45 protein-coding genes and 2 tRNA genes (2 of these 47 cut by a window edge) are annotated in these 57,671 nt (G+C 73.0%); 27 read left to right on the forward strand and 20 right to left on the reverse strand.

From position 1 onward, the window contains the following. The 3 genes from ACGFI1_RS41310 to ACGFI1_RS41320 form a co-directional block, all read left to right on the forward strand. Nucleotides 1-3,767: the 3' portion of an SseB family protein gene (locus ACGFI1_RS41310; RefSeq protein ID WP_392793112.1), read on the forward strand. The gene continues 10 nt to the left of window position 1, outside the view; 3,767 of the gene's 3,777 nt are visible here — the last part of the coding sequence; its start codon lies off the left edge, out of view; it ends in the stop codon at nt 3,765-3,767. Next, on the forward strand, nt 3,764-4,132 hold the full coding sequence (locus ACGFI1_RS41315) for a hypothetical protein (protein ID WP_301174451.1): 369 nt from the start codon (nt 3,764-3,766) through the stop codon (nt 4,130-4,132). The genes ACGFI1_RS41310 and ACGFI1_RS41315 overlap by 4 nt, the downstream gene beginning before the upstream one ends. A 119-nt stretch (nt 4,133-4,251) precedes the next feature. Continuing rightward, nucleotides 4,252-5,259, forward strand: a complete 1,008-nt coding sequence (locus ACGFI1_RS41320; RefSeq protein WP_392793114.1) for a hypothetical protein — start codon at nt 4,252-4,254, stop codon at nt 5,257-5,259. Nucleotides 5,260-5,625: 366 nt separating this feature from the next. Here the strand turns inward: ACGFI1_RS41320 and ACGFI1_RS41325 are convergent, their stop codons facing one another. The 3 genes from ACGFI1_RS41325 to ACGFI1_RS41335 form a co-directional block, all read right to left on the reverse strand. Then, on the reverse strand, nt 5,626-5,928 hold the full coding sequence (locus ACGFI1_RS41325) for a hypothetical protein (protein ID WP_392793115.1): 303 nt from the start codon (nt 5,926-5,928) through the stop codon (nt 5,626-5,628). Between the two features lie 11 nt (nt 5,929-5,939). Further along, nucleotides 5,940-6,143, reverse strand: coding sequence for a hypothetical protein (locus tag ACGFI1_RS41330; protein ID WP_392793116.1), 204 nt, complete (start codon nt 6,141-6,143; stop codon nt 5,940-5,942). A gap of 161 nt (nt 6,144-6,304) precedes the next feature. Beyond that, nucleotides 6,305-7,120 (reverse strand): TrmH family RNA methyltransferase, encoded by an 816-nt coding sequence (locus ACGFI1_RS41335; protein WP_392793117.1) that lies wholly within the window; start codon nt 7,118-7,120, stop codon nt 6,305-6,307. Nucleotides 7,121-7,352: 232 nt separating this feature from the next. Between ACGFI1_RS41335 and ACGFI1_RS41340 the strand changes: the two genes are divergently transcribed. From ACGFI1_RS41340 to ACGFI1_RS41350, 3 genes are all read left to right on the forward strand, one after another. Continuing rightward, nucleotides 7,353-9,704 (forward strand): substrate-binding domain-containing protein, encoded by a 2,352-nt coding sequence (locus tag ACGFI1_RS41340; protein WP_386874140.1) that lies wholly within the window; start codon nt 7,353-7,355, stop codon nt 9,702-9,704. A 275-nt stretch (nt 9,705-9,979) separates the two neighbouring features. Then, nucleotides 9,980-11,503, forward strand: coding sequence for an RNA polymerase sigma factor (locus tag ACGFI1_RS41345; RefSeq protein ID WP_392793118.1), 1,524 nt, complete (start codon nt 9,980-9,982; stop codon nt 11,501-11,503). 230 nt (nt 11,504-11,733) lie between these two features. Then, the gene (locus ACGFI1_RS41350; RefSeq protein ID WP_138637886.1) at nt 11,734-13,212 is read left to right on the forward strand and encodes an RNA polymerase sigma factor; all 1,479 of its coding nucleotides are present in this window, start codon (nt 11,734-11,736) and stop codon (nt 13,210-13,212) included. A 78-nt stretch (nt 13,213-13,290) separates the two neighbouring features. Here ACGFI1_RS41350 and ACGFI1_RS41355 read toward each other — a convergent pair whose 3' ends face one another. Further along, entirely contained in the window at nt 13,291-14,379 is a 1,089-nt protein-coding gene (locus ACGFI1_RS41355) for a phosphotransferase family protein (RefSeq protein ID WP_392793120.1), read from the reverse strand. Between the two features lie 447 nt (nt 14,380-14,826). On the opposite strand from ACGFI1_RS41355, the gene ACGFI1_RS41360 reads away from it, so the two are divergent. Continuing rightward, a complete protein-coding gene (locus ACGFI1_RS41360) occupies nt 14,827-15,510 on the forward strand; it encodes a hypothetical protein (RefSeq protein WP_364544991.1) in 684 nt (227 codons plus the stop codon). A 15-nt stretch (nt 15,511-15,525) separates the two neighbouring features. Here the strand turns inward: ACGFI1_RS41360 and pdxR are convergent, their stop codons facing one another. After that, a complete protein-coding gene (gene pdxR / locus ACGFI1_RS41365) occupies nt 15,526-16,845 on the reverse strand; it encodes a MocR-like pyridoxine biosynthesis transcription factor PdxR (RefSeq protein ID WP_392793121.1) in 1,320 nt (439 codons plus the stop codon). A 117-nt stretch (nt 16,846-16,962) separates the two neighbouring features. On the opposite strand from pdxR, the gene ACGFI1_RS41370 reads away from it, so the two are divergent. From ACGFI1_RS41370 to ACGFI1_RS41380, 3 genes are all read left to right on the forward strand, one after another. Next, a complete protein-coding gene (locus ACGFI1_RS41370) occupies nt 16,963-17,613 on the forward strand; it encodes a pyridoxamine 5'-phosphate oxidase family protein (RefSeq protein ID WP_392733268.1) in 651 nt (216 codons plus the stop codon). Between the two features lie 52 nt (nt 17,614-17,665). Then, nucleotides 17,666-18,262 (forward strand): oligoribonuclease, encoded by a 597-nt coding sequence (orn, locus tag ACGFI1_RS41375; RefSeq protein WP_392793123.1) that lies wholly within the window; start codon nt 17,666-17,668, stop codon nt 18,260-18,262. Nucleotides 18,263-18,316: 54 nt separating this feature from the next. Then, nucleotides 18,317-18,392, forward strand: a tRNA-His gene (locus ACGFI1_RS41380). 64 nt (nt 18,393-18,456) lie between these two features. On the opposite strand, the gene ACGFI1_RS41385 is transcribed toward ACGFI1_RS41380, so the two are convergent. Next, nucleotides 18,457-19,323 (reverse strand): hypothetical protein, encoded by an 867-nt coding sequence (locus tag ACGFI1_RS41385; protein WP_392793124.1) that lies wholly within the window; start codon nt 19,321-19,323, stop codon nt 18,457-18,459. Beyond that, the gene (locus ACGFI1_RS41390; protein ID WP_392793126.1) at nt 19,320-19,664 is read right to left on the reverse strand and encodes a PadR family transcriptional regulator; all 345 of its coding nucleotides are present in this window, start codon (nt 19,662-19,664) and stop codon (nt 19,320-19,322) included. Before ACGFI1_RS41390 ends, ACGFI1_RS41385 begins: the two co-directional genes overlap by 4 nt. A gap of 129 nt (nt 19,665-19,793) precedes the next feature. Here ACGFI1_RS41390 and ACGFI1_RS41395 point away from each other — a divergent pair, with 129 nt between their 5' ends. Then, entirely contained in the window at nt 19,794-20,360 is a 567-nt protein-coding gene (locus tag ACGFI1_RS41395; protein WP_138637878.1) for a response regulator transcription factor, read from the forward strand. A gap of 82 nt (nt 20,361-20,442) precedes the next feature. After that, a tRNA-Lys gene (locus ACGFI1_RS41400) sits at nt 20,443-20,515 on the forward strand. A 74-nt stretch (nt 20,516-20,589) separates the two neighbouring features. Here ACGFI1_RS41400 and ACGFI1_RS41405 read toward each other — a convergent pair. Together ACGFI1_RS41405 and ACGFI1_RS41410 are read right to left on the reverse strand one after the other, a co-directional pair. Continuing rightward, nucleotides 20,590-21,306 (reverse strand): sigma-70 family RNA polymerase sigma factor, encoded by a 717-nt coding sequence (locus ACGFI1_RS41405; RefSeq protein WP_392793127.1) that lies wholly within the window; start codon nt 21,304-21,306, stop codon nt 20,590-20,592. 148 nt (nt 21,307-21,454) lie between these two features. Then, the gene (locus tag ACGFI1_RS41410) at nt 21,455-24,256 is read right to left on the reverse strand and encodes a helix-turn-helix transcriptional regulator (RefSeq protein WP_392793128.1); all 2,802 of its coding nucleotides are present in this window, start codon (nt 24,254-24,256) and stop codon (nt 21,455-21,457) included. A 616-nt stretch (nt 24,257-24,872) separates the two neighbouring features. Here ACGFI1_RS41410 and ACGFI1_RS41415 point away from each other — a divergent pair. Both ACGFI1_RS41415 and ACGFI1_RS41420 read left to right on the forward strand, forming a co-directional pair. After that, on the forward strand, nt 24,873-26,603 hold the full coding sequence (locus ACGFI1_RS41415) for an FAD-binding protein (RefSeq protein WP_392793129.1): 1,731 nt from the start codon (nt 24,873-24,875) through the stop codon (nt 26,601-26,603). Nucleotides 26,604-26,935: 332 nt separating this feature from the next. Further along, on the forward strand, nt 26,936-27,391 hold the full coding sequence (locus ACGFI1_RS41420; protein WP_386874151.1) for a MarR family winged helix-turn-helix transcriptional regulator: 456 nt from the start codon (nt 26,936-26,938) through the stop codon (nt 27,389-27,391). Nucleotides 27,392-27,401: 10 nt separating this feature from the next. On the opposite strand, the gene ACGFI1_RS41425 is transcribed toward ACGFI1_RS41420, so the two are convergent. Next, on the reverse strand, nt 27,402-28,265 hold the full coding sequence (locus ACGFI1_RS41425; protein WP_392793130.1) for an LLM class flavin-dependent oxidoreductase: 864 nt from the start codon (nt 28,263-28,265) through the stop codon (nt 27,402-27,404). Nucleotides 28,266-28,526: 261 nt separating this feature from the next. Here ACGFI1_RS41425 and ACGFI1_RS41430 point away from each other — a divergent pair, with 261 nt between their 5' ends. The 3 genes from ACGFI1_RS41430 to ACGFI1_RS41440 all read left to right on the forward strand — a co-directional run bounded on the left by ACGFI1_RS41430 (nt 28,527) and on the right by ACGFI1_RS41440 (nt 31,865). Next, nucleotides 28,527-30,023, forward strand: coding sequence for an SAM-dependent methyltransferase (locus ACGFI1_RS41430; RefSeq protein ID WP_392793132.1), 1,497 nt, complete (start codon nt 28,527-28,529; stop codon nt 30,021-30,023). A 172-nt stretch (nt 30,024-30,195) separates the two neighbouring features. Then, nucleotides 30,196-31,257 carry an LLM class flavin-dependent oxidoreductase gene (locus ACGFI1_RS41435; protein WP_392793133.1) on the forward strand — a complete coding sequence of 354 codons (1,062 nt, stop codon included), beginning with the start codon at nt 30,196-30,198 and terminating at the stop codon, nt 31,255-31,257. Next, complete coding sequence (locus tag ACGFI1_RS41440; RefSeq protein ID WP_392793135.1) at nt 31,254-31,865, forward strand: NAD(P)H-dependent oxidoreductase; 612 nt, start codon at nt 31,254-31,256, stop codon at nt 31,863-31,865. Before ACGFI1_RS41435 ends, ACGFI1_RS41440 begins: the two co-directional genes overlap by 4 nt. Nucleotides 31,866-31,878: 13 nt before the next feature. Here the strand turns inward: ACGFI1_RS41440 and ACGFI1_RS41445 are convergent, their stop codons facing one another. The 8 genes from ACGFI1_RS41445 to ACGFI1_RS41480 all read right to left on the reverse strand — a co-directional run bounded on the left by ACGFI1_RS41445 (nt 31,879) and on the right by ACGFI1_RS41480 (nt 40,136). Continuing rightward, nucleotides 31,879-33,090, reverse strand: a complete 1,212-nt coding sequence (locus tag ACGFI1_RS41445) for a hypothetical protein (protein WP_392793136.1) — start codon at nt 33,088-33,090, stop codon at nt 31,879-31,881. After that, the gene (locus tag ACGFI1_RS41450) at nt 33,087-33,929 is read right to left on the reverse strand and encodes a phosphate/phosphite/phosphonate ABC transporter substrate-binding protein (protein WP_392793138.1); all 843 of its coding nucleotides are present in this window, start codon (nt 33,927-33,929) and stop codon (nt 33,087-33,089) included. The genes ACGFI1_RS41445 and ACGFI1_RS41450 overlap by 4 nt, the downstream gene beginning before the upstream one ends. 27 nt (nt 33,930-33,956) lie before the next feature. Next, nucleotides 33,957-35,081, reverse strand: coding sequence for an acyl-CoA dehydrogenase family protein (locus ACGFI1_RS41455; RefSeq protein ID WP_386874158.1), 1,125 nt, complete (start codon nt 35,079-35,081; stop codon nt 33,957-33,959). Between the two features lie 161 nt (nt 35,082-35,242). Then, nucleotides 35,243-36,220 (reverse strand): selenoneine biosynthesis selenosugar synthase SenB, encoded by a 978-nt coding sequence (senB, locus tag ACGFI1_RS41460; protein WP_392793140.1) that lies wholly within the window; start codon nt 36,218-36,220, stop codon nt 35,243-35,245. Beyond that, entirely contained in the window at nt 36,217-37,509 is a 1,293-nt protein-coding gene (senA, locus tag ACGFI1_RS41465) for a selenoneine synthase SenA (protein WP_392793142.1), read from the reverse strand. The genes senB and senA overlap by 4 nt, the downstream gene beginning before the upstream one ends. Before the next feature lie 228 nt (nt 37,510-37,737). After that, nucleotides 37,738-38,586: a M23 family metallopeptidase gene (locus ACGFI1_RS41470; RefSeq protein ID WP_392793144.1), complete on the reverse strand. Its 849-nt coding sequence runs from the start codon at nt 38,584-38,586 to the stop codon at nt 37,738-37,740. A gap of 20 nt (nt 38,587-38,606) precedes the next feature. Then, on the reverse strand, nt 38,607-39,113 hold the full coding sequence (locus ACGFI1_RS41475) for an ArsR/SmtB family transcription factor (RefSeq protein ID WP_392793145.1): 507 nt from the start codon (nt 39,111-39,113) through the stop codon (nt 38,607-38,609). Nucleotides 39,114-39,131: 18 nt separating this feature from the next. Then, nucleotides 39,132-40,136 (reverse strand): patatin-like phospholipase family protein, encoded by a 1,005-nt coding sequence (locus ACGFI1_RS41480; protein WP_392793146.1) that lies wholly within the window; start codon nt 40,134-40,136, stop codon nt 39,132-39,134. Nucleotides 40,137-40,463: 327 nt separating this feature from the next. On the opposite strand from ACGFI1_RS41480, the gene ACGFI1_RS41485 reads away from it, so the two are divergent. The 5 genes from ACGFI1_RS41485 (at nt 40,464) to ACGFI1_RS41505 (ending at nt 49,129) form a co-directional block, all read left to right on the forward strand. Beyond that, entirely contained in the window at nt 40,464-43,661 is a 3,198-nt protein-coding gene (locus ACGFI1_RS41485; RefSeq protein ID WP_392793147.1) for a glycosyl hydrolase 115 family protein, read from the forward strand. Next, a complete protein-coding gene (locus tag ACGFI1_RS41490; protein ID WP_392793148.1) occupies nt 43,658-45,028 on the forward strand; it encodes an endo-1,4-beta-xylanase in 1,371 nt (456 codons plus the stop codon). Before ACGFI1_RS41485 ends, ACGFI1_RS41490 begins: the two co-directional genes overlap by 4 nt. 166 nt (nt 45,029-45,194) lie before the next feature. Then, nucleotides 45,195-46,973: a glycoside hydrolase family 15 protein gene (locus ACGFI1_RS41495; protein WP_392793197.1), complete on the forward strand. Its 1,779-nt coding sequence runs from the start codon at nt 45,195-45,197 to the stop codon at nt 46,971-46,973. Nucleotides 46,974-47,001: 28 nt separating this feature from the next. Then, the gene (locus ACGFI1_RS41500) at nt 47,002-48,054 is read left to right on the forward strand and encodes a glucose 1-dehydrogenase (protein WP_392793150.1); all 1,053 of its coding nucleotides are present in this window, start codon (nt 47,002-47,004) and stop codon (nt 48,052-48,054) included. A gap of 118 nt (nt 48,055-48,172) precedes the next feature. Next, complete coding sequence (locus tag ACGFI1_RS41505) at nt 48,173-49,129, forward strand: DUF5954 family protein (protein ID WP_387076527.1); 957 nt, start codon at nt 48,173-48,175, stop codon at nt 49,127-49,129. 107 nt (nt 49,130-49,236) lie between these two features. Here the strand turns inward: ACGFI1_RS41505 and ACGFI1_RS41510 are convergent, their stop codons facing one another. Both ACGFI1_RS41510 and ACGFI1_RS41515 read right to left on the reverse strand, forming a co-directional pair. Continuing rightward, nucleotides 49,237-50,304 (reverse strand): epoxide hydrolase family protein, encoded by a 1,068-nt coding sequence (locus tag ACGFI1_RS41510; RefSeq protein ID WP_392793151.1) that lies wholly within the window; start codon nt 50,302-50,304, stop codon nt 49,237-49,239. Continuing rightward, on the reverse strand, nt 50,301-50,999 hold the full coding sequence (locus tag ACGFI1_RS41515) for an alpha/beta fold hydrolase (protein WP_392793152.1): 699 nt from the start codon (nt 50,997-50,999) through the stop codon (nt 50,301-50,303). The genes ACGFI1_RS41510 and ACGFI1_RS41515 overlap by 4 nt, the downstream gene beginning before the upstream one ends. An 86-nt stretch (nt 51,000-51,085) precedes the next feature. On the opposite strand from ACGFI1_RS41515, the gene ACGFI1_RS41520 reads away from it, so the two are divergent. From ACGFI1_RS41520 to ACGFI1_RS41540, 5 genes are all read left to right on the forward strand, one after another. After that, the gene (locus ACGFI1_RS41520; protein ID WP_392793154.1) at nt 51,086-52,033 is read left to right on the forward strand and encodes a helix-turn-helix transcriptional regulator; all 948 of its coding nucleotides are present in this window, start codon (nt 51,086-51,088) and stop codon (nt 52,031-52,033) included. Nucleotides 52,034-52,351: 318 nt separating this feature from the next. Next, the gene (locus ACGFI1_RS41525; protein ID WP_392793155.1) at nt 52,352-53,626 is read left to right on the forward strand and encodes a phosphodiester glycosidase family protein; all 1,275 of its coding nucleotides are present in this window, start codon (nt 52,352-52,354) and stop codon (nt 53,624-53,626) included. A 66-nt stretch (nt 53,627-53,692) separates the two neighbouring features. Further along, nucleotides 53,693-55,240: a TIGR02677 family protein gene (locus ACGFI1_RS41530; RefSeq protein ID WP_392793157.1), complete on the forward strand. Its 1,548-nt coding sequence runs from the start codon at nt 53,693-53,695 to the stop codon at nt 55,238-55,240. Next, complete coding sequence (locus ACGFI1_RS41535; RefSeq protein WP_392793159.1) at nt 55,237-56,451, forward strand: TIGR02678 family protein; 1,215 nt, start codon at nt 55,237-55,239, stop codon at nt 56,449-56,451. The genes ACGFI1_RS41530 and ACGFI1_RS41535 overlap by 4 nt, the downstream gene beginning before the upstream one ends. A 5-nt stretch (nt 56,452-56,456) precedes the next feature. Continuing rightward, a protein-coding gene (locus ACGFI1_RS41540; RefSeq protein WP_392793160.1) for a TIGR02680 family protein crosses the window boundary here: on the forward strand, nt 56,457-57,671 show its start. 2,841 nt of this gene lie beyond the right edge of the window; only the first 1,215 of its 4,056 coding nucleotides appear in the window; its start codon is at nt 56,457-56,459; its stop codon lies off the right edge, out of view.

The following is a 57,671-nucleotide window of genomic DNA, read 5'->3' on the forward strand; positions in this document are numbered from 1 at the left end:
TGGCCGACGCGTGGCGACCCACGTCGGAGCTTGAACACCGGCTTCAGGAGACCGTCCGGGCCGGGGACCAGGAGGGCTACTTCCGCCTCCTCGCGGACAGCGAACTCGTCGTCCCCGTCCCGCCGGAACTGGTGGACGGCGTCCTCGCCAACGAGACGCAGCCGTCGTGGCCGACCCAGGAGGAGGACGGCCGCGTCCACGTGCTGGTCTATACGTCGGCGTCGGCGATGCGCGCCTGCCTCGGGCCGTCCTACCGGCACTTCATGACCGTCCGGTTCGGCGACATCGCCGAGACCTGGCCGGACGCCCGCTGGTGGCTCGCCATCGACGCGCCCGCGCACGGCGTCGGCGCCGTGCTGCCGATCGAGGCGCGGATGCCGGCCTGGTTCGTGCGCCAGGTCGCCGAGGGCGACGGGCGGCCGCCGCGGGTCGGCCGCGCGCCCGCCGCCTGGGAGGAGCTCCGCGACCAGCACCGCGAGCTGCCCCGGCAGTCGCCCCGCCCCGAGTTCCAGCCCGCGAACGACGTCGAGCGCGAGCTGCTGCGGGCCGCCGCGAACAACGACCACGACCTGTTCCTGCAGACGCTCGCGGCCACCGACGTGCTGCTGCCCGTCCCGCCCGACCTCGACTTCGCGCTGCGCCCCGGCCGGCCCGGCTTCCCCTGGCAGACCCGCGAGGTGGACGGCTCCACGGTCGTGCCCGTCTTCACCTCGCCCGAGCGCCTCACGGAGGCGTCGCCGCCGGGCACCGAGTACATCACGCTGCCGTTCACCGTCGTCCTGCGCTACTGGCCGAACCACGACTGGCTCCTCGCCATCAACTCCGGCTCCCCCGCGGGCGGCACCGTCCTCGCCCAGCAGCTCCCCGGCCTCGCCACCTGGGCCGACCAGCGCGCCGCGCAGCGCATGACCGACCGCTTCGAGCCGCAGAACGACATCGAGCAGCGCCTGTTCGACACCGCCCGGCGCCGCGACACCGAGGGCTTCTACAAGATCCTGCTGGGCGCGCAGGTGCTGCTGCCCGCCGACGCCGACACCCCGTGGGGCATCGTCCCCGGCGACCCCGAGTTCCCGTGGCGGCCGATCCCCGTCCACGGCCGGACGTCCATCCAGGTGTTCACGTCGCTGAAGTGGATGAACGACGCCATCGGCTCGTCCCGCTTCATCATGCCGAGCCTGCACGAGATGGTCGCCGCCTGGCCCGACACCGAGTGGACGCTCGTCCTCAACCCGGGCACGCCCATCGACGCGTCGATGCCGGGCGAGCAGCTCCGCACGCTGCGCCTCCCGGCGGCCCCGCCGTCGGCGTCCACGCCCCCGCCGCCGGAGACCCCGGCCGTCCCGGTGGCGCCCGCCGTCCCGCCGGACGCGTCCGCCGACCGCGGCCGCCACGCCGGCCCGCCGCACGAAGACGCACCCGCACCCGCCCCCGAACCGGCTCGCGGCACCGACGCCGGCCACCACGCGGGCTCCCGACACGAAGCCGTTCCCACCGCTCAGGCGGCCCCGCCCGCCGCCCCCGAGCAGGCAGGCGCACACGGCACGGACCTCCTGAGCCAACCCGGCCCCACCGCCCCGCCACCACCGGAAACTCCCCTGGGCGGCCCGACCGGCTCACCGCCGCCCCCTGCCACGACGCCCGGCGAAGGAACCGGCGGCCACTCGCTCCCGCAGCCAGAGGCCCCCTTGGGCGACCCGGCCGACGCACCCGCCCTCCCCAGCGCGGACAGCGCCGGACCCGCGCGCCCGCAGCCGGAGGCCCCCCTGCCCGGCCCGGCGGCCGCACCGGACCCCTCCGTCACGACGCCCGAAGAGCTCGCGCCCCCGCCGCCGCACGACCTCCCGAGCCGTCCAGCGGACACCCCCGGCACGCCCTTCACCAACACCGGCGGCCACACCATGCCGCCACCGGCAGCCCCCTTGACCGGCCCGACCGACGCACCCGCCCCACCCGTGACCAGCACCGGCGGCCACACCACCCCGCCACCGGCAGCCCCCTTGACCGGCCCGACCGACGCACCCCCCGCACCCGTCACCAACACCGGCGGCCACACCACCCCGCCACCGGCAGCCCCCGTGGCCGGTCCGACCGAAGCGCCTGCCACGGCCTTCGGCGGCGACACCGGCGGGCTCCCAGTCCCGCCGTCTGGCGCACCCGCGGGGACGACTCCGTCCGGTGAGGTGCCAGGGCGTCCGGCCGACGCACCCGGTCACGACGTTCCCGCCCCGCACGAGCAGCCGCCGACGGCACTCCCCAACAGCGGACTTCCGGGGCTTCCGGCGGACGCCCCCGGAACGGCCGTCCCGCCCGCGGGCGCTCCGGGCGGCTTCGGAGAGCCCGGCGAGCCCGGGGCTCACCGCGCGGACTTCGGCAGCGCTCCGGCGCAGGGCATCCCGCCGGGCGGACGGGACGCGGGCGCCGAATCCCCGTACGGCGACTTCGGCTCGTCCGACCTCCCGGCCCCCCGTCCCGTCGAGCCCGTACCACCGCCGGTCGAGCCCGTACCACCGCCGGTCGAGCCCGTACCACCGCCGGTCGAGCCCGTACCACCGCCGGTCGAGTCCGTGCCCGCGCCGGTCGAGTCCGTGTCCCCGGTCGAGCCCGTGCCGCCGGTCGAGCCCGTGCGCTCGGCCGAGCCACTGCCGCCGACCGAACCCGCACCGCCGGCCGTGGCCGGTGAAGGCGAGGCGGGTGCGCCGGGGCCGCGCGGTCTGCGGGCCGTCGCGGAGCCCGAGCCGGCGTTCGAGCCCGGGAACCGCATCGACCAGGAGCTCTACGAGGCCGCGTCGAGCGGCGACTCCGACGCGTTCCTGCGGGTGCTGCTGAACGCCAACGTGCTCGTCCCCATCCCGGACGAGGCGCCGCTCGAGGTGACGCCCATACAGCACGAGTTCCGGTGGGACGCGGCGCTGCGCGACGAGTCGTCCGTGCGGGTGTTCACGTCGCTGGTGCGGCTGCGCGAGGTGCTGCCCGAGTCGCGTTTCGTGTACGCCGACTTCCGCGAGCTGATCGGCGCGTGGCCCCGCGAGGACTGGGCGATGCTCCTCAACCCGGGCACGCGCATCGGGGCGTCGCTGCAGGGCGACCAGGTGCGGGCGCTCAGCGAGTGGGCGGTGCGGGTCGGGCTCGTCCCGGCGCGGCCCGAGGTTCCGCTTCTGCCGCCGCCGCGTCCGGAGCCCGAACCGGAACCGGAGCCGCAGCCGGAGCCGGTGCGGCTGCCGTCCGACCTGGACGACCGCGTCTCGTCCCCCACCATCATGCAGAAGGTCGTCCCGCACGGGCTCGTCTCCTGGTACCTGGAGCAGGGCTACGACCGGGTCGGCGGGTTCGTGCACTCCACCGGCGACGTCGCCGAACTGCAGACGCCCGGCCAGTTGTACGAGACGCTCGGGCTGCTGTACGACGGCTCCCCGTTCTCAGTCACCGACGACGGCGTGTACGTCATCCGGTGGCCCGCCTACTGCCCCGACCTCTACCGCGTCCCCTTCGGCGGACGCGACGAGGCGGAACTGGCCGCGTGGGGCGAGTCCGGCTGGGTCATCGAGCGGCCGCCGTTCCTCGGCGGCGGTTTCGCCCCGGGAAGCGCCGGCTCCATCCGCGAGTACAAGGTGGACAGCGCCCGGCTCCCGTACGGGGCGGAGATGTACTACCTCGGCCGCGACCGGACCGAGCGGTTCGTGGCGATGTACGACCCCGACCGGCTCGCCTGGCTGCGGCCGGAGGCGAGCCACGAGGGCGGCGACGGACGGACGGAGGCCGCGCAGTGATCCGGGACGGGTACGTCGCGCGCTGGCTCGGCCGCGACTTCGAGGCCGCGCCGGGCGCCGACGGGGAGGTCCGGCTGTACGCGCCGGGCCCGACCGACGGCTTCGAGGAACTGCGGCCCGGCCGGTACCGCCGAATCGTCCCCGCGTCCGAGATCGAGGACCTCCGGTACGTCCGGACGACCTGCCGCTGGCGCGGCGAACGGTTCGTCATCGTCGGCGAGCATGAAAGCTGGCTGCGCGTCGAGTACACGGGAGGACGCGCCCCCGTCGCCGAGAACATGGGTCTCGACCGCATCGACCAGGGCGTCTGGCAGGCGTGGGCTCCCGCCACCGACGTCGAGGACGTCCGGGAAGAGATGATCTAACCCCCGTCGGGGTTGATTTGGCCCGCGGATGCGTGTTCGCTTGACTGTCGAGGCGACCCCTCGGGCTGTGCATATCGGACACGGGCGCCCAACGGCGACGCGACGGAGGTGCTGCGGCAGTGATCTGCCGATCGGCGATCAAACCGGTGTTCATCGGTCTCGGTACGGCGGCCGTCCTCGCCGCCGGCGGCGCATCCGCCATCGCCGCCGAAGCCGCGTCTCCCAAGCTGACCATCACCGTTGATGCCCAGAAGCAGTTGGAGCCGGGGAAGCCGATCTCCGTCACCGCAACGGTCGCCACCACCGCGGAAGTCGCTTCGGCGGTCCGCATCAGCGAGGTCAAGCTCGCCTCCAGCCCCTCAGGGGTGGAGGCGAAGGTCATCAAGGGATGCGACCTCGATAAGACACTGTGCGACTTCGGCGAAGTGAATACCACGAAGGAGACGGCCACCTCCGTCGTTGAGGTCGGTGACGAGATCGACGCCCCGGTCACCGTGACCGTCACGATGACGGTCGTGGGCAACTTCGGAGAGGAGCAGTCGACGGCGACCAGCGAGCCGGTTGCTCTGACTTTCAACCCGATCAAGCCGGATCCGCCGACCGAGACGCCCACCGATCCTCCGTCCACGTCAAAACCGCCGACGACCTCCAAGCCGACGAAGAAGCCGTCGCGGACGCCGTCCAAGCCGTCGCCCACCCCCACGAAGACGGCGGGAGCGAGCGGGAGCAGCGGGTCCGGCAGTGGCGGGTCGGGGTCCGGGAGCGGGTCGTCGAGCGGGACGGGCGGGTACGTGCCGCCGTCGCCGAACTCGTCGTTCAGCCCGAGGAATCCGCAGGTGGCGCTGCCGCCGATCCAGGCGCCCAGCCCTTCGGTGGCACCGAGCCCGGTGCCCGGGGCGGGGACGCCGCAGAGCCGGTTGCAGGGCAACAAGGCGCCCGTCGCGCAGGACATCACGTTCGAGCGGATGGCGAGCACGCAGATCGCCTGGCTGGCCGCCCTGATGGTCGCGTTCTCGCTGCTGCTGACGCAGTTGCGGCTCGGACGGCGCCGAGTGCCCGCCGGGGCCGCCGCCAAGCGCGCGAAGGGAACGCACCGGCGCCCGCGCCGCGGCATGTTCGGCAAGTGACCAGCGAGGATTCCCCCGTCACCGCCACCACAAGGCCCGCGCGGGGCGGCTAGCCGCCGGTCTCCTCGACCATCCTTGGCCTCCGATGCCGCACGCCTTAATACGTCTGGCCGTCCATTCGGCGCTGCCGTCAACAACGGCGACAGAATGACCGGACTACGAGAACGGGTGGCTACGTCTCGATGGGGGCGGACATCGCCGACCTCGGCACGTCCATCCCCGTGCCGAGGTGACCGGTGACGCCCCATCCCCGCGCTCTTGGAATGGCTGATCCCCCCGCCGGCCGCGTCCCGACCGCCGAAGAGATCGGCCAGAGGTTGAACATCCGGACCGGCCCCTGAGACGCGAGACCGGCGCCTCCCCGGCTCAGTCCGACTGGGACTGGATCGCCTTCGCGATCAGGCGGAGGAGCCGCAACAGGGATGCGTACACGGCGACGAAGACCGCATAGGCGAGCGGGAGCACCGGCAACTGCGTGAGGAGCGAGTGCCGAGGCGTCCCCCGCTCCACGGCGATGTAGCTGGCCTCGCTCTTGCTGCGCTGGGCGGCCTTGCGGATCTCGAAGACGGTCCTGCCGTGCGGAGGTGTGAACGCCTTGAGCGTCTCGAGCTTGTAGATGCCCGTGTCGATCGGCCTGCCGTCCGCGCCCTCCAGTTCGCACCGGTACATGACCCATCCGGTCAGCGGATCCCTGGTGCAGGTGCGGATGTCGGCGGTCCCGTGGCCAGGGCCTCCCCACCATTGTCCAGCAGCGCCAGCGCACCGAAAGCGACCTCCAGCGCCAGCAGGATGCCCGGCACCGCGCAGATCACCTTCACAATTCTCGGCGACCGCTCCAAGTAACGCGCAAATCGGCGGCGACCTTTCTCGTCCCAGAGCACCATGACGCCGCCGGCCTCCTCGCTTCGGAAGGTGGCGACGGCCGGCGCCCGGCTACTGGCACGGCCGTCGGCGAGAGGGAAGGAGCGAGTGTACTCGGGCCGCTGGAAGACAAAAAGCGCCGATGATTCACCGGTTCACAGAATGGCCTGATGCGCCATTCGAGTCATGATCTGGTCAGGGCGTAGCAGGCTATTGCGGCGGCGGCCACGACGTTGAGGGAGTCGACGCCGCGTTGCCGGGCGGTCTCGTTCATGGGGATGCGGACGCGGTGGTCGGCCTGGTGGAGCCAGCGGGACGACAGGCCGTCGCCTTCGGAGCCGAGGAGGAGTGCCCGGCGGTCGGCCGGTTTCAGGTCGTCGATGGGTTCGGCGTCGGGGGCGGGCGTGAGGGCCAGGAGTTGGAAGCCCGCGTCGCGGATCAGCGACAGGTCGTTGTGCCAGTCGGTCATGCGGGCGTACGGAAGGGCGAACACGGCGCCCATCGAGACCTTCACGGAGCGCCGGTAGAGGGGGTCGGCGCAGCGCGGGGCGAGGACGGCGGCGTCCACGCCCAGGGCCGCCGCGCAGCGGAAGATCGCCCCGATGTTGGTGTGGTCGACGATGTCCTCGCAGATGATGACGCGGCGGGCGGCGGCGAGGACGTCCGCGACCGGGGGCAGCGGGAGGCGTTCGAGGGAGGCCAGGGCGCCGCGGTGCACCGGGAAACCGGTGACCGACTCCATGGCGGCGTCGTCCACGACGTAGACGGGGGCGTCCATGCCGGACAGGACGTCCGCGAGCGGGTCGGCCCAGCGGCGCGCCATCAGCAGGGAGCGGACGGGGTGGCCGGCGGCGATCGCGCGGCGGATCACCTTCTCGCCCTCGGCGATGAACAGGCCGTGCTCGGCCTCCAGGCTCTTGCGCAGGTTCACGTCGCGGAGCCGGACGTAGTCGGCGAGGCGCGGATCGGCGGGATCCGGGACGGGGATGAGGTCGGCCATGCCCCCAAGTCTGCCGTCCCGGACGGCCGGATCCGGTCGCCGCGGACGGCCGTCCGCGCCTGTTCGTACCGCCGTCGTCGCGGTCCGTGATGCTCGGGTGCGATGCCAGGTTCGTCGGGACATACGGTGATGACCTGCGTCATTATCAGTTTTGAGTTCTTTGTAACCTCTCGTTCGTACTACTACAGTGCCGGGGAACATCGGCGGGTTTCTGGTGAATCGAGGGCAGGCCATGAGCGGACGTCATCGCAATGACTTCCCTGACGGGGCGGACGGCGGCTACGACCCGTCCAGGCCAGTCTTCGGCCCGGCCAACGACGGGTCGTCCGATTGGTTCGGCGCGCGGGACGGCCAGGGCGCACCGCTCTCCCAGCCCCAGGCCGGGCCGCAGGGCGCGCCGCCCGGCGCGTCGGGCGAGACGCCCGAGTGGTTCACGCCCCGGCAGTCGTCGGAGGAGCCGGTCTACGGGGCCGGCGGGTTCGGCGGCGCGTCCGACGCGGGCGGCTATGGCCTTGGACGCTCCAGCGGCTACCCGCAGGGCGAGGCGTCCGGCGGCTACCCGCGCCGCGAGCCTTCCGGTGGGTACCCGCAGGGTGAGCCGCGGTCGGCGTCCCCGCAGGGGCCGCCGCGCGAGTCCTCACCGCTGGCGGGGACCGGGTACAGCGAGTACGACTCGATCCGCAGTTCGGACGGCGGCCAGTCGGGGTTCTTCGGCGGCGGGTCCGGCTCGTCGAGCGGGTCGGGCGGTTACGGCGGCGGATCCGGGGGCTCTGGAGGCTCCGGCGGGTCCGGTGGTTACGGCGGCGGGTCGGGCGGCTACGACAGCGGGTCCGGCGGCTACGAGTACGGGCGCCGCAAGCGCAAGCGCAGCGCGACCGCGCTGATCGGGCCGATGGCCGGGGCCGTGGGCCTCGCGCTGCTGCTCGGCGTCGGCGTCTACGCGTTCGCCGAGAGCGGCGGCGGCTGCTCCGGCGACGACGCGATGAACCTGTCGGTCGCGGCGGCGCCGGACATCGCGCCCGTCGTGGAGAAGGCCGCCGGACGCTTCAACGACAGCAAGCACAAGGTCGACGGCACGTGCGTCAAGGCGACGGTGAAGAAGGTCGAGCCGTCGGCGGTGACGCCGCTGCTGTCGGGCCAGGCCGTGTCGAACGACCGGCCGGACGTGTGGATCCCCGACTCGTCCCTGTGGGTCTCGCTGGCCCAGTCGAACGCCGAGGGCGGCGACGAGGGCGGCGTGGTATCCACCAAGACCTCGCTGGCCAAGAGCCCGATCGTGGTCGGGCTGCCGCAGTCGCTCGCCCTGCAGCTGAAGAAGGAGGGCATCACCGCCAGCCCGTCCTGGGACAACCTGCTGAAGGCCGCGGGCGGCGTCGCCGGCGGCGCGGTGACCAAGAACCAGATGATCCCGGCCGGCGCGGTGCGGCTGGTCGTCCCGGACCCGATGAAGAACGCGGCGGGCATGGGCTCGCTCATGGTCACCAGCATGCTGCTGGCCAACGACCCGAACCGCGACTCGATCTTCACCGGCATCGTCCGGACGGTCCGGGAGAGCACCGTCCCCTCGGTGGAGTCGGAGTTCGCGGCGTTCCGCAAGGACAAGGGCGGCAAGAAGCCGATCTCGCTGTCGTCCGAGCAGGCCCTGTACCAGTACAACCGGACGAAGCCGGCGGAGCCCGCGGTGGCGCTGTACCCGATCGAGGGCACGCTGTCGATGGACTACCCGTTCACCGTCACCAGCAAGGACGCCGCCAAGCAGAAGGGCGCCCGGCTGCTGGAGCAGGCGATGAGCACCGAGGCGACCCGCAAGGACGTCCACGACCTCGGCTTCCGCACCACCGACAGCAAGGCGCCGGCGGGCTTCACCGAGGCGGCCGGGGTCAGCCCGGCCAAGCCGCGGCAGCTGCCCACGCCGAAGAGCGCGGACGTCGCGAAGGTCATGCAGGCGTGGTCGAAGCTGTCTCTCGGGCTGCGCATGCTGACGCTGATCGACGTGTCCGGCTCGATGGCGGAGAAGGTCGGCCCCAACACCAACCGGCTGCAGGCCATCGCGCAGGTGTCGCAGGGCGGCCTCGCGATGATGTCGAACGACACCGAGCTCGGCCAGTGGCTGTTCTCCACCAACATGGGCGCCGGCGGCGTCCCGTACCGGATCACGGTGCCGATCGGCCCGCTCGGCGAGCGGATCGGGTCGAGCACCCGGCGCGGGCGCGTCCTCGCGGTGCTGAACCAGATGAAGCCGAAGCCGACCGGCGACACCGGCCTGTACCGGACGATGCTGGCCGCGTACAAGCAGATGAACGACACCTACAAGCCGGAGTTCGGCAACTCGATCCTGCTGCTGACGGACGGCAAGAACGACGACGACGGCGGCCCCACGCTGGCGGACACGCTCAAGCAGCTGAAGGCCATGCAGGACCCGAACAAGCCGATCCAGGTCAACATGATCGGGTTCGGCAAGGGCGTGGACCGCAACGAGCTGGAGCAGATCGCCGCGGTGACGCACGGCAACGTCCAGGTCGCGCAGACCCCGCAGGAGATCTCCAGGATCTTCCTGAAGATGCTGTCCCGGCGGATCCAGTGATCACGCTCCGTCGACCCTACCGACGCGTCAGGTAGTTCTTGATTTTTTCCGGTCCCCGGTGTCAACCGGGGGCCGGGCCCGATCGTCAAACAGTCGGAGGCCCGACGGGGAGCGGGGCCGTCGGGCCTCCAACTCGCCTTCCCCCCGGTCCGTGACGGGGAAGCGCCCGCCGGACCGAACCGGCGGCGGGAGAGCCCACCGCTCCCTCTTGGATCTTCCAGCCCGTCCCTCACGATGCGGACGAGGAATCCGAAAGCAGCCCGCAGGAGGACCTTGTGTCCGGTTGGCCCAGTTTTGATCGCGCGGACGACGAACGTCTGGCGCAGGCGCTGGCCGCAGGCGATCCCAGCGCGCTCATCCAGGTCATGGACCGCTACGCGGCCCGCCTGTACGACTACTGCCACGCGCTGCTGCGCGACCAGGAGCAGGCGGCCGGAGCCCTGCACGACGCGCTCATCGCCGCCTACGCGCACGTCTCCGTGCTGCGCGAGCCCGACCGGTTCCGCGCCTGGCTGTACGCGCTCGTCCGCAACGAGTGCATGCGGCGCCTGCGCGACCCGAACCGGCCCGCCGAGCGGCGCGGCGCGCCCGAGGTCGAGGAGGGCTTCCTGGACGAGGCGGAACTCGCCCGCCGGCAGGAGGCCCGGCGGCTCGTCCACAGCGCCCTGGCGACGCTGCGCGGGCGCGAGCGCGAGTCGATCGACCTCATGCTGCGGCACGGCCTCGACACCTTCGAGGTCGGCTGCGTCCTCGGCCTGGACGGGCAGGAGTCCACGGACCTGACCGGCGCGGCCCAGGCCCGGCTGGACGAGGCCCTCGCCGCCGTCCACCTCGCCCGCACCGGACGCAGCGGCTGCCCCGAACTCGCCGGGATCGCCGAGGACGGCGGCGTCGGCGGCATGCGGCCCCTGCCGCCGCCGGCGGTCCGCGCGCTGGTGCAGCACGTCGCGTCCTGCCCGGTGTGCGGATCCAGCCACGAGCGGACCGCCCCCGCGGCGCGGCTGCTCCAGGTGCTGCCCGTCGCGATGATGCCCACCGACCTGCGCGGGCACGTCATGGCCACGGCCACCGACGCCGCGCTGGCCGGCGACCTCAGCTACATCGCGCACCGCGCCGAGCCGCTCGACGAGTGGGGCTGGCCCCTCGTCGTCGACCGTCCGGCCCAGCGGGACGACGGCTCCGAACGGCGCGGCCCGCGCGCGCTCTGGCCCGCGCTGGCGGCCGCGGCGGCGGTCATCGTCATCGTGGCCGGGGCGTTCTACGTGATGTCCGGCCGCGGGGAGACGAGCGCGCAGGGGCCCGCAGGCGGGGCGTCGGAATCGGTGCTCGACCCGTCCTCACCGCCCGACTCCGAGGAACCGTCCGACTCGCCGACGCCCACGCAGAGCGAGACCCCGACGCCCACCCCCACGACGACGACGCCGACCCCGACGCCGTCCAAGACCCGCAAACCGGCCACCCAGTCCTCCACCCCGCGCCCCACCTTCTCCGCGCCCCAGACAGGCCGGCTCAATGTGGGTTCGTGCACGATCCGGACCGATGGCCCGGGCTCGGGCTCATGCGAGATCACGGTTCGCGCGGTCGGCGGGACGGTCACCTGGTCGGTCCTGCGCGCGACGGGCGGGATCAGCGCCAGCGGTGGAGGCACGCTTCGCGCCGGTCAGTCGGGCTCGATCCACGTCTCCGGGAACTGCACCCCTCCCGGCGGCCGGGGAACCGTCCTCCTCAGCACGGGCGACACCGGCTCGGTGACGCTGACCTGCCCACCGGGCCAAGAGCCTCCTCCGCCGGGAGACTGACCAGGCCGCCCGATCGCCTGGTGTGACTCAGTTCACATTTTGTGACGCGTGTGCCGTCCGACTAGGACAGATGGCCACGGCGTGTACCGGATTCGTCACTGAAATCCGCACATACGGGAGAAATCTCAGCAACTTGGTGGCAAGATCAGGCAACCAGAGTCGGCCGACGGACGTCGGGGCTCGCCGGGGGCACGTTCTACAACACCATCGAATTCGCTGGGAGGGTTCCCGTGGCCGGTGAGCCAGGGCCCGGGCGAAGCGACGAATCCAGGCTGGCGGACTCGCTGCGAGCCGGGGACGTCATCGCCCTGACCGAGGTTTACGACACCTATGCACCGTTCCTCTTCGACTACTGCCACGGTCTGCTGCGCGACCGGGTCGAGGCTGCCGGTGCGCTCCGCAACGTCGTCATCGCGGCCCGCGAGCACGTGGGACGGCTCACCGAGCCGGACCGGCTGCGCGGCTGGCTGTACGCGATCGCCCGCAAGGAGTGCATGCGGCGCCGCGACAGCCCGAACCGGCACATCGGGCAGGAGGCGCCGGAGGCCGAGGACGAGCTGACCCCCGAGCAGCTCGCCCGCCGCGAGGAGCGGCGGCTGCTCGCGCACAGCGCGCTCGCCGCGCTCAACGGGCGGCAGCGCGAGGCGATCGACCTGTCGGTCCGGCACGAGCTGGACGAGGTCGACCTGTGCGGCGTCTTCGGCATCCCGCTGGAGGAGACGCTCGCACTGGTCGAGAAGGCCCGCGAGGACCTCGCCGCGGCGCTGCACGCGGCCCTCGTCGCGCAGAACCACTGGAAGAGCTGCCCCAGCCTCGCGGCGCTGACCGAGTCGTGGCCGCTGACGCCGCAGACGGCCGGGTCGCTCGTCCGGCATGTCGGGAGCTGCCCGGTGTGCGGGGACCAGGAGACGCCGCCGCTGCCGCCGGACCGGCTGCTGTCCGTGCTGCCGATCGCGGCGATCCCCGCGGACCTGCGGCTGGACGTGCTGACCGCCGCGACCGCCGCGGACCGCGCCGACAACCGCCGCGCCATCGCCGCCTGGACCGAGCCGTTCGACGAGTACGGCTGGCCGCTCCCCTACCAGCCGGCGCCGCCGCGCGCCCGCGACCGGTCGCCGCGGCGGCGCGGTCCGGCGCTCGCCGCCGTCGCGGTCAGCGTCGGGCTGGTGGTGATGTGCGTCGGCGCCTGGTCGTGGCTGCACGACGGGGAGGGCTCGTCGAACGCGTCCGCGAACGGTCCGGCGGTGCCCGGCGACAGCTCCTCGCCGGGGGACTCCCAGGTGCCGGAGCCGACGCCGACCGAGCCGTCGCCGACGTCCGCCTCGCCGTCCCCGAGCGAGTCCAAGTCGCCGTCGAAGTCCCCGTCGCCGTCGAAGTCCCCGTCGGAGACGACGTCGACGAAGCCCCCGGCGCCGCCGACGACGCTGGCGCCGAAGCCGCCCAAGCCGGGCAGCCTGTCGGTGGAGGGATGCAGGATCCGCTCCGGCGCCGAGACCTGCACGGTGCGGGTCACCGCCGTCGGCGGGGCCGTGAACTGGAGCGTGACGGGGACGTCCGGCGACCTCAGCGCGGGCGGCGGCGGGCACCTGTCGGCGGGCGAGTCCGCGAGCGTGACCGTGCAGCGGACGGCCGTCATCTGCTGGGGCCGCAAGACCGGGTCGGTGTCGTTCTCGCCCGGTGGCGTGTCGGCGTCCGTCCAGTACTGCTGAGCCTTCTGCGACCGCCCTACCGGCGGTCTCCCTCCACGACAGTGCGCGCGGGGGGGAGACCGCCGGTAGGGGGGCCGTCTAGGAGGAGATGGAGCCGGTGTCCAGGGTGCGGTGGGCGCGCTCCAGCAGGATGGGGACGCCGCCGCCGATCTGGTCGAATCCCTCGCCGACCGTCGCGTTCTGCAGGAAGCGGGCGTGGATCCCCTCCAGGATGACCGCGAGCTTGAAGCAGGCGAACGCGACGTAGAAGTCGAGGTCGGCGAGGTCGAAGCCGGTCAGCGCGGCGTACCGGTCGGTGAACTCGCGGCGGGTGAAGAAGCCCGGCGCGGAGGTGATCGTCGCGCCGACGGGCAGTTCCTGGGCGTCGGCGGCCTCGGCCCAGTAGACGAGCGTCAGGCCGAGGTCGGACAGCGGGTCGCCGAGCGTCGACATCTCCCAGTCGACGACGGCCGCGATCTCGGGGCGCGGCTCCAACCGGGCGAGCGCGTTGTCGAGCCGGAAGTCGCCGTGCACGAGCCGGGCGGGGGCGTCCGCCGGCAGCCGCTCGGCGAGCCGCGCGACGAGCCGGTCGTACTCGGGCAGGTCGCGGACGGTGCCGGTGGCCCGGATCGCCTCCTGCGAGCTGTCCCACTGCTTGCCCCAGCGCTTGAGCTGGCGCTCCATGTAGCCGTTCGGGCGCCCGAAGTCGCCCAGCCCGACCTTCTCGACGTCGACGGTGTGGATCGCCGCGAGGGCCTCGGCGAGCGCCTCGGAGAGGCCGCGCGCCTGCTCGGGAGTGATCCCGGCGGCGTCCTCGCGGGTGCGCAGGACGCGGCCGTCGACGAAGTCCATCAGGTAGAAGCGCGCGCCGATGACGTCCTCGTCGTCGCAGAACGCCAGGGTCTTCGGCACCGGCACGGCCGTCCCGCTGCTGAGCGCGGACAGCACCCGGTACTCGCGGCCCATGTCGTGGGCCGTCGGGAGGACGTGGCCGAGCGGCGGCCTGCGCAGCACGACGCGGCGGCCGCCGTCCAGGGTGATCCCGTAGGTGAGGTTCGAACGCCCGCCCGCGATCAGGTCGATCGCGGTGATCCGCCCCGAGCCGGGCAGCGCGCGCGCCAGCCAGGCCGCGAGGCGGGGGACGTCGATGCCGGGGACCCCGGCCGGCAGTTCTGCGTCAACGGTCATGACGCCCTATTAGAACGCGGCTCGGTCCGGACTGGGAACCCCACCCCCGTACCCGGCACCGAGGACGCCTATACGCGCCGTAAGTTGTCGGCCACTTCCGGCCGACTTGCAGGGAGGCTTCACCTGACCTTCAGCATTGGTGCTGACCTGCGCGAACGATGAGCGCTTCGGGCACGGGCGTCCGCTTCCCCGAAACTCCCAGGAGAAAAACCAGCCTCAAGGTGGAATCTTTGGACACCTGGGGTACTCCTCAGCGACGACACCCGAGCACGCTGGGTCGCCACCCGGCACGGAGGTCGACAGCCGTCACACCGGCCCATGAGACGGCAGGCTGGACTTATGAGTCTCGCTTGGGCTAAAGAGAAGAGGACTAGACCATTCGGGACTAGACCGCCCGATTGGGGGGGACGCACCGTGGCAGACGCATGGCTGCCAGGAGCCGGCCGCATGCCGGCACGACACGACGGCGGAGCGTTGCGAGGGGGTGCTCCCCGGGTCGTATGGTGCGCCGGAGAGCACGATCCGCGCAGCGTCTCGGCGCGCTCGGTGGCCGCCGACCTCGTCAAGGAGGACCGGCCCCCGCACCTGGTGTGGCACCCCGGCACCGGCGAGATCGTCCAGCTCCTCCCGATCACCCGGGCGGCCCGGCTGCTCGGCGGCGGCGTCGGCCGCGAGGGCCGCGTCTGCGCGCAGATCATGGTGGTCGGCCAGGCCCGCACGCCGTTCACCGGCTCGCTGCTGACCGGGCTCGACGCGATCGTCCAGTGGCTGGACGCGTGGGGCGTCGCGCGCCGCTGGCCCGCCGGCCCGCCGCTGCCGTCCCCGCAGTCCTACCACTCGCTGCGCGCCCGCAAGGACTGGGCGCGCGGCGGGCACTACGGGGCGTCCCAGGTGCCGACGCTCGACCGGCCCGACCCCGGCGGCATCGACATCCGGCGCATCACCGGGCCGGACACGCCCGTCGCGCCCATCCCGAAGCCCCGCGCCCCGAGCGCGCCCGCCGGGACCCGGCTGCTGCCGCCGCGCCCGCGCACGCCCGACCCCGTCCGCACGGCCGCCCCGCAGAACGACTCGCCGCTGCGTCCCGCCTCGGAACCGGTCCCGGTCGGGCAGACCGCCATGTCCAACTGACCCCGGCCGCGCCCTCTACCCGGCGAGGGCGCGGACGATCTCGCAGCCCTTGCGCAGTTCGGTCGTGGTGGCGGCCGAGCCGTACCCGATCACCAGGCCGGACGCGCGGCTCGGACCCATGTGGTGGCGCTCCAGAGTCTCCACCAGGACGCCCCGCTCGTCGGCCGCCGCCGAGATGCGCCGCGCCTCGGGCTCCGGGACGTCCACCACCAGGTGCAGTCCGGCGGTGTCGCCGCGCAGCGGGAGGCCGTCCAGCGCCCGCACCACCACCTCCCGGCGCCGCGCGTACTCGGCGCGCATCCGCCGGACGTACCGGTCCAGATCGCCGCGTTCCAGCAGGATGCGCAGCGCGTCCTGCGGGACGACGGCCGTGCGGTCGTTCAGCCGCTCCCGGCGCAGCGCGATCTCCGCCACCAGGTCCGGGCGCCCCGCCAGCCAGCCGACGCCCATGTCCGTCGTGAGGATCTTCGCCGTGGTGCCGAGGTAGACCACCACGTCCGGGTCGAGGCCGTACAGGGCGGGCAGCGGCGCGACGTCGAACCGGAACTCGCCGTCGTAGTCGTCCTCGGCGATGAGCGTCCCGTTGCGCCGCGCCCACGCCAGCAGGCCCTGCCTGCGCGGGATGGGCAGGACGCCGCCCATCGGGTACTGGTGCGACGGCGTCGTGTAGACGATGCGGAGGTCGTCCGGCAGGCCCTCGACGATGAGGCCGTGCTCGTCGACCGGGCACGGCACCAGTTCCGCGCCACGCCCCTCCAGGACGACGCGCGCCTTCTTGTAGCCGGGCTCCTCCACCCCTACGCGGTCGCCTGGACGAAGCACGGTCGCGGCAAGCAGATCGAGCCCGTTCGTCGCTCCACGCGTCACCAGGAGCCCGTCCAGGGGGCACGCTACGCCGCGACTGCGCCTGATGTAGCCGGCGAGTGCCTCTCGCAGTCCCGGCAGGCCGTACGAGTCCTGGCGCTGCTGCGGCGGCATCCCCGCAGCCAGCCGCCATGCGCGGCGCCATGCGGGTGTGTCCAGCGCCCCGATCCACGCGGTGCCCGGCCGCAGGTCGATCTCGTGCGAGGCCGCCGACCTCCGCACCTGGCTCGTCACCGGCTTCTCCTGCTTCGGCACAGGTTCGGCGGCGACGCCCTCGGTCACATACGTCCCGGACCCGTGCCGCCCTTCAAGCCACCCCTCCGCATACAACTGCTCATACGCCTCGGTGACGACCGTCCGGCTGACGCCCAACAGGCTTCCCAGCGCTCTGCTGGACGGAAGCCGCTCCCCCGCGGCGAGCCGCCCCTCCGCCATCGCCTCCCGCAACTGGCCGACGAGCTGTGCGCTCATCGGCTCCTTGGCGTCCCGGTCAACGACGAGGGGCAGATCGATCGACAAAGTGGTCTCCGGCTATACGCATCAAGTGGCCATACCGACCAGGCCACTTTTCTTCTAGCGTAAACGGCCATGGATCCACTCTCCTCAACCGCCCGCACGCGCGTGGGCAGGCTTCCCGAACGCTCCAGGACCGACCGCTCCGCCCTCTACGACATCCTTGACGCCGGTCTGGTCTGCCACCTGGGCATCGTCGTGGACGGCACCCCGCGCGTCCTTCCCACCGGATACGGCCGCATTGACGACACCCTCTACATCCACGGCTCCACTGGAGCGAGCAGCCTCATGGCGGGCCCGTCCCAAGAGGTGTGCGTCACCGTGACCCACGTGGACGGCATCGTCCTGGCCCGGTCGGCGTTCCACCACTCCATCAACTACCGGAGCGCGGTCATCTACGGCACACCGCAAGCGGTGACCGACACCGACGCCAAGCTCGCTGCGCTCCAGGCCGTCACTGAACAACTCGCCCCCGGCCAGTGGGATCTAATCCGCCAACCCACCCGAAAGGAACTCGCCGCCACTTCCGTCCTGGCGATTTCCCTTTCGGAGGCTTCGGTCAAGGTCAGGCAGGGCCCGCCCGGCGACGACGAGCCCGACTACGCGCTCGACCTGTGGGCCGGCGTCCTTCCCGTCCGGCAGACGTTCGGGACCCCGTCCCCCGACCCGCTGCTGCGCCCCGGCATCCCCATTCCCGGACATATCGCCCAACGCGTGACGCGCTAACTCGATCGGGCTCGATGCCCCGCGCAGTCGTCCATGGCCGTAGGGTGAATCCATGAACGAGCGGCTGGTCTGGATCGACTGCGAGATGACAGGACTCGACCTGCGCAACGACGCGCTCATCGAGATAGCCGCACTGGTCACCGACAGCGAGCTCAACATCCTGGACGAGGGCGTCGACGTCGTCATCAAACCGCCCCCCGAGACGGTGACCAAGATGACCAAGGTCGTCCGGGACATGCACACCACGTCCGGCCTGCTGGAGGCCCTCCCCTCGGGCGTCACCCTCGCCGAGGCCGAGGACACCGTCCTCAACTACATCCGCGGCCACGTGAAGGACGCCAACAAGGCGCCCCTGTGCGGCAACTCCATCGCCACCGACCGGTCCTTCCTGGCCCGCGACATGCCCGCCCTGGACGGCCACCTCCACTACCGCATGGTGGACGTCTCGTCCATCAAAGAGCTGGCGCGCCGCTGGTACCCGCGCGTGTACTTCGCCAGCCCGGAGAAGAAGGGCGGCCACCGGGCGCTCGCCGACATCACGGAGAGCATCCAGGAGCTGCGCTACTACCGCGCCGCCGTCTTCGTCGCGCAGCCCGGCCCCGACTCCGACACCGCCCGCCGCATCGCCGGCATGGTGTCCTCCGGCTGACCCACCCTCCCGGAGCCGCTACACTACTTGGAGCCGGGAGCGATTCCGGCCATGGTGGGTGTAGCTCAGCTGGCAGAGCACTTGGTTGTGGTCCAAGATGTCGGGGGTTCAAGTCCCCTCACTCACCCCAGGCAAGAGAGAAGCCCTGGTCATCGAGAAGATGACCAGGGCTTCTCCGCGTCCGGCCCCCGGGATCAGCGGCGGCCGTGCCGGACACGGAGGGGCTCAGGGCGCCAGACCGTCGCGGCCATGGCCAGCGCCAGGCCGGTGACGGTCGCCCAGTAGCCGACGTCCTGCAGGTTCGACGGCGGGTTGGCCAACGGGGAGACCACGGCGGGCAGGACGTAGACCGCCGCCGCCAGCGCCCAGCGCGGGCTGCGCGCGATCGCGGTGGCCAGCACCCCGGCCAGCAGGAGGACGCCCTCTGTCCCCGCCCTGACCAGTTGCCAGGTCTCGCCGTACTCCCAGGTCCCGGGCAGGTAGGTGAGCGCCACCGCGGCCGCGGGCACCAGGAGCCACCACACCGGCCGCGCACGCAGCTCGCCCCGCCTGCCCGACCGCCCGGCCGCGAGGACCACGGCCCCGATCGCGAGCACGCCGTACGGTGCCAGCGAGACCCAGTTGTGGTACGCCGGACCGAGAAAGGCCCCGGTCGACTCGGCGCCCAGAAGCATCGCCCGGCCGGTCGAGAGTGCCACCGCCAGTGCGAACGGCAAGGCGACCAGCGCCCGGCCGCGCAGCAGCGCGCCGACCAGCACCGCCGAGGCGGCCAACCACCACGGGGACGCGTGGTCGGCGATGCCGTTCGCCAGATTCGCCAGCGCCAGCGCCAGCAGCCCGAGTTGGAGGCCGTCCGCCCACCACGGGACGGTGGTGGCCGCGCGGACCCGGGCGGCGAAGCCCGCCATGAGGAGCCCGGCCGTCTCCCGGGGCGAGGGGACCCCGCGCACGGTGCCGGTCAGCAGCGTGCCGACGATCTCGTCGCCGTACTGGGTTCGGTGTGCGCGCGGGAACGCCCGCAGGAACAGCCGGTACCAGTGCTCCGCGAACCTGCCGCTCACGCGCCGGCCTCCCCTGTCGCCAGGGTCGTGCGGCCCGTGACCACCCGCGCGGCCTGCTCCAAGCGCAGCGCCTCCCTGGTGACGGCCTGGCTCCCGTCCTCGGTCAGCCGGTAGTAGCGGCGCGGACGGCCCTGGACGGTCTCCTCGCGGTCCACGGCGATCAGCCCGTCGCCGGCCAGCCGGTCCAGTGCGCCGTAGAGGGTGCCGACGGCCAGCCGGACCCGCCCGTCCGACTGCTCCTGGGCCTTCTTGATGATCCCGTAGCCGTGCAGCGGCCCGTCCAGCAGCGCGGCCAGCACGAAGTACGCGGGCTCGCTCATCACCTTGGTTCGCTTGACCATACGGTGGACGATATATCACCTGCCGAAGTATTAGAAGGGAGTTACAGCAGGCCGCGGTCCATCGACTCTTGTAGAACGTCCCGTTATGCTCCGTCCCTATACATGTCAACGACACGCCAAGGGCAACGGATGAGTGTCGATGAGACGGCCCCCTTGCGCGTCCTCGTGGTGGACGCCGACCCGCGGGCCCGCACGGACGTGATCTCCCTTCTGGACGCCAGCGACGAACTCCAGGTCGTGGCCGACGCCCCCGATCCCCAGACCGCCCTCACCCTGGCGCGGCGCCTGCGCCCGGACATCGTCCTCCTGGACGCGGCCTCCGCCGCCCACGCGCACCCCCTCAGCGGCGCGTCCCGCGTGTTCCTGCTCTCCGACGACCCGGCCGCCATCGAGGCCGCCCTCCGCGCCGGCGCCTGCGGCCACCTCGCGCCCGGCTCCTTCACCGTCCACGACCTGATCCGCGGCGTCCGCGACGCCTCCCGCACCACCCTGGGCCTGTCCGCGCGCGAGTCCGAGGTCATGGACCTCATCGCCACCGGCCGCTCCAACGGGGAGATCGCCCGCCAGCTCTTCCTCAGCGAGAAGACGGTGAAGAACCACGTCAACCGCATCTACGCCAAGCTCGGCGTGAGCTCCCGCGCCACCGCCATCGCCCTCTGGCGGGGCATGGTCAGCGTCCTGCCCGCCCAGGACTAACCGATTCGCACTGCTCCGCAGCCCCTGGTACTGTTCTTCCTGTCGCAAGGGCCCCGGCCACGGCCAAGGCCCCACACGACGGGCGCCGTTAGCTCAATTGGCAGAGCAGCGGACTCTTAATCCGCGGGTTCGGGGTTCAAGTCCCTGACGGCGCACCCGTAACCTCTCAGGGCATTCGCGTAGTCGTCGCGAATGCCCTTTGCTTTTCCCCCGAATGGTTCGCCTGGAGTCAGGCGGCGGTTTGGGCTGGGCGGGCGGAGCGGGGGGTCGCTGACAGGCGGCGGTGGACGTGGCCTTCGGGCGCGAGCAACCGGGCCAGGGCTTCCAGGTCGCCGGTGGCCACCGCGGCCTGGAAGGCGGCGACGAGGCGGCGGTGCGATTCCGCGGGGACGGGGCGCTCGCGGTCGCCTTCGAGGCGCGCCTGGCCGCGGCGGACGAGCTGGCGCGCGTTCGAGACGCTCGTGCGCAGCAGTTCCGCCAGGTCGGCGTAGGCGTAGTCGAAGCCCTTCCGCAGGACGTAGGCGGCCAGCTCGTCCGGGGTCAGCCTCGCCATGAGCAGCGCCAGCGCCTCCCCGATGGCCATGGTCTGCTCGACGCGCTGGACCGGGTCCTGGGCGCGGTCGGCGAGGTTGACCAGTTGGAACTCCGTGGGGGTCTCGTGGCGGTGGCGCGCGGACTGGACGACGTTGATCGCCAGCCGGTTCACCGCCGTGGTCAGGAACGCGGCCGGGTTCTCGATCCTCGTGCGGGGGGTGGACTGCCAGCGCAGCCACAGCTCCTGGAGCACGTCCTCCGCGCCCGGGACGTCGCCGAGGACCCGGTAGGCGATGCGGAACAGGCGGGTCCGGTGGGCCATGAAGGTGTCGAGGGCGACGTCCAGATCGTCCTCGGCCGGCGGGGCGGCCGAGGGTTCGGCCGGCGTCGTCTCCAGGCTGAGCACGGACATCGGGGGCTCCTCTTCGTGGGCATCTGAACGATGGCTCCACTCTGGTTCCGCGGTGCCCTTCACCGCGCCCTCGAAGTCCGTGGTCGAGTCCGTGGGGCACCCCGGGGGCGCCCCCCCGGGTGCCGCCCCGGGGCCTACGCAGGCTGCATCAGGCGGGTGCGGCCGTGCCCCCCGTGTCCGTGGCCGGGGTGATCCCGAGCACGTTCGGCAGCTCGCGGCGGGAGCTGATGCCGAGCTTGGAGAACACCTTCCGCAGGTGCCACTCCACGGTGTGCGGGCTGATGAACAGCTCCGCGCCGATCTTGGGGTTGGTCATGCCGCCGGCGGCGAGGGTCGCGATCTGCGACTCCTGCGGGGTCAGGGCGCTCGCCGGGTCGGCCTCCCGCACCCGGACGTGCTCGCCGCTGACGAGCAGCTCGCGGCGGGCCCGCTCGGCGAACGCGTGCGCCCGCATCCCGTCGAACATGTCGTAGGCCGTGCGGAGGTGCTCGCGGGCCTGCGAGCGGCGGCGGCTGCGGCGCAGCCACTCGCCGTAGAGGAGGTGGGTGCGCGCCACCTCCACCGCGACACGGTCGCGGGCGAGCTCCTCGATCGCGGTCCGGTACAGGCGGTCGGCCTCGTCGCCGTCGGTGAGCAGGGCCCGGCTGCGGGCGCTGACGCCGCGGGCCCAGCCGGAGTCGGCGGCGCCGGTGAGTTCGACGAGCCGGTCGAGGGACGCGCGGGCCTGGTCCAGCTCGCCGCACCGTGTCGCGGCCTCGACGTGCTCGACCAGGGACAGGCCGGTGAAGTTGAACCCGTCGTGGTCGATGCCCGAGCGGGCGGCGGCCAGCGCCTCGTCGTAGCGCGCGAGGCCGTTGAACAGCACGCCCTGGACGTAGCCGCTGACGCCGAGGAGGGACACCTCGCCGCGCGCGGCGCTGGCCCTGGCGTCCTCGATGTAGCCGATCGCGCTGTCCTCGTCGCCGCGCCACGCGGCGAGGACGAGCGCCGCGTACTGGTGCGGGGCGTGGCCGGTCGCGGCGGCGATCGCGTCGGCCTCGTCGATCATCCGGGCCGCCTCGGCGAAGTCGCCGTAGTGGATGTGCACCCCGCCGGCGTAGATCAGCGCCGGCGGCAGCACGCCGAGCGCGCCGATGTCGCGGGCCAGGCGCACCGCGCGGGTCGCCAGCAGGTCCCAGGCGGGCAGGTCCCAGGCGTAGTGGATGAACGACTCCAGCGCGACCGGGGCCAGCAGCAGCCACCGCATCGTCGCCTCCCGGGTGGGGAGCTCCTCGTGGACGAGCGGCTCCAGCGCGCGGCGCAGCACCGGCCCGCTGGTCTCGGGGCCGTCGGCGAGGAGCGCGGCGACCCCGTCCAGGAGGAGGTCGGCGGCCCTGGAGCCGGACGGGGGCGCGCCGGACTCGCGGGCCGCGGTCGCGGCGGCGCGGGCGCCCGTCGGGCCGTGCACCCGGCCCGCGAAGATGGTGGCGCTGATCGCCTCCAGGTAGGTCTCGCGCGCCAGCGGCGACTCGGCGGCGGCGAACCGCGCGGCGGCGTCGAGGAGCAGCGGCGCCGCCTCGTCGGTGCGGTCGCGGGCGAACAGGATCGTGGCGCGCAGCCGTGCGAGGCGGGCGCGGTCCAGGGGGCTGAGGGGGCACAGCTCGGCCAGCGTCGCCAGCTCCGTGGCGCGGTCGGGCGAGGCGGCGGAGAAGTGCGCCTCGGCGGCGGCGAGGGCGCGGCGGCCCCGCGCCCAGCGGTCCGGCGTCACCTCGGCGGCGCGTTCCAGCAGCACGGCCTCGGCTGCCATGCCGCCGCGCTGCCGCGCCCGGCCGGCGGCCCGCTCCAGCTCGGCGGCGACCTCCTCGTCCGGCTCCTCGGCGGCCTGCGCGGCATGCCAGGCGCGCCGGTCGGGGTCGAGGACGGGGTCGGTGGCCGCCGCCAGTGCCCGGTGCACCGCCCGGCGCTCGCCGGGGTCGGCCTGGTCGTAGACGGCGGAGCGGACCAGCGGGTGCCGGAACCGGACGGACTCGCCGAACTCGATCAGCCCGGCCGCCTTGGCGGGCGCGGCGTCCGGCGTGATCTCCAGGGCGGCGGCCGCGCGGGCCAGCACGCGCGCGTCGCCGACCGGTTCGGCGGCGGCGATCAGCAGCAGCGTCCGGGTCGGCGCCGGCAGCCCGGCGAGCCGGCGCGCGAAGTCGTGTTCGACCTGGCTCGACACCGGCCCCTGGACGCGCGGCCGGTTCGCGTCGAGGCCGTAGGCCAGCTCGGCGGCGCTGCGGCCGCGGGAGAACTCCAGGAGGGCGAGCGGGTTGCCGTGCGTCTCGGCGACGAACCGCTCCCGGACGCGCTTCTCCAGCCGTCCGCCGACGGCGTTCTCGAGGAGCTCCCCGGCCGCGGCGGCGTCGAGGCCGGTGATCCCCATCGCGGGCAGCCCGGCGAGTGCGGCCTGCCCCTCGGGGTCGCGCACGGCGAACACCATCGCGACCGCCTCGGCGAGCAGCCGCCGGGCCACGAACTCCAGCGTCTGCAGGGACACCTGGTCCAGCCACTGGGCGTCGTCGACCACGACCAGCACCGGCCGGGTCTCGGACGCGCGGGTGAGCAGCGACAGGACGGCGAGGCCGACCAGGAAGCGGTCGGGCGGATCTCCGGCGGCCATGCCGAACGCCACGTGCAGGGCGTCGCGCTGCGGCTCCGGCAGTTCCTCGATCTCCGCCAGGAACGGCGCGCACAGCTGGTGGAGGCTCGCGTAGGGCAGCTCCATGTCGGCCTCGATGCCCCGCGACCGGGTCACCGTGACCCCGGACGCCTGGGCGTCCGCGTACTCCAGCAGGACCGACTTCCCGATGCCCGCCTCGCCGCGGACCACCCAGACCCGGGCCGCGCCTTCGCGCAGGCCCGCGAGCAGCTCGTCGAGCGCCGCGCACTCGCGTTCCCGGCCGACCAGGACAGGAGGCGGGCTCGCGGTCATGGAAGCGGCTCCCTAAAGGACTCCCGGAAGAAGGCCCGGGACGCTCGTCAGTAAGAACATTGAAACGATACATGAATCCACTCCCCCCTTGTCACCCTTCATCAAAAGGGGGTGAATTCATTCATCTAATGCAAGCGCGCGGCCGCGGCGCCGATGCCCGCACGGCCATGCCGCCATGGCGACGCGACGTGACGGCCGAGTGACCGACGAGTGACCGACGAGCAGATCGCACGCACTGCCCGACCAGCGGACAGAGCAGGTGGGGGCGAGTCACAGCACGCCGCTCAGGGCCTTCCGACGCCTATCGAACGGAGCCGGGCCGCGCAATTGCAAAGCATTTTTCGGACGGCAGGCACGTGATCAAAGCAGCTCTCCCCGAAAAGTGGTCTGCTACGCGGCCGAGCGCAGGCCAACAAAGCATCGCGATCATAGAATCCGCGCCATTCTTCGACACCCCCTTCAGCGCCTCGAACGGCGCCCGCTCCGAGCCTGGGGGCGAGAGGGCCACGAGCATGTGACGCACGCCACACTCGAAGCTCGCTCCGGGTTTGTCACAAACGATGCCGCTGTCCGGTCGAGCACTGTCTATCGTTCGTCCGCCCTCGCAGGAGGTCCCTTGTCATCGCTCGAACACCAGCTCTCCACCTCCGTCCTGGTGGTGGGGACGGGTGGGTCCGGGCTTCGAGCGGCCATCGAAGTCGCCGAGGCCGGTGTCGCGGTCATCGCGGTGGGCAAGCGCGCCGCCGATGACGCCCACACCGTCATGGCGGCGGGCGGTATCAACGCGGCGCTGGCCACCGCCGACCCCGCCGACACCTGGGAGCAGCATGCGGCGGACACGTTGCAGGAGAGCGGCCTGCTGGCCGACCCGCGCACCGTCCTGCTCGTGACGCGGAACGCCGCGCAAGGGATCAACGACCTGCTGCGCTTCGGCATGAGCTTCGACCGCCGGGAGGACGGGCGGATCGCCCAGCGGTACTTCGGCGCCCACTCCCACCCGCGCACCGCCTTCGTCGGCGACCACACCGGGCTGGAGGTGCAGCGCGTCCTGCGCACCCGCGCGAGCCAGCTCGCCGTGCCCGTCCTGTCGAGCCTGTACGTGACCCGGCTGCTGGTCGACGACGGGACGGTGTTCGGCGCCTACGGGTTCGACCTCGACGACGGCTCCCGCTACCTCGTGCACGCCGACGCCGTGATCCTCGCGACGGGCGGGCACACGCGCATCTGGCGGCACACGTCCTCGCGCCGGGACGAGAACACCGGCGACTCGCTGCGCCTCGCCGCCGAGGCCGGCGCCCGGCTGCGCGACCCCGAGCTGGTGCAGTTCCATCCACTGGGGCTGATCAAGCCGGAGAACGCGCCCGGCACGATCGTCGGCGAGGTCGCGCGCGGCGCGGGCGGGGTCCTGCTCAACAACCTCGGTGAGCGGTTCATGGCGCGCTACGACCCCGAGCGGATGGAGCTGTCCGGCAGGGACCGGGTCGCGCTGGCGTCCTACACCGAGATCAAGCAGGGGCGGGGCAGCCAGTCCGGCGGCGTGTGGTTCGACCTGTCCCACCTTCCGAGCGAGACGGTCCTGACCCGGCTGCCCCGGGTGCACCGGACGCTGCTGGACCTGCAGATGCTCGACGTCACCCGCGATCCGTTCGAGGTCGCGCCGGCCGCCCACTACTCCATGGGCGGCGTCCGGGTGCGGCCCGAGGACCAGGGCACCGACGTCGTCGGGCTCTTCGCCATCGGGGAGGCCGCGAGCGGCCTGCACGGCGCGAACCGGCTGGGCGGCAACTCGCTGATCGAGCTGCTCGTCTCCGGGCGGCTCGCCGGCCGGGCCGCGGTGGAGTACTCGTCCCGGCTCACCGGCCAGCGACGGTCGCTCGGCGCGATCCGTGCCGCGGAGGCGGAGGTGAACCGGCTGCTGACCGCCGACGGCGACCAGAACGTGCGCGCCCTGCAGCGGTCGGTGCGCCATCTGATGACCGAGCACGCGGGCGTGGTGCGGGACGAGTCCGGCCTCACCGCGGGCCTGGCCGGGCTCGACGAGGTCGAGGCGCGCCTGGCGGACCTGGGCGTCCACATCGACATCAGCGGCTTCCAGGACCTCGCGCACGCCTTCAACCTCAAGGCCACCGTCCTCGCCGCCCGCGCGACGCTGGAGTGCGCGCTGGAGCGGCGGGAGACGCGGGGCTCCCACCACCGGTCCGACTACCCCGATCCCGATCCGGACCTGCGAGTCAACCTCGTGTGGTCGCCGAAGACCGGAGTGCGCCGTGAACCCGTCCCCCCGATCCCCACCGACATCGCCGAGTTGATGCACGACGTTTCCGCGGACGGCAAGCTACTGGAATAGCGCCTTCCGTTCCTTCAGGGCATTCGGAGATATTCGCGAATGCCCCCTTCGGCGTCGGATTATTGATTGACGCGGCCACCGGGGGCGGCCAGGCCGCGGATGGACAGGCCGCTGTCGGCGATTATCACCGTGCCGGTGAGATGGCCCGAGTCGGCGGTCCTGGCCGAGGGCGTCGATGCCGCGCAGGCGCGTCGGGCGATGCCGGGCGCCACCCCGTTGACCCGAACGTCCGGCACCGGCTCGTAGGCGAGCTGCCGGACGACGAACCGGCGCTGACCTGGGCGGAGCCCCGGGTTGGCGGGTGGGAGGGTGGGGGCCGGTACGGTGCCGTCATGGCGACGGACGGGCTGCGGCCCCTGGAGGACGAGGCGTGGCGCGGGTTCCTGCTCGCCCATGACCGGATCTGGCGTTCGATCCAGGAGGGGCTCGCCCCGCTGAACGTGAGCATGGCCGAGTACAGCGTGCTCGCGCTGCTCGGCGAGGCCGCGCCGGAGCCGATGCGGATGTCCGAGCTGGCCGAGCGCCGGCTGATGTCCACCGGCGGGTTCACCCGCCTCGCCGACCGGCTGGAGGGCCGGGGTCTCATCGAGCGGCGGCGGTCGGCCGCCGACGGCCGCGGGTTCGAGGTGACGCTGACCGGCGCGGGGCGGGCCCTGCTGCGCAAGGCGTGGCGGCAGCAGCAGCGCGACATCCGCAGGCTCTTCCTCGACCGGCTCGGCGAGGACGACCTGCGCGCCCTCGCCGACATCTGGCGGCGGCTCGCCGCCGAACCCGAGAGACCGGAGTGACCCTGTCAGGTCACCGGTTCCGGGCGACGATCTCGCGGACCGCCGGGGCCACCTCCCGGCCGAAGACCCGGAGCTCCGCCGGGTCGTCACCGGCCAGGATGAAGGTGCCGAACCCGTGCCGCAGCGCCAGTTCGGCGAGCCGCTCCGCCCAGCGGGCGTCGTCGGCGTCCAGCCGGCCGACGTTCAGCAGGCGCCGGATGTCGCGCGGGTCGCGGCCCGCCTCGCGGGCGGCCTCGTCGATGACCGCGTTGCTCTTCGGGATCTCGGCCTCGTCCGGGAGGTAGGCCAGGGTGGGCAGCCAGCCGTCGGCCTTCGCGCCGGTGAGGCGGAGCATCTTCGGCTTGTAGGCGCCGAGCCAGATGCCGATGTCGTGCGCCGGGGCGGGACCGCGCTTGGCGCCGTCCACCCGGTAGTAGGCGCCGTCGAGCTTGAAGCGCGTCCGGTCGCCCGCGTCCCAGACGCCGCGGATGACGTCGATCGCCTCGCTCAGCGCGTCCACGGCCTGGCCGGGTGACAGCCTGCGGCCGCCCATGGCCTCGATGGCGTCCCAGAAGCCGCCGGCGCCGAGACCCAGCTCGAACCGGCCGCCGGACAGCAGGTCCAGGCTCGCCGCCGCCCGCGCCAGCACCGCCGGCGGGCGCAGCGGCAGGTTCAGCACGTTGCCCGACAGGCGGATGCGCTCGGTCCGCGCGGCGGCGTAGGACAGCAGCGTCCAGGTGTCGAGGAAGCGCGGCTGGTAAGGGTGGTCCTGGAAGGTGGCCAGGTCGAGCCCCGCGTCCTCGGCGGCGCGCACCAGCCCGACCACCTGTTCCGGCTCGGCGTTGGACGGCGTGATGAACGCCCCGAACTCCAGCTCGTGCCCGTAGTCGGCCATGCCGCACTCCCCCGGTCGCCCGATCAAGGTGCCTTCGGCCGCGACAACGCCGCGCGCCGACCCGGCATTCCTCGCCGCGCCGCGGGCGTGACCGGAGACGGCCACCGCCGGGTCAAGCGCATGGTCATCTCGATTAACGTGCTGAGTCATCCCGAACTAGGACAACACGGAAGGGTCACCCCGGTGGAGTTCCGCATCCTTGGCAGTCGGGTCAGAGTCCGGGGCGCGCGAGGCGAATCCATCGGCGTCTTCCGGCCGCAGGTGCGCCGGCTGCTGGCGGTGCTGCTCGCCGAGGAGGGCCGGCCGGTCCCGGCGGGCGTGCTCGCGAGACGGCTGTGGGACCCGGTCGACGGCACGGACCCCGCCGCCGAGCTGGAGCGGGCGGTCGCCACCGCGCGGCGGGTCCTGCCGGACGGCCTCCTGGCCGCCGGGGACGGCGGGCTCCGGCTCCGGCTGGACGAGGGCGACCGGCTGGACCTGCGCGACTTCCGGGACCTGGCCGCGGACGCCCGGCGGACGCGCGGCTCCGACGCCGACTCGGCCGCCGCGAGCTGCCGGCGGGCGCTGGGGCTGTGGGCGGACCAGCCGCTGGGCGACCTGCCGTCCACCGCCGCGATGGAGCCGGTCCGGCGGGCGCTGCTCGGCGAGCGGAGCCAGGTCCGCGAGGAGCTGGCCGAGATCCTGCTCGCGCAGGGCGGGCACCGCGAGTTCATCGTCTCCGGACGGTCGTGGGCGGCGCAGGAACCGGTGAACGAGCACCTGATCCGCCTGCTGATGCTCGCGCTGTACCGGGACGGCCGCGCCGCCGAGGCGCTGCGCCTCTACGAGAGGACGGCCGCGCTGCTGGAGCCCACCGGGCCCGGCCCGGGGCTGCGGCGGATGGCCGCGCTGATCGGCCGCCGCGATCCGACGCTGGACTTCAGGCCCCGCCCGGCCCTGACCCCGCTGGCCCCCGACAAGGCGGCCGAATTGCGCATCGATCCCAGTACGGCCTCGCCCGCCCGGATCTACGACTACTACCTGGGCGGCAAGGACAACTACGAGGTCGACCGGGCGGCCGCCGAGGCGATCATGAAGTCGGTGCCGGAGGCGCCGGCCGCGGCCCGCGCCAACCGGGCGTTCCTGGCCCGGGCGGTCCGGTACCTGGCGGCGCAGGCCGGGATCCGGCAGTTCGTGGACGTCGGGGCGGGGCTGCCCACGCAGGGCAACGTGCACGAGATCGTCCACGATGTGTCGCCGGACGGGCACGTGGTCTACGTCGACAACGACCCGACCGTGCTCGTCCACGGCCGGGCCCTGCTGGAGGGCAGCCCCAACGTCGCCGTCATCCGCGGCGACCTGCGGCGCCCCGAGGAGATCATGGCCGACCCCCGGCTGGCCGAGCTGATCGACTTCACCGAGCCCGTGGGCCTGCTGCTGGTGGCGGTCCTGCACTTCATCCCGGACGGCGACGACCCGGCGGCGCTCGTCGCGCGCCTGGTCGAGCCGCTGCCGTCCGGCAGCCACGTGGTGGTCTCCCACGGCTACGAGGGAGGCATGGACCCCGCCGACGTCGAGCACGCCCTCGGCGTCCGGCGCCGCACGGCCGCGCCGATCTGCTCGCGCGGCCCCGAGCAGGTGGCCGCGCTCCTGAGCGGGCTCGACATCCTGGACCCCGGAATCGTCTGGATCCCCGAATGGGGCCTGCCGCACCCGCCCGCGCCCACCGACGACCCGCAGCTCAGCCACTTCATCGGCGGCATCGCCCGCAAGCCCTGACGGTCAGGCGGCGCGGCGCTCCACCGTCGTCGGCAGGACGGTGAAGCCGCGCACGTCCGGGTGGTCGTCGCGGTGACCGCATGCGGCCAGCGCGCGGCCGGGAATATCTGCCTGCGCAGATAACTTTCTACCGGACGCGCCGGGGACGCCCCGGCGGAGAGGAGACCGGACGATGGCTTTCGAGATCGGGATCATGACCTTCGGCGAGGTGACGGAGGAGCCCGTCACCGGCGCCCCGCCGTCGCCGCGCGAGCGGGTGCGGGAGACGATCGAGCAGGCGAGGGTCGCCGACGAGGTCGGCCTGGACGTGTTCGGCGTCGGCGAGCACCACCGCTCCGACTTCGTCGGCTCGGCCCCGGCGATCCTGCTGGCGGCCGCCGCCGAGGCGACCGAGCGCATCCGGCTGACCAGCTCGGTCACCGTGCTCGGCTCGGAGGACCCGGTGCGCGTCTGGGAGCAGTTCGCGACGATCGACCTGCTCTCGGCCGGCCGCGCCGAGATCAGCGCGGGCCGCGGCTCCTACACCGAGTCGTTCCCGCTGTTCGGCTACGACCTGCGGGACTACGGCGAGCTGTTCCGCGAGAAGCTCGACCTGCTGCTCCAGATCCGCGAGCGGAACCCGCTCACCTGGTCGGGGCGCTTCCGCGCCGCGCTGACCGACGCCGACATCGCGCCGCGCGCGGACGGCGGGACGCTCCCGATCTGGGTGGGCGTCGGCGGGTCGCCGGCGTCCGCGATCAGCACCGGGCGGCTCGGCCTGCCGATGGCGCTGGCCCTGCTGCTCGGGCCGATGACCTTCCACGAGCAGACCGTCGAGCTGTACCGCGCGTCCGCCGCCGAGGCTGGGCATGACGCCGCCGCGCTCCCGGTCAGCATCAACGTCCACGGCTACGTCGGACGGACGAGCCAGGAGGCCAGGGACACCATGTACCCCTACTTCGCCAAGGGGATGATGGACAACAACCACCAGCGGGGCCAGGGCATGCTGCTTCCGCGAGTGGCGTTCGACGCGCAGTCGTCGCCACGCGCGGGCCTGCTGGTCGGCAGCTCGCAGGAGGTCATCGACAAGCTGCTCGGCTACCACGAGCTGTACGGCCTGAACCGCGCCATCATCCAGATGGGCTTCGGCGGGATGCCGCAGAGGGAGCACCTGGCGGCGATCGAGCGGCTCGGCACCGAGGTCGCGCCCGTCGTGCGGCGCGAGGTCGCCGCCCGGCGGAAGGAGGCGGCATGACCACCCCGACCATCGACGCGCGGCCGGACGCACCGGCGGGCGGCGCGGCGCTGCGGGTCGTCGTCGTCAACGGGAGCCCGAGCCGGTCATCGAAGACGCTGGGCCTCGTCGACGCCGTCCTCGGGACGCTGAAAGGGATGCTCCCCGTCGAGACGTCCCGGATCGACGTGTACCGCCTGGGTTCCGGGTTCACCGGGGCCGCCGAACGGGACGACGTGACGCCCGAGGTCGAGGCCGCGCTCAAGCTCGCCGAGGACGCCGACTTCCTCATCGCGGCGGTGCCGGTGTACCGGGGCTCCTACCCCGGCATGTTCAAGCACTTCTTCGACCTCGTTGACCAGTACGCGCTCGCCAACAAGCCCGTCCTGCTGGCGGCGACGGGCGGGGGCGACCACCACGCGCTCGTCCTGGACCATGCGCTCCGGCCGCTGTTCGCGTTCTTCCAGGCGCTGACGGTGCCGGTCGCGGTGTTCGCGTCCGCCGGTGACTTCGACGGGACCACGCTGCTCAACCCCCGCGTCTACGGCCGCATCGAGACGGGCCTCGCCGACGTCGCGGACCTGCTCCGATCCCGCGCGACCGGCGCGCGAGCCGCCCCGGCCGGCTGATCCCCCGGCGGGGTCACATGAAGTTGCGGGTGTGCAGGGCCGACAGGTCGGCGGCCTCGTCGGCGGGGAAGCCGAGGCGGACGAGGCGGTGCCGCCGCCCCTCGTCCATCTCGGTCTTCAGCCTCTGGACCTCGTCATGGCCCCGGCCGACGTCCTCCGGCGCCCAGCCACCGGCGGCGAGCAGGACGAGGGAGTCGAAGACGTCCTGGTTCAGCCCGGACGTCTCGACGAGGGCGTCGTGGCGGCGCTCGACGGCCGTCCGGAGCCGCGACCGGAGGGACGGGTCCAGCTCGGACTGGTGGTGCAGGTGCGCCACCCCGAAGGCGACGTGCCGGGCCTCGTCCTGCCGGGCCAGCCGGGTGACCTGGCGGGTGACCGGGTCGGGGGCGTGCCGGTCGAGGAACGTCAGCAGGTTGAGGAAGCTGCCCTCGCCCAGCACCGAGAGGAGGAACGACGCCAGGGAGAAGTCGGGCTCGGTGAGCAGGGTCGCGAGCGACTCGCGCCCGCTCACCGACGAGGTGCCCATCTCGCCGCCGCGCAGCAGCGCGCGCCGGGTGAACACCTCCATGTGCCGGGCCTCGTCCGCGGCTTGCACCGCGAGGAGCTGGAGGACCTCGCGGAAATGCGGGTGGATGCGGCCGAGCAGCCGCGCCGGGACGACCAGCGCCGCCTGCTCGTTCTCCACCAGGAACGTCATGACCTGGACGACCGCGCGCTCGATGTCGGCGGGCAGTTCGAAGGCGGCGCCCCAGTCGACGGCCTGCTCCGGGTCCCACTGGGAGGACGCGGCGTGCGCGTAGAGGGACGGCGCCACGTCCGCCCAGACCAGGTCGCGGTCGGCCAGGTCGAAGCCGGGTTCGGGGCCGCCCGGCTCCACCAGGGCGCCGCGCGCCGCGAGGCCCCAGTGGGCCTTCGGCTCCTTCCGCACACCGCCGGGGCGCGGGTCGCCCGCCCGCTCGGCGCCCGCCCAGCGGTCCAGGTCCGTCCGGCCACGGACGACGAAGGCCCGGACGGGGTCGTCGCGGTCGCCGGGCCGGCGGACGCGGTGGCCCCGCGACCGGCACCAGCTCTCCAGGTGGACGGTCAGCGCCGGGTCGTGCCCGGTGACGGCGAGTTCCGCGCCCGGCGGCAGGTCGCGCAGGGCGCGCTGCACGAGCAGGTGCGCGCCCCGTTCGAAGCCGAGCCCGTCGAGCCGGACGACGGGCGCCCCGGCGTGCGGGTTCACGGCCGGTAGCCGGCGGCCGTGACCGCGCCTTCGGCGTCGTAGAAGCCGGCCTCGTCGACCGCCCGTTCGAGCGGCGGGTAGCCGGTCGTCCGGCCCGGCCGCCAGGCGGTCAGGCTCTCCAGGTCGAACAGCGGCCGGACCTTGGGGTCGGCGTACGACATCGAGAGCAGCAGCTCGCCGAACCGGTCGGCCTCCGGGCCGTCGCCGACCGTGAGGTTGCAGTGGTCGAACGGCGGGGTCTGCGCGATGACGCGGGTGCCGCCGGGCGGCAGCGTGCCCTCCCGTCCGAACAGCAGGTGGTTGCCGTCGATCATGCAGGCCGCCGCGACCCGCCCGGCCATCAGCGCGCGGGCGGCGTCGCGCTCGCCGCCGATGTGGTCGCCGTGCAGCCCCACGCCGACGTCGAACCGGGTGACGGCCACGTCGTCGCCCGGCCGGACGCCGGACGCGCGCAGGAACGACAGCGGGATGAGGGTCGCCTGCGGCGAATCGACCGCGCCGACCGCGACGGTCTCGCCCTTGAGGTCGGCCACGTCCTTGTAGGACGAGTCGCCGCGGACCACGACGACCGAGGTGAGGTCCTGGTCGGTGTCGCGCATGACCAGGGGCCGCAGGCGGCGGCCGCGCGCGGCGGCCGCCCGGTCGGCGCGGACCCAGGCGAGCGGCGAGTTCCACGCGCCGTCGATGCGCCCGGCGACGAGGTCCTCCACCTGCCGCTCGTAGTTGGAGTAGAGGACGAAGTCGAAGTCGAAGCCCTGGTCCCGCAACCAGGAGCGGAAACCGCCCCAGATCGTGACCACCTTGGGGTCGTAGGCGACGGCGCCCAGTACGAACGTCATCAGTTCCCTCCTCAGCGCGGTCTCGGCTCAGAGCAGGGCCATGCCGAGCCCTATCCGGCCGACGAAATCGTGGAGCGCCTCGGTGGTGGGCGCCATGACGCGAGCGGCCAGCGAATCGCGGAAGAGGCGCTCGACGCCGAAGTCCTTGCGGAACGCCGACCCGCCGCACAGCCGCATGACGCCGTCGGCGACGTCCGACGCGGCCTCCGCCGCCACCGCCTTCACCTGCAGCACGCGGAGCGTCGCGTCCTCGCGGCCCGTCTCGATGGCGGTGAGGGTGTCGTCGAGGAAGGCGCGGACCTGGTCGGCGCGGGTGCGCAGGCTCGCGTACCGGGCCCGGTGCATCGGCTGCTCGGCGAGCGTCTGGCCGAGGTGGTCGAGGCGGGTGCGGCCGAGGTGGTCGGCGGCCCGCGCGACGAGCGCGTCCATGAGGCCGAGCGAGAAGGCGGCGTTGAGCACCAGGAAGAACGGCAGTCCGGTCTGGAGCGCGATGTCGAGCCCGGCACCGTCCGCGCCGAGCATGGCCTCGCGCGGGACGGGCACCGACTCGGCCGTCACCGGGTTGGAGCCGTTGCCGCGCAACCCGAGCCCGTCGAACGGGCCGGAGACCGTGACGCCCGGCGCGCCGGCGGGCACCAGCCAGAGGGTCATCGGGCCGTCCGCCTCCAGCGGGCGGCTCGACCAGACGTAGACGTCGGCCTCGCCGGACGAGGTCACCCAGCTCTTCCGCGCGTCCAGCCGGACCATGCCGTCGCCGTCCGCGGTGGCCGAGCTCATCGGCGCCCAGAAGTGGCTGCGGGACCCGGCCTCGGAGAAGGCGAGCGTGCAGAGGTGCTCGTCGCGGGCGATGGCGCGGCGCGCCTCCGCGGGCCCGTGCGCCTCGATGATCGCCGTCGCGGCGTAGTGCATGAGCAGGACCATCGCGGTCGAGCCGCAGGTGCCGCCGAGCCGTTCGATCACGTGCGCCGCGGCGCGCAGCCCGGCGCCCCGGCCGCCCGTCTCGGCCGCGCTGACGAGCCCGAGGAGGCCGGCCTTCGCCAGCGCGTCCACGTTCGCGCGCGGGAACGTCCCGGTGCGGTCGACGTCGGCGGCCTGCGGGGCGATGGTGGCGTCGATGACTCCGCTCACGGCGCTCGCGTGGTCGTACGGCATCGAACCCGTCCTCTCTCTCGCGGCATTTCGCGTCGGTCACCGGCAGGCCGTCGAGCTCCCCGCCCCATGTCCGCCGAAAGTGTTACACGGCACCTTCCTGCCAAGGAGGTGACATTTTTAGTCCGGTGAATAGCGGCATATCTCGCTAGACCTCCTTATTGTCATTTGGTGAGCTGGTCGGGCCGGATGCCGAGTTCGGCGAGCAGGTCGGCGAACGCCCGCCGCTCCCTTGCCGGATCGACCAGCGGACGCAGCGCGGCGCAGTGCTCGCGGAGCCGGTCGTAGTAGCCGCCGAGGTTCCTCTCCGCCGCGTACAGGGCCGCCGCCAGCGCCTGCGCGTCCCCGGCCGGGAAGTAGCCGGGGTAGTCCTCGCCGAGCAGCCCGATCGAGCCGGGCACGGCCGAGGCGATGACCGGCACCCCCGCCGCGATCGCTTCGGACACCACGTTCGCCCCGCCCTCGTGCAGGGACGGCAGGACGAGCAGCCGCGCGCGCGCCAGGATCGCGAGGGCCTCGTCCCGGGGCACCGGCCCGAGCCAGTCGTAGCGGGGGTTGGCCGCGGACTCGGCGGCGAGGCGCTCGGCGAGCCGCCGGTCCCGGGCCCCACCGGCGTGCGTGACGAGGACGCGGGAGTCCGCCGGGAGCAGCCGCGTCGCGGCGGCGGGACGCAGCGGATCCTTCACCGGCCGGACGTGCGCCAGGAACGCCGCCTCGAAGCAGCCGGCGCGCGGCGGCCGAGGCGGGATCTCTGGGACGGACTGCACGATCACTTTGGCGCGGGCGGCGAGGTCCGGGCCGAGCCGGTCGCGGCCGAGCCGCTGCAGGACGATCAGCCGCGCGGCCAGCGCGAGCACCTCGGGGTCCGTCCCGGCGGCGCGCGGATCGGGGTAGAGGTCCGTCCCGGTCAGCGCGATCACGATCGGGACGCCGGGGCGGTCGGCGTGGAACGCCCGGACGGCGGCGGCGCTCTTGCGGGCGTGCAGCGCGAAGAGGGCGGCGTACTCCCCAGCCGGCGGACCGTAGTCGCCGCGGGTCTCCACCCGGTGGCCGAGCCCGCGCAGGATCGCGGCCCAGCGCGCGGCCGACACGCCGTTGCCGGACGTGCCGCCCGGCGCGTGCGGCGTGACGAGCAGGATCACCCGCCGGCCGCGCAGGTGCGGAACCCGCCGAGCACGTCCCGGCGGTCCGGTGGGAAGTAGTTCCGCATGGTGGTGCGCACGTACCGGCCGCGCGTGGCCCACGAGCCGCCGCGCAGCACCTTGCGGCTGCCGAAGAACTGCTCGGAGTTCTCGAAATAGGCGTCCCGCTCGAAGTTCGGGTAGCCGGTGAAGTCGCTCGCCGTCCACTCCCAGACGTTGCCGATCATGTGCCGGCACCCGGACGGGCTGTCCCCCGCCGCGCAGGACGCGACCTCGGCCGGGCCGAGCCCGCGCCAGTCCGTCGCGGCGGTTTCGGCGTCCGGCTCGCCGTCGCCCCACGGGTAGGCGCCGGTGCGCGAGCCGCCGGTGGCAGCGTACTCCCACTCCGCCTCGGTCGGCAGCCGCCGCCCCGCCCAGCGGCAGTAGGCGTCCGCCTCCCACCAGCAGACATGGGTGACGGGCAGGTGCGGCTCCAGGTCGAGCCAGGTGTCGAAGTGGCGGCGCCGCCAGCCCTCGGCGGCCGAGCCGCGCCAGTAGAGCGGGTGGGTCGCGCCGGTGGAGTCGAGCCAGGCGCCGCCGTCCGACCACCAGCGGGCGTCGGCGTATCCGCCCGCCTCCACGAACTCGGCGAACTCCGCCTGCGTGACCGGCGCGCGCGCCATCGCGAACGGCGCCACCTCGACGCGGTGCGCCCACTTCTCGTTGTCGTACACGAACGGGTCGGACTGGAGGGCGCCCAGGATGAACGTCCCGCCGTCCACCTCGGCGTCGCCCGGCAGCGGACCGCCCGCGCCTTCCGGGGCCGGCGCGTCGGTGAGGCCGGGCAGGTGCGGCGCGGAGTACCCGAGGCCCTGCCGCGTGTACGTGAACGCCTCGGTGTGGGTGTCGTAGTGGTGGACGGTGTAGCGGGCGAAGTGCCGCACCACGTCGGTCGCGTCCGCGCGCATGACCTCCTCGGCCACCCGTCCGGCGACGGTGCGCATGTAGGACGCGGTCTCCTTGCGGGACGGCAGGACGAGCCGCCACCTGGTGTCGTGCGGGATCGCGCCGGAGTCGTAGAGCGCGTCCCCGAACGGCAGGATCGGGTCGTGCCCGCACGCGTCGCGGAGGACGAACTTCTCCTGGAACCAGGCGAGGTGGCCGATCTCCCAGAGCAGCGGGTTCACGGTCGGGAGCAGCGGCCCGATCAGCTGCTCGTCGTCGAGGTCCGCGACCAGCTGGAGGGCCCGTTCGCAGCCGTCGGCGACCCAGCCGGCCAGTTCCGCCTCGTCCGGGGGATGTGGCCGCACGCCGTTCTCCCATCGTGGAGGGATCGAGCCGAGAGCGATGTCCAGAATTCCGGTGAACTGAGGAGGATTATCCGGCGGGCCTTTAGCGCCGTCAACAGCCGTTCACCAGCTATGGACGGCCATGGAATGGGCCGATCGCGCAGGTCAGATAATTCTCACTACTGCGCTATTTGCAAACTTTATTGATGAGCGTCGAGCCGCCGACGGTCGCCGCCCGGCGCCCCCGGCTCAGCGCGCGGGCTCGGGGTCCCGCGCGGGAACGGTGAACGGCGCCCGGCCACCGGGCACGCCGGTCACCGTCCGGCCGCCGCCGCTCTCGTAGCGGAACGCGAACGGGATGCCGGCGGCGGCGAGGGGCCTCGGACGGTCCATCAGATGGAAGTGCAGGTGCGGCTCGGACGAGTTGCCGGAGTTGCCCACCTCGCCGAGGACGTCGCCCGCCCGGACCCGGTCGCCCTTGGAGACGCGCACGGACCCGCGCCGCAGGTGCGCGAACACCGCGTACACCCCGTCGCCGAGGTCGAGGGTGACGGAGTTGCCGATGACGAACCGTCCGGCCGACAGGGTCAGCAGGGAGAGCACCTGCCGGAACACGACGCCCTCGACCATCAGGTAGACGAAGCCGGGCCAGGAGTTGCGGCTCCAGTGGTCGCGCTGCCGGCCGCCCGCCTGGACGACGACGCCGTCCGCCGGCGCGAGGACGTCCTGCCCGAACGCCGGGAACGTCTCCGGACGGGATGCGAGCGGCCGGTTCCGGAGCGGGCGCCACGGCTCCGCCGGGTCCGGGACGTGCACGAGGTCGATCGCGTACGTCTGGCCCAGCTCGTGCGTCCCGTGGCTCGGCACCTTGTCGGCCGGGCTGTTGACCGGCACCCAGCGGCCCCGGACCGGGGCGTCCACGACGACCGGCTCCCGGCCGGCGCGCCCGCCGGGCACGAAGATCAGCACGATCCCGGCCCCGATCAGGACGTACCCCGCGACGGCGAGCCGGTCGTCGCCGTGCAGGGACTCGGTGAAGGTGAGCAGCAGCCCGAGCAGGACCATCAGGGTGCGGAAGCGGGCGATCGTCCTGAGCATTGTCTTCTCCGTTCGGTCGGTCAGCGGCGCGCCGCGGCGAGCACGGCGAGCAGCGGCACCACCCGCTCGCCGGGGACGCTGTACTGCCCGCGCGCGGTGGTGCGCAGCCAGCCGGCCGCGACCAGCCGGCGCAGGTGGTGGTAGAGCTGGCCGGTCGTGCCGAGGCCCTCGTGGGCGGCGAGCTCGGCGGTGGTCCGGGCGCCGTGCAGGATCTCGCGGACCAGCAGCAGCCGCACCGGGTGCGCCAGCGCGCCCAGCGTGTCGGCGGCCTGCGCCCAGTCGTCGGCGAGCAGGTCGCCCGCCGGGTGCCCCTGCTGCCACTCGTAGTGCTCGCCGGACGGCAGCGTCACCGAGCCGGTGAACAGCACGGCGCCGGGGTCGGCGGCGCGCTCCTTCAGGCCGCGCAGCGCCCAGAAGGCGTCGTCCGCGTCCGGCGGCTCGGCGGCCTCCGGAGGACGGCCCTCCAGGCGGGCCACGCGCTCCTCCAGGCGGGCGACGCGGTCCGCCAGGCTCTCCTCCTCGGCCATGCCTCCAATACTACGTAATTACGTAACTTCCACAAATCCGCTGGACGACGCCGGGCGGGGGCGGTGCCGCGCCAGGTAGCCGGCGTGGTCCCAGTGGTCGAGGAAGCGGGCGGCGGCGTCCCGGCCGGCGGCGTACAGTTCCTCGCGGGCCCGCGCGTCCAGGTCGAAGTCGGTCGCGAGGACGCCGTCGGTGCTGGCGAACATCGTGCGCGCGACGATGGCCGGCTCGTCCATCTGCACGCGGTCGTGCGCCTCCGCCATCGTCGAGATCAGCGCCCGCCCGTAGCCGACGGGGCCGCGGACGCGGTGCCACTGCCGGTACAGGCCGCCGGACGAGCGCGGCGCCGACAGCTTCACGCCGAACGTGGGCCAGCGGGGCTCGCGGTCGTCCCGGTCGAAGATGGTGATCGGGTAGTTGGACAGCATGCCGCCGTCCACCTGCACGCTCCTGCGGCCGTCCGCGCGGCGGACCCGGCACGGCCGGAAGAACACCGGGATGGACGCCGAGGCGCGCACGGCGTCGGCCACCGGCTGCTCGTCGGCGTCGAGGCCGTAGCGGTCGTAGTCCCACGGCAGCCGCACCATCCGGCCGCTGCTGACGTCCGACACCACGACGACCAGCTTGTAGGCGCGCTCGGGCGGCAGCGCCGAGCCGGGGTCGTGCAGCTTGAGCTGCCCGAACGTCTCCACGCCGCACTCGCGCAGCCGGGCGGCGATCCAGCTGTGCAGCGCGTCGCCCCGGTGCAGGCCGAGGCTCGAGAGCAGCGACACGCCCCGGACGAGGGCGAACCGCGAGCCGTCCTGGAACGACCGGTAGTCGACCTCGCGCATCACCCGGACCATGTCCGGGACGGGCATCCCCGCGGCCAGCAGCGACCCGACGATCGCGCCGGCGGACGTCCCGGCGACGCGGGCGGGCGCACCGAACCGGTAGCCCCGGTCCTGCATCTCCGCGATCGCGCCGACCAGCGCGATCCCCTTCACTCCACCGCCCTCGAGAACGAGGTCCGCGCAGCCGTTCATGGCGACTCTCCCTCCGCCGCGAAGAACGCGGCGACATGCGGCAGGGAACGAGAAGACCCCCCGATCCGGGTTCCACTTGCCCGACTTCTTAGTGATGCCCGCGGCGGACGCGCGGCAAGCCCGCCGCGACGGGCGCCGAGACGGTCGGCGCCGGGCTCGAAAGATTTCGAAGTAACGATCACGGAAAGGCGCCGACGCGCGGGCCCGCTGACCACTGAAAGCGTGTGCAAGTGGTTGACGCTAGGTGCGCTTGGGGTTATTTTCCTGACTGATCTCGAAAAGCTAGCGAAAAGTTTCGAGACCGCTCCCCCACTGAGGAGACCGCCGATGGGCAGATCCCCGCGGACGTGGAAAGTCCTTCTGACCCTGCTCCCGACCGTCGTCGCCTTCACCGCCGTGTCCGCCGCGGGGCGACCCGCCGGTGCCGCCCCGGCAGGTCACGGCCGGACCGGCCCCGCCGATCCGGCGTCCTACATCTCCTTCCGCGACGGGCGCGGGCACTTCCCGCTCGTCGAGCGCGGCAGGGCCGCCCCGCTGCTGGTCAGCGGCGCCGACTTCCCCGGCGTGGTGCGGGTCGTCGGCGACCTGCAGTCCGACGTCGAGCGGGTGACCGGCGTGAAGCCGGAGGTCACGACGGTCACCGGCGGGGCGCCGTCCGGCCGGGACGTCGTCATCGTCGGCACGATCGGCAGGAGCCCGCTCATCGACGGCCTCGTCTCGTCCGGCAAGCTCGACGTGCGGGGCATCGCGGGCAAGTGGGAGACCTCGCTCGAACAGGTGGTGGAGCACCCGCTGCCGGGCGTCCGCCGCGCCTTCGTCATCGCCGGCAGCGACCAGCGCGGGACGATCTACGGCGCCTACGACGTGTCGCGGAGCATCGGCGTCTCGCCCTGGTACTTCTGGAACGACGTCCCGTCCGAGCACCGCCGCGCGCTGTACGTGAAGCCGGGCCGGCACACGCAGGGCACGCCCGCGGTGAAGTACCGGGGCTTCTTCATCAACGACGAGAACCCGGCGCTGAACCGGTGGGCGCCGAAGTTCTTCGGGCCGGGCAAGGCGCCCGGCTTCCCGGGCGGCTTCAACCACGCGTTCTACGCCAAGATCTTCGAGACCATGCTGCGGCTGAAGGCCAACTACCTGTGGCCGGCGGTGTGGGGGCGGGCGTTCGCCGAGGACGACCCGCTGAACCACGCGACCGCGAAGCGGTACGGCGTGGTGATGGGCACCTCCCACGAGGCGCCGATGATGCGCGGCATCGAGGAGTGGAACCGGCACGCCGTCCCGGCGCAGCGCGACGCGGACGGCACCATCGTCAAACCGGGCCACGACCCGTACGGGGGCACCGGCGAGTGGAGCTACCGCCGCAACGCCGCCGCCATCGAGAAGTACTGGAAAGACGGCGTCCAGCGGATGGTCGACGAGGACTTCGAGGGCGTCGTCACCCTCGGCATGCGCGGGAACGGAGACGTCAGCCTTCCCGACGGGGACGGCATCGAGCTGATGCGCGGCATCATCGCCAAGGAGCGCGAGATCCTCGGCGACGTCACCGGCAAGGACCCGGCCGCCACCCCGCAGGTGTGGACGCTCTACAAGGAGGTCCAGCGGTACTGGGACCGGGGCCTGCGCGTGCCCGACGACGTCACGGTGGTCTTCACCGACGACAACTGGGGCAACATGCGCAAGATGCCCGACCGGAGCCTGCCGGCCCGCGCGGGCGGATACGGGCTCTACTACCACTTCGACTACGTCGGCGGCGGCCGCAACTACAAGTGGGTCGACACCGCGCAGCTCGGGAACACGTGGGAGCAGCTCCACCAGTCGTACCAGTACGGCATCCGCAATCTGTGGGTGGCGAACGTGGGCGACATGAAGGGCAACGAGCTGCCGCTCCAGTTCTTCCTCGACTACGCCTGGAACCCCGACAAGTGGCCGCTGGAGAACCTCAAGGAATGGGAGCGGCAGTACGCCGCGCAGAACTTCGGCCCCGAGCACGCGGGCGAGATCGCCGAGGTCCTCGACACGTACGGGAACCTGCAAGCACTGCGGAAGCCGGAACTGCTCAACCGCCGCATCACCCTCGACCCGGACAAGGACCTGCCCACCGATTCCAGCGCGGTCGTCTATGACGACCAGCAAACGCCCTTCTACCTGAATCAGTACCGGGAGATGGCGACGCTCACCGCACGCTGGAAGCGGCTGGCGGCGCAGGCGGAACGGATACGCGAACGGCTGCCGAAGGAATACCAGGACGCCTACTGCCAGCTCGTCCACTACCAGGTGAAGGCCACCGCGAACCTGTACGAACTGCGCGAGGCGGAGTTCACCAACATCCTGTACGCGAAGCAGGGGCGGGCGGCCACCAACGACTACGCCGACCTCGCCGAGGCCCGCTTCGCCGACGACCAGGCGATGGCGAACCACTACAACACCGGGATCGCCGGCGGGAAATGGGACGGCTTCCAGAGCCAGCCGCACATCGGCTACGGCGACGTCGAGCGGTACGGCCCGAACGCGCCCTGGCAGCAGCCCGAGCGCGACAACGTGGCGCTGCCGGACGAGATCTTCCCGAAGCTGAAGCGCATCGAGGTCCCGGACGGCGCCGACATGGGCGTGGCCGTCGACGGCTCCGACGACTGGTGGCCGGCGGCGAAGTCCGCGGCCGTCCTGCCGGACTTCAGCCCCTACCAGAGCGGCCCCGCGCAGTACATCGAGGTGTTCAACCGCGGATCCGACCCCTTCCAGTACAAGATCACACCCGCTGAGCCCTGGGTGCGGGTCACCCACGACCGGGGGCGGGTCGACAAGCAGGGCCGCGCCACCGTGTGGATCGACTGGTCGCGCGCGCCGAAGGGGACCAGCCGCGTGCCCATCGAAGTCTCCGGGCCGGACCGGCGAAAGGTGACCGTCCAGGCCGTGGTCAAGAAGCCGTCGTCGTACCGCGCGCACGGGTTCGTCGAAGCCGGCGGCTACGTCTCGATGAACGCGGGCCATTACACCCGCGCGACCGACACGGCGGCGGCGCAATGGAAGCGCGTCCCCGGAATCGGCCGCACCGACGCCGGAATGGAACCGTTCCCCGTCACCGCGCCCAGCCAGGAGCCCGGCAAGGGCCCGCGCCTCGAATACGACATGACGCTGACGACGACCGGCCCGGTGAAGGTCTGGGCCTACCTGTCGCCGCGCAACAGCGTCCTTTCCACCGAGGGCCTGAAATACGCCGTCTCGATCGACGACGAGCAGCCGCAGGTCGTGAACGTCACGACGCAGACCGGCGCCAACGACACCACCATGAACAAGCAGTGGGAGCGGAACACCTCCGACAACGTGAACCGCACGGTCACGACCCACACCATCACCGAATCGGGGACGCACACCCTGAAGTTCTGGATGGTCGACCCGACCGTCGTCCTGCAGAAGGTCGTGGTCGACACCGGAGGACTCAGGACCTCTTATCTCGGGCCCCCGGAAAGCCGTCGGGCCGGGTTTCGCTCAACGCCCGTCCTTCAAGGAGGAACGAAACCATGAGAAGAGCACTCAGCGCGGTGCTGGGAGCAGTGCCGCTGCTCCTCGCGATGCTGGTGGCCGTCGCGCTCCCCGCGTCGGCGGCCCCTGGCACGCTCGGGGAGGCGGCCGCGGCGAAGGGCCGCGTCTTCGGCACCGCCGCCGCCCAGGGCCACATGGGCGAGTCCGCCTACGTCACCACGCTCGACCGTGAGTTCAACCAGCTCACGCCAGAGAACGAGATGAAGTGGGAGACGACCGAGCCGTCCCGCGACTCGTTCAACTTCAGCGCGGCCGACCAGCTCGTCAGCCACGCGCAGGCGCAGGGCATGGCGATCCGCGGGCACACGCTGGTGTGGCACAGCCAGCTGCCGGGCTGGGTCAGCAACATCTCCAGCCGCGACGACCTGCTGAGCGTCATGCGGAACCACATCGCGAAGGAGGCCGGCCACTTCGCCGGGAAGGTCGACTACTGGGACGTCGTGAACGAGGCGTTCCAGGACGGCTCCGGCGCACGCCGCGACTCGGTGTTCCAGCGGGTCATCGGCGACGGCTACATCGAGGAGGCGTTCCGGGCCGCACGGCAGGCCGACCCCAACGCCAAGCTCTGCTACAACGACTACAACATCGACGGCCAGAACGCGAAGAGCAATGCCGTCTACAACATGGTGCAGGACTTCAAAGCGCGCGGCGTCCCGATCGACTGCGTCGGGCTCCAGGCGCACCTGACGCTGGGCAACGTCCCGTCCGACATGCAGGCCAACATGCAGCGGTTCGCGGCCCTGGGCGTGGACGTCCACATCACCGAGCTGGACATCCGCATGAACACCCCGGCGGACAGCTCCAAGCTCGCCACCCAGGCGAACGACTACAAGAAGGTCGTCTCGGCCCGCCTCGCCGTGTCGCGGTGCAACGTCATCACCGTGTGGGGCATCACCGACAAGTACTCGTGGGTGCCCGACACGTTCCCCGGTGAGGGTGCGGCCCTGCTCTTCGACGACAACTACAACAAGAAGCCCGCCTACACCGCCGTCCTCGAAGCCCTCGGCGGCAGCGGGGACGACGGCGGCGGCGATGACGGAGGCGACGGCACCGTCACGTGCGCCTACACCCGCACCGCGCAGTGGAACAACGGCTTCAACGGCCAGGTCACCATCACCGCCGGCAGCAGCTCCGTCAGTTCCTGGACGGTCGTCATGACGATGAACTCCGGCCAGACCATCTCGGCCCTGTGGAACGGCACGCCGACGACGAGCGGCAACGTCGTGACCGTCAAGCCGGTGGCCTGGAACTCCACCCTGGCGGCGGGCACGTCCGCGTCGTTCGGCTTCACCGCCGGCGCGCCGAGCGGAAACGTCGCGAACCCGTCCATCACCTGCAGCGCCCCCTGATACATCCCCGCAACTCCCGGCACGGCGGCAGCTCCCAAGCCGCCGTGCCGGCCCGTTTCCGGACGAGGGTCTTACCCGGGAACCTCTGCCGCTCGGGACATACATCCACTATCACGGGTAGGTCCGAGTAGGCGGTGAGGCGAAGGCGGGGGTGCGCGTTTTGGCACTGAGAATCGAGGACTACGGACTGCTGGGCGACACCCAGACGGCGGCTCTCGTCGGCAAGGACGGCTCGATCGACTGGCTGTGCCTGCCCCGGTTCGACTCCCCGGCCTGCTTCGCCGCCCTGCTGGGCGACGAGCGGGCCGGGTTCTGGCGGCTCGCGCCCGCGTCCGGCGGCCTGTGCACGCGGCGCCGCTACCGGGGCGACACGCTGATCCTGGAGAGCGAGTGGGACACCCCGGACGGCACCGTCCGGGTCATCGACTTCATGCCGCCGCGCGGCGAGGCCGCCGACATCGTCCGGATCGTGGAGGGCGTGAGCGGGCGGGTCCCGATGCGCACCGAGCTGCGGCTGCGCTTCGACTACGGACGGATCGTCCCGTGGGTGCGGCACCGCGAGGGCGAGCGCAACGCGATCGCGGGCCCGGACGCGGCGTGGCTGAACACGCCCGTCCGGATGGAGGGGCGCAACCTCGCGACCTACGCCGACTTCGCCGTGCCGGCGGGCGAGCGGGTGCCGTTCGTGCTGACGTACAAGCCGTCGCACCTGCCGCGCCCGAAGGCCGCCGAGGCCGAGCGGGCACTCACCGACACGGAGCTGTTCTGGTCGGACTGGATGGGCGAGTACTCCTACGAGGGCCGCTGGGACGCGGCGGTCCGCCGGTCGCTGATCACGCTGAAGGCGCTCACCTACGCGCCGACCGGCGGCATCGTCGCCGCCGCGACCACGTCCCTGCCGGAGCAGCTCGGCGGGCCGCGCAACTGGGACTACCGGTTCTGCTGGCTGCGGGACGCGACGTTCACGCTGCAGGCGCTGCTCGGCACCGGGTTCGTCGCGGAGGCCAAGGCGTGGCGGGAGTGGCTGCTGCGCGCGGTCGCCGGCGACCCCGCCGACCTGCAGATCATGTACGGCATCGACGGGACGCGGCGGCTCCCCGAGTTCGAGCTGGACTGGCTGGCGGGCTACGAGGGGTCGTCGCCGGTCCGGGTCGGCAACGCCGCGTCCGACCAGTTCCAGCTCGACACCTGGGGCGAGGTGCTGGAGGGCCTGCACCTCGCCCGGACCACGCGCATCGAGACGGACCACAACGCCTGGGACATGCAGCTCGCCCTGATGGACTTCCTCGAAGGGCACTGGAGCGACCCCGACAACAGCCTGTGGGAGGTGCGCGGCGAGCGGCGCCACTTCGTCCACTCCAAGGTGCTCGCGTGGGCCGGCGTCGACCGCATGGTGCAGGGCGTCGAGCGGTACGGCCTGGAAGGGCCGGTCGACAGGTGGCGGGCGTTGCGCGAGGAGATCCACGCCGACGTGTGCGCCAAGGGCTTCGACGCCGACCGGGGCACGTTCACCCAGTTCTACGGGTCGCGGGGGCTGGACGCGGCGCTGCTGCTGATCCCGCAGGTCGGTTTCCTCCCGTGGGACGACCCGCGGGTGATCGGCACGGTCGACGAGGTGCTGCGCGAGCTGTACCGGGACGGGTTCGTGCTCCGCTACGACACGGCCGCCGACGGCGGCGGCGTGGACGGGCTGCCCGGCGACGAGGGCGCGTTCCTGGCGTGCACGTTCTGGCTGGCGGACGCGCTGCACGGCATCGGCCGCACCGAGCAGGCGACGGAGCTGTTCGAGCGGCTGCTCGGCCTGCGCAACGACCTCGGGCTGCTGAGCGAGGAGTACGACACCCGTACCGGGCGGCAGGTCGGCAACACCCCGCAGGCGTACTCGCACGTCGGGCTCGTCAACACGGCGCGGCGGCTGAGCGGCACCGAAAGGCGCCCGTCGTGACCCTGGAACCCGCGGAAGGAGAAGCGCCATGCGCGCCCTGACCGTCCTGCCGGACAAGCCCGGCTCGCTGGCCGTCACCGACGTCCCCGACCCCGAGCCCGGGGAGGGCGACCTGCTGGTCGACGGGCTCGCGGTCGGGGTGTGCGGCACCGACCGGGAGATCGCCGCCGGCGACTACGGCTGGGCGCCGCCCGGCCGCGAGCGGCTGGTGATCGGGCACGAGTCGCTCGGCCGGGTGCGGGAGGCCCCGTCCGGCGGCGGCTTCTCCCCCGGCGACCTGGTCGTCGGCGTGGTCCGGCGGCCCGACCCGGAGCCGTGCGGGGCGTGCGCGCACGGCGAGTTCGACATGTGCCGCAACGGCCGGTACACCGAGCGCGGCATCAAGGAGCTCGACGGGTTCGCGAGCCGGGCGTGGCGGGTCGAAGCCGACTACGCCGTGCGGCTGGACCCGCGGCTCGCCGAGGTCGGCGTGCTGATGGAGCCGGCCACGATCGTCGCGAAGGCGTGGGACCAGATCGAGAAGGTCGGCGGGCGGGCCTGGTTCGAGCCGCGCCGGGTGCTGGTGACGGGCGCCGGGCCGATCGGGCTGCTCGCCGCGCTGCTGGGCGTGCAGCGCGGGCTGGACGTGCACGTCCTGGACCGGGTGGCGGACGGCCCGAAGCCGCGGCTCGTCGCCGACCTCGGCGCGACCTACCACCACGAGGGCCTGGCGGAGGCGGTGCGCGGCGGCCCGCCGGACGTGGTGATCGAGGCGACCGGGGTGTCCCAGCTGGTGCTCGGCGCGATGGCGAACAACGCCGCGTACGGGATCGTGTGCCTGACCGGGGTGTCGCCGTCCGGGCGTTCGCTGGAGGTCGACGCGGGCGCGCTCAACCGCGAGATCGTGCTGGAGAACGACGCGATCTTCGGGTCGGTGAACGCGAACCTGCGCCACTACGCGGCGGCGGCGCGGGCCCTCGCCGAGGCCGACCTCGGCTGGCTGGGCCGGCTGATCTCCCGGCGCGTCCCGCTGGAGGAGTACGAGGCCGCCTTCACCTCCCATCCCGACGATGTGAAGGTCGTCATCGACCTGGAAGAGTGATCGCCGGAAAAAACTGCGGGCCGAAAGGCGGTCAATTCCGTGCAAGGTCGGCGGCGGCCGTCCGGCAATGCGGGAAAAGCCGTGCGGGGGCGGCGGCCGTCCGGTCAGGATGCGGGTCATGGCCTTCGCGTTGATGCGCGGGTACGACCACATCAACGTGGTGGCCCGCCTCGATCCGGTCGCGGCGGTGCGCGACCGGGAACTCGGCGAGCGGATTCTGCGCTATCCGAAGATCTTTCCCGCCGGCGCCCCCGACTTCGGGCACGCGGTGCAGCGCGGGGACGCGTGGCGCATCGGCGCGCTCGGCTGCGACGACCCGGCCGCGGCCCGCTACGCCCTCGCCATGGACCTGCGGACGGCGGCCGGCGCCGAACCGGACCGGGCGACCGCGGCGGCCATGCGGGCGGCGGCCGACCGGCTCGACCCGGAGGAGGGCGAGCAGCTCGCCAAGGACGAGTGGGAGATCGGCGACCGCCGCTACCGGATCGTCCGGGTCGAGAAGTTCATCCAGTTCGGTGACCGGGTGCTGGAGCCGCCCCGGTCCACCGACGCCGACCTCGCCGCGGACGGCCTGTTGCGCGACCACCCGATCGACCCGGCGGCGCCGTGCGGGCAGTGGGAGGCGCAGCTGCGGCTGAACCTCGTCGCGTTCATGCCGGTCATCGGGTCGGTCCCGGACATCGTCCGGACGGAGGCGCGGCACGCGGTCCAGGCGCATCCGGGGGTGGTGGTGCTGCCGCCCACGTTCATCGTGGTGGAGCTCGACGGCGACTCCTGGGCGCCGCTCACCGGCGGCGACGACCCCGACGAGGCGCGCGAGCGGCTGGCCGGGCACTTCACCGGCCTGCTGCCGCGCCTCCGCGAGTTCAGCGGCGACCCGCCGTCGGCTGCGGAGCTCGCCGAGTGGGAGGCGATGGCGGCCGGCATCCGGGCCACGCCCGGCCACGCGTTCAGCGTCCGCGGCCGGGAGTTCCGCACGGTCCGGGTGGCCCGCATGCTCCGCCTCGGCCGCGACGGCCCCGAGTCGCCGCGCCCGTCCGACCAGGAGCGCTACGGCCTCACAGCCGACGCCTGACCACCGCGCACGACGCAGGTTCTCTTGTCGAAGCCGATCGTGTCACCCGGTTCCGCGGATTGTGCGCGGCGCATGATGAACCGCGGCCAGAGCGCGTGCAGGCGACGTCATCGGCGGGCGGTGAAGAACATACGGAGGTCGTCGGCGAGGAGTTGGGGTTGCTCCTGCGCGGCATGGTGTCCGCCTTTGTCATAGGTGTTCCAGTGCACGATGGCGCTGTGGTCGCGTTCGGCGAGCGGGCGGATGGAAGGGAAGAAGTCGTCGGCGAAGCAGGCGAGACCCAGGGGGACCGATGACGGCTCGGCAGGCGGCTTGTTGCCGTGATAGCCGATCAGGGCCGAACTGCCGGCGGTGTCGGTCAGCCAGTAGATGGCGGCGTTGGTGAGGATGTAGTCGTCGCTCACCGCGTCACCGAACAGTTGCAGGTTCCAGGCCAACTGGCCGGCCGGGGAGTCGGCGAGCGCGTACGCCAGGGTCTGCGGCTGGGTGGACTGGAGGGCGAGGTAGGCGCTCCGGCCGGCCATGAAGCGTTCCAGGGCGGCCAGTTTCGCCCGGTCGTCGCTTCCCAGCAGGGCGCCCTCCGCCGGGTCGGCGGAGGGCAGGGAAAAGATCTGGGTGACGTGCACCCCGACGACGCGGCGCGGATCCAGGCGTCCGAGCTCGATGGAGATCAGGGAGCCGATGTCGTTGCCGTGCGCGCCGTAGCGTTCGTAGCCGAGTCGGCGCATCAACATCGACCACGCCGCGGCGACGCGGCGGCGGTTCCAACCTGGCTCACGCGGTGCGCTGGAGAACCCGAAGCCGGGCACTGAGGGGATGACGAGGTGGAAGGCGTCACTCAGCCGGTCGATCAGCGGCAGGAACTCGACGACCGACATGGGCCAGCCGTGGGTGAGGATGAGCGGCAAGGCGTCCGGCCGGGCCGAACGGATGTGCAGGAAGTGCACGTCAAGCCCGTCGACCTCGGTCAAGAACTGCGGGTGGACGTTGATGCGCTGCTCCCAGGCGCGCCAGTCGTAGCCGTCGCGCCAGTACTCGACCAGGTGCCGGACGCGGTCGGCGGGCACGCCGAGCCCCTGGCCGGGCAACGGACGGGTGAACCGAGTCGCGGCCAGCCGGGCCACCAGGTCGTCCAGGGGCTCTTGCGGGATCCTCACCTGGTACGGCCGCATCATGACCGGGCCGCCTCGTCCAACACCCGGGCCAGCGGTTCCGGTTCCGTGATCATCGGCCAGTGGCCGGCGTCCAGCGTGATGACCTCCATGCCCGGCATGCTCGGCGGGCCGCCCGGGTCGCCGGCGCAGGCGATGTAGGTGCGGGGCAGCCCCTGCACCGCACGCAGGTCGGCCGGCGCCGGGTCCTGGTAGGTGCCGATGGGCTGGCCGGCGCCGCGTGCCCGCAGCCAGGCCCGGTCTTCGACGGTGAGCCCGTGCGCACCGAAATTGGCGTCGATGATCTCGTCGCTCATCACCGGGATCCGCCCGTCCCGGACAGTCTGCATGATCGCATCGACGACGTGCGCGGGCGTGCCGTCGAACAGGCTCCTGCCCGGTTCGGGCAGGAGCGCGGCGAGGTAGACCAGCCGGGAGATCCGTCCGGGAATCATCGCGGCGGCGATCGTGGCGGGCGCTCCACCGTAGGAGTGCGCCACGAGCACCACCTCGCGCAGCCCGGCGTACTCGATCGCGGCCGTGATGTCGCGGGCATGCGTGGTGAGCGTCGTGTCCGACGATCCCAGATGCGCCCGGTCGCCGAAACCGGTGAGGGTCAGCGGGTGCACTTGGTGGCCGTGCGCGGTCAGCAGCGGCACGACGCGCTCCCAGGCCCATGCGCCGAGGAACGAACCGCCGACAAGAACGATGGTCGACATCGCGTCGACTCCCTTCGGTTGATCTCTTACCGGCGCAAGGCTAGGAAGGTTTGTGGACGCTTTCCGCCCTCATTAGGATCGAGATCGTGTCCCGTCCCGCGACGCGTGTCCTGGCACTGCTGGAGATCCTGCAAGACCGCGGCCTGGTGCCCGCCGACGAACTGGCCCGCCGTCTGGACGTCGACGCCCGCGCCGTTCGCCGCTACGTCACCGCCCTGCGCGACATGGACATCCCCGTCGAGTCCGTCCGCGGACGCTACGGCGGCTACCGGCTGGCCCGCGGCGTGCGCCTGCCGCCTCTGCTGCTCGCCGACGACGAAGCGGTCGCCGTCGCGGTCGCGCTGGCCACCGGCAAGCAGCACGAACAGGTGGGAGAGCCCGGCCCGACCGACCGGGCGCTGGTCAAACTCAACCGCGTCCTTCCTACGCCGCTGCGCCGGCGCGTCGCCGCGCTGATCGCCGCCACCTCCGCGACGACAGGCCCGCTGACCCCTGAACCCCACCTGGCGCTGACGCTCGCCGCGGCCGTCCACGCCCGCCGCACCGTCCGGATCGAGCACACCCGCGGCGCACGCGAGGTCGACCCGTACGGGCTCGTCGTGCACGCACGCCGCTGGTACCTGGTCGGCCACGACCATCTCCGCGCCGCCATCCGCATGTACCGCCTGGACCGGATCAGCGACGCCGCCGAACTGCCCGGCACATTCACCCCGCCCGACGGATTCGACCCCGTCACCCATGTACTGCGCACATTGACGCTCGGCGCCTGGACCCACCGCACGGAGGTATGGCTCGACACCGACCTGGACACCGCCCGCGACCATCTGCCGGCCACCTTCGGCGACCTGCACGCCTGCCCTGACGGCGGCGTGCTCCTGGTCAGCGGCGCGGAGGACCTGCCCGCCATGGCACGCATCCTCACCGGCCTGCCCTGGCCCTTCGCCGTCCGCCATCCGCCCGCACTGGTCGCGGCGCTCGCCGATCACGTCACCGCGCTCACCCTGGCCGTCGCCCGCTCCCGTCCCGCACCGTAGCCGCCGGCGCCCGGCATCCCCGCTGCGCGGCGGCGTCAAGGCCGCTGCTCTCGTCCGCGAAACAGCGATCTTCCTGCAACGGGCGCGTTGGTCCAGGCGAATGTCCAGGCATCGGCGACGCCGCACTGTGGATGGCGATCCGAGCCCACACGGCCTTGCCCTCGCCGACCGCGAACCATCCGCGGCCGCCGGACGCGAATGCCTGGACGAGGACGAGCTCGTTACGGGGTCTTGCGGGAGTGTTCACCTGCGGCGGGTGGGCGCTTCGCCGGGGACGCGTCATGATCATCGGGCTGGTGATCGCTGAGAGGGGCGTCGATGCGCGGGATCGTGGCCGGGATGATCGTGGTCGGGCTGGTGGGGGCCGGGGCCGTCCCGGCGGTCGCGGAGTCGGGGCCGGTGGACGGGGCCGGGTCCGGGGAGCGGCCGGACGTGCGGGTGCGGGCGCTGCCCTCGTCCGAGGTCGGGCAGGTGCGGTTCACCTCGTCGGAGCGGACCGCGCCCGGCGTCACCTTCCGGACGTTCGAGACGTCCGGGACCGGCGGGCGCGTTGTGGGCGACCTGCTGGACGTCGATCTGCGCAGCCCGAAGGTCTCCGTCGGGCTGCTGCGTCCGCCCGTGGTCGCGGCGCGCCGGACGGTGTCGGAGATGGCGGGCGCGCAGCACGCGGTGGCCGGGGTGAACGGCGACTTCTTCAACATCAGCGAGACGCATCCGGGGGTGCCGCCGACCGGGTCTTCGTCCGGGCCGGCGGTGGACGGCGGCCGTCCGCTCAAGGGCGCGGTGCCGGACGGGCAGCGGTTCGGGCCGGGGCTGCCGCCCGGCACGTCCACCGAGGACGTCATCGGCGTCGGCCGCGACCGGCGCGGCCACGTGGCGCGGCTCCGCCTGACCGGCACCGTCCGGTCGGGGAAGAAGTCCATCGCCCTGCGCGGGCTCAACCAGTACGCGCTCCACGTCGGCGGGGTCGGCGCGTTCGACTCGCGGTGGGGTGAGGTCTCCCGGCAGCGCGCCGTGTGCGGGACGGACGAGGTCCGCAGCGCCCCGTGCAGCACGAACGCCGCCGAGGTGACCGTGCGGCGGGGCGTGGTGACGGGCGTGTCCGACACGGTCGGCGCGGGCGCGATCCCCTCCGGGACGACCGTGCTGGTCGGGCGGGAGAAGGGCGCGGACGCGCTGCGCCGGCTCCGGCCCGGCGACCGGGTGCGGGTGTCGTACCGGTTCACCGGCCCGGTCCGCTTCCGGTTCGCGGTCGGCGGGTTCCCGATCCTGCGGGACGGCGAGCCGCTGGACGGCCTGAGCCCGAACGGACCGGCCCCGCGCACCGCCGCCGGGGTCAGCCGCGACGGCCGGCGCCTGTACCTCGTCGTGGCGGACGGCAGGTCGGAGCGGAGCGGCGGCCTGACGGTGGCCGAACTGGCGTCCCTGTTGAAGAAGGTCGGCGCCGACGACGCCGTCAACCTGGACGGCGGCGGCTCCACGACGTTCGTCTCGCGCGTCCCGGGCGGGCAGGCGGCGACCGTCCGCAACAGCCCGTCGGACGGGACGGAACGCGCGGTCGCCAACGGCATCGGCGTCTTCAGCGCCTCCTAGCCGCGCTTCCCGTCCCGATGGCGGGAGTCGGCACGCGCATCCCCTCCCGGCCCCCACAATGGTGCGGTGACCGATCTGGACCCGGGGCCGGACGAGCCGCAGCCATTCGCCCATCTGAGCGCGCCGAACGCGCCCGTGTACCGGGACGTGCTGCGCTCGTTCGCGCGGGCCAAGGAGCGCTTCATCGTCCACCTGCGTCCCGAGGACGTGGCCGCCGAGCTGCGCCGCGACGGCGACGAGCAGCTCGCGCAGGCCCTCGACAAGCTTGTCGAGTGGGGCAACCTGCGCGCCGACGCCGACACCGGACGCGTCACGACCGTCGAGGACTTCCACCGCAAGCGGTTCCTGTTCCAGCTCACCGCGGCCGGACACGCCGCCGAGCAGGCCATCGCGTTCTACGAGGACGCGATCGGCCGCCGCGGCGTGCTCCAGTCGGTGGCTCTCACCGACATCGCCGACCGGCTCGCGGGCCTCGCGGCGCTCGCGGACGAACCCGATCCCGACCCGGCCAAGGTCCACCTGCTGCTGCTGACGCTGGCCGAGCGGTTCTCCTCGCTGGCCGACAACGCGCAGGCGTTCATGGCGTCGCTGCGCCGGGCGATCGACTTCTCCGACGGAGACGTCGACGGCTTCATCGCCTACAAGGAGCGGCTCATCGACTACATCAACCGGTTCATCGCCGATCTCGCCAACTCCGGTGCCCGGATCGCGGCGCTGCTGGACGATGTGGAGGCGCGCGGACACGAGCGGCTGCTGACCGTGGCGGCGCGGCGGGAGGCGTCCGACGCGGTGCCGGAGGGCGCGGACGCCGCCGAGGCGTTCGGCCGCGCGGAGGCCGCGGCGCTGGAGTCGTGGCGCAACCGGTGGCGGGGCCTGCGCGACTGGTTCGTGTCCGGCGGGACGGGCCGCCCGTCGCAGGCGCGGCTGCTGCGGCAGTCGGCCGTGACGGCGATCAAGCAGCTGGTCGACACGGTGGGGCTGCTGAACGAGCGGCGCTCGGGCCGGTCGGACCGGTCCGCCGACTTCCGGACGCTGGCCCGCTGGTTCGCGGACGCGCCGGACGCGGAGGCCATGCACCGGCTGTGGCGGGCGGCGTTCGGGCTGACGTCCGCGCGGCACCTGACCGTCACCGCCGCGACGGTGGCGGCGTGGGAGGAGGACGCGCCGCAGGGGCTGCCGTGGGCGGACGCAACGCCGGTGCGGATCTCGCCGCAGCTGCGCCGGACCGGCTCCTACGAGCGGCGCGGCAAGCCCAACCGCGTGCAGGACCGGTCGGAGCTGCGCCGGATGCTGCGCGAGCGCGCCGACCGGGAGGCGGCGGAGACGGCGGCGGCGCGGGCGCGGCTGCGCACCGGCGGCCCGGTACTGCTGTCGGAGCTCGGCGTGCTCGACCCGCGGGCGTTCCGGCTGTTCCTGGCACTGCTGGGCGACGCGCTGGCCGCGCGGCTGCCGGGCGACACGGAGGTGAAGGCGCTCACCGGGGACGGGTCGATGGAGGTGCGGCTGTCACTCGTCCCGGACGGCGGCGAGATCCGCATCGCGACCGAGGACGGCGTGCTCACCGGCCCGGAGCACGTCATCGAGATCACCGATCTGAGCGGGGGCGGAACGTGAGCGACGACGACCTCGCGCGGCGCCGGTCGGCGCTGCGGGCGCTGCTGAAGCGGCCGCTGCTGACGGTCGAGTCCGGTCCGGAGGACCTCGTCCTCGTCCGCCGGTACCAGTCGGAGCTGCGGGACTGGCTGAACCGGGAGACGGGCTGGCGCCTCCATGTGGACGCCGAGACGGCCCGCCTGTTCAAGACGGCGCCGACACTCGACGACGGGACGCATCCGGCGCGCGGCAGGGCCGGGGAGCCGTTCGGGCGGCGCCGCTACGTCGTGCTGTGCCTGGCGCTGGCGGTGCTGGAGCGCGTCGATGCCCAGACGACGCTCGGCCGGCTCGCCGAGGAGGTGCTGAACGCCGCCGCAGAGCCGGACCTGGCGTTCCCGTTCACCCTGGACAGCCGGGCGGAGCGCGCCGATCTGGTCGCGGTGGTGCGGCTGCTGCTCGGCTGGGGCGTGCTGCGGCGGGTGTCAGGAGACGAGGAGTCGTACCTGTCGGCGTCCGGGGACGTCCTGTACGACGTGCGCCGGGTCGTCCTCGCGTCGCTGCTCACCGGGGTGCGCGGGCCGTCCACGGTCACCGCGGCGGGGTTCGAGGAGCGCCTCGCCGAGCTGACCGACGAGCCCGTCCCCGATACGGACGAGCTGCGGAACCGGGCGCTGCGGCGCGGCCTGACGCGCCGGCTGCTGGAGGATCCCGTGGTGTACTACGACGACCTGGACGACGCCGAACGCGGCTACCTCGTCTCCCAGCGCGTCGCGATCACCCGCCGGATCGAGGAGGCGACAGGTCTCGTGCCCGAGCTGCGGGCGGAGGGGATCGCCATGGTCGATCCGGACGACGAGCTGACCGACGTGCGGATGCCGGAGCAGCGCACCGACGGGCACGTCACGCTTCTGGTCGCCGAGTACCTGGCGGGACGTGCGGAGGCCCGGCGGGACGAACTGGAGGCGTTCGTCCGGGACGCGGCGGCGCGGCACAGATCGTTCTGGCGCAAGGGCGTCACCGAGCCGGGCGCCGAGTCCGAACTCCTGGACATCGCGCTCGGGAAGCTGGCGGCGCTGCGGCTGGTGGAGGTGCTGCCGGGCGGGCTGGTCCGGGCACGTCCCGCGATCGCGCGGTACGCCGTCGAGGAACCGACCGTCCGGGAGCCAGGGCGGTCGCCGGGGGGCGCGGGGGGGCGTCCCCCCACAGGGAACACGAGAAGGGCCGTGGGATGAGCGGGATGCCCCTGCCAGCGTCCGAGCGCTGGAAGCCGCTGCGCGCCGGGCTGGTCGACATGTTCTACTACGACGTCGAGGAGTTCCGGTTCCATGACGGGCGGCTGCTGCTGCGCGGCAACAACGGCACCGGCAAGTCGAAGGTGCTGGCGCTGACGCTGCCGTTCCTGCTGGACGGCGAGCTGTCCCCGCACCGCGTCGAGCCGGACGGCGACCGGCAGAAGCGGATGGAGTGGAACCTGCTGCTCGGGGGGAGGCATCCGCATCCGGAGCGGCTCGGCTACACCTGGCTGGAGTTCGGCCGGCTCCACCCGGACGGGACGCCGGAGTACCGGACGCTCGGCTGCGGGCTGAAGGCGGTGAAGGACCGCGGCATCGTCCGGCACTGGTTCTTCGTCACCTCGCAGCGGGTCGGCGCCGGTCTCTCCCTCGTCTCGGAGACCGGCGTGTCGCTGACGCGGGAGAAGCTCCGCGAGGCGGTGGACGGCCACGGCATCGTCTACGACCGGGCGTCGGACTACCGGCGGGCCGTGGACGACGCGCTGTTCGGGCTGGGCGAGCACCGGTACGAGGCGCTGGTCAACCTGCTGATCCAGCTTCGCCAGCCGCAGCTGTCGAAGAAGCCGGACGAGCGGCTGCTGTCGCGGGCGCTGACCGAGGCGCTGCCGCCGCTCAGCCCCGCACTGATCACGACGGTCGCGGAGGCGTTCCGCGGCCTGGACGAGGAGCGGGACGCGCTGCACGCGCTGGAGGAGGCGCACAAGGCCGCCGGCGACTTCCTCCGGCACTACGTGCGTTATGCCCAGATCGCCGCGAAGCGGAAGGCCGCCGGCCCGCGCCTCACGCAGAGCAGGTACGAGCACCTCAACCGCGACCTCACCGAGGCGGAGACGCGGTTCGCGGCGGCCGAGACCGAGTTGGCCGAGGTGGCGGGGCTGCTGGACGGGCTGGCCGCGGAGAAGACCCGGCTGGAGGCGCGCCGGCGGGCGCTGGAGACCAGCCCGGAGATGCGCGACGCCGAGCGCATCGGGCAGATGGGCGAGGAGGCCCGCCGGCGCGACGCGCACGCGAAGGCGCGGGAACGCGACCGCGACGAGCTGTCCGGGGAGGTGGCGCGCAAGCAGGCCAGAGCGGAGACGACGCGGTCGCGGGCGGAGGATGCCGAGTCGTCCTTCGACACCGTCCGGGACCGTTCGGCGGCGCTGGCGGCGGCCGCCGGA

The sequence above is a fragment of the Actinomadura geliboluensis genome, assembly GCF_043197915.1.
Taxonomy (GTDB): Bacteria; Actinomycetota; Actinomycetes; order Streptosporangiales; family Streptosporangiaceae; genus Spirillospora; species Spirillospora geliboluensis.

Coding starts and splice junctions, on each gene's coding strand:
- ACGFI1_RS41425 (WP_392793130.1), bottom strand. CDS start 28,265: ATGGCCGACTACGGGCACGAGCTGGAGTTCGGGGCGTTCATCACGCCG.
- ACGFI1_RS41335 (WP_392793117.1), bottom strand. CDS start 7,120: ATGGCCGACCTCATCCCCGTCCCGGATCCCGCCGATCCGCGCCTCGCC.
- ACGFI1_RS41395 (WP_138637878.1), top strand. CDS start 19,794: ATGAGTGTCGATGAGACGGCCCCCTTGCGCGTCCTCGTGGTGGACGCC.
- ACGFI1_RS41340 (WP_386874140.1), top strand. CDS start 7,353: ATGAGCGGACGTCATCGCAATGACTTCCCTGACGGGGCGGACGGCGGC.
- ACGFI1_RS41390 (WP_392793126.1), bottom strand. CDS start 19,664: ATGGTCAAGCGAACCAAGGTGATGAGCGAGCCCGCGTACTTCGTGCTG.
- ACGFI1_RS41505 (WP_387076527.1), top strand. CDS start 48,173: ATGGCCTTCGCGTTGATGCGCGGGTACGACCACATCAACGTGGTGGCC.
- ACGFI1_RS41435 (WP_392793133.1), top strand. CDS start 30,196: ATGGCTTTCGAGATCGGGATCATGACCTTCGGCGAGGTGACGGAGGAG.
- ACGFI1_RS41405 (WP_392793127.1), bottom strand. CDS start 21,306: ATGTCCGTGCTCAGCCTGGAGACGACGCCGGCCGAACCCTCGGCCGCC.
- ACGFI1_RS41480 (WP_392793146.1), bottom strand. CDS start 40,136: ATGAACGGCTGCGCGGACCTCGTTCTCGAGGGCGGTGGAGTGAAGGGG.
- ACGFI1_RS41355 (WP_392793120.1), bottom strand. CDS start 14,379: ATGACCGTTGACGCAGAACTGCCGGCCGGGGTCCCCGGCATCGACGTC.
- ACGFI1_RS41330 (WP_392793116.1), bottom strand. CDS start 6,143: ATGGTGCTCTGGGACGAGAAAGGTCGCCGCCGATTTGCGCGTTACTTG.
- ACGFI1_RS41525 (WP_392793155.1), top strand. CDS start 52,352: ATGCGCGGGATCGTGGCCGGGATGATCGTGGTCGGGCTGGTGGGGGCC.
- orn (WP_392793123.1), top strand. CDS start 17,666: ATGAACGAGCGGCTGGTCTGGATCGACTGCGAGATGACAGGACTCGAC.
- ACGFI1_RS41510 (WP_392793151.1), bottom strand. CDS start 50,304: ATGATGCGGCCGTACCAGGTGAGGATCCCGCAAGAGCCCCTGGACGAC.
- ACGFI1_RS41410 (WP_392793128.1), bottom strand. CDS start 24,256: ATGACCGCGAGCCCGCCTCCTGTCCTGGTCGGCCGGGAACGCGAGTGC.
- ACGFI1_RS41370 (WP_392733268.1), top strand. CDS start 16,963: ATGGATCCACTCTCCTCAACCGCCCGCACGCGCGTGGGCAGGCTTCCC.
- ACGFI1_RS41455 (WP_386874158.1), bottom strand. CDS start 35,081: ATGCCGTACGACCACGCGAGCGCCGTGAGCGGAGTCATCGACGCCACC.
- ACGFI1_RS41485 (WP_392793147.1), top strand. CDS start 40,464: ATGGGCAGATCCCCGCGGACGTGGAAAGTCCTTCTGACCCTGCTCCCG.
- pdxR (WP_392793121.1), bottom strand. CDS start 16,845: ATGAGCGCACAGCTCGTCGGCCAGTTGCGGGAGGCGATGGCGGAGGGG.
- ACGFI1_RS41440 (WP_392793135.1), top strand. CDS start 31,254: ATGACCACCCCGACCATCGACGCGCGGCCGGACGCACCGGCGGGCGGC.
- ACGFI1_RS41475 (WP_392793145.1), bottom strand. CDS start 39,113: ATGGCCGAGGAGGAGAGCCTGGCGGACCGCGTCGCCCGCCTGGAGGAG.
- ACGFI1_RS41360 (WP_364544991.1), top strand. CDS start 14,827: ATGCCGGCACGACACGACGGCGGAGCGTTGCGAGGGGGTGCTCCCCGG.
- ACGFI1_RS41325 (WP_392793115.1), bottom strand. CDS start 5,928: ATGTACCGGTGCGAACTGGAGGGCGCGGACGGCAGGCCGATCGACACG.
- ACGFI1_RS41500 (WP_392793150.1), top strand. CDS start 47,002: ATGCGCGCCCTGACCGTCCTGCCGGACAAGCCCGGCTCGCTGGCCGTC.
- ACGFI1_RS41470 (WP_392793144.1), bottom strand. CDS start 38,586: ATGCTCAGGACGATCGCCCGCTTCCGCACCCTGATGGTCCTGCTCGGG.
- ACGFI1_RS41450 (WP_392793138.1), bottom strand. CDS start 33,929: ATGACGTTCGTACTGGGCGCCGTCGCCTACGACCCCAAGGTGGTCACG.
- ACGFI1_RS41420 (WP_386874151.1), top strand. CDS start 26,936: ATGGCGACGGACGGGCTGCGGCCCCTGGAGGACGAGGCGTGGCGCGGG.
- ACGFI1_RS41490 (WP_392793148.1), top strand. CDS start 43,658: ATGAGAAGAGCACTCAGCGCGGTGCTGGGAGCAGTGCCGCTGCTCCTC.
- ACGFI1_RS41515 (WP_392793152.1), bottom strand. CDS start 50,999: ATGTCGACCATCGTTCTTGTCGGCGGTTCGTTCCTCGGCGCATGGGCC.